The sequence below is a fragment of the Legionella clemsonensis genome, assembly GCF_002240035.1.
Classification (GTDB): domain Bacteria; phylum Pseudomonadota; class Gammaproteobacteria; order Legionellales; family Legionellaceae; genus Tatlockia; species Tatlockia clemsonensis.
On record NZ_CP016397.1, the window covers coordinates 1452501 to 1510171 of the forward strand.

The window sequence follows — 57671 nt, forward strand, 5'->3', positions numbered from 1 at the left end:
GTGAAAGTCCCGTATACGACATGGTAATGAAGAACTAGGCATGCGAACAAGTAGGCCGGGACACGTGAAATCCTGGTTGAAGACGGGTGGACCATCATCCAAGGCTAAATACTCCTTACTGACCGATAGTGAACCAGTACCGTGAGGGAAAGGCGAAAAGAACCCCGGAGAGGGGAGTGAAATAGAACCTGAAACCGTTTGCGTACAAGCAGTGGGAGCATTTTTTAGGAAGTGTGACTGCGTACCTTTTGTATAATGGGTCAGCGAGTTACTTTTAGTGGCGAGGTTAACTGAATAAGGAAGCCGTAGAGAAATCGAGTCTTAATAGGGCGCGAGTCGCTGAGAGTAGACCCGAAACCGGGCGATCTAGCCATGTGCAGGATGAAGGTTGGGTAACACCAACTGGAGGTCCGAACCGGGTAATGTTGAAAAATTATCGGATGACGTGTGGCTAGGAGTGAAAGGCTAATCAAGCCCGGAGATAGCTGGTTCTCCCCGAAAGCTATTTAGGTAGCGCCTCGTGAATGATTACTGGGGGTAGAGCACTGTTTCGGCTAGGGGGCTGTCATGGCTTACCAAACCGATGCAAACTCCGAATACTGGCTAATTGAATCACGGGAGACACACGGCGGGTGCTAACGTCCGTCGTGAAGAGGGAAACAACCCAGACCGCCAGCTAAGGTCCCGAAGTTATAGTTAAGTGGGAAACGATGTGGGAAGGCCCAGACAGCCAGGAGGTTGGCTTAGAAGCAGCCATCCTTTAAAGAAAGCGTAATAGCTCACTGGTCGAGTCGGCCTGCGCGGAAGATGTAACGGGGCTAAAACTATACACCGAAGCTGCGGATGTGCACTTTAGTGCACGTGGTAGGGGAGCGTTCTGTAGGCTGAAGAAGGTAGATTGAGAAGTCTGCTGGAGGTATCAGAAGTGCGAATGCTGACATGAGTAACGATAAAGAGGGTGAAAAACCCTCTCGCCGGAAGTCCCAGGTTTCCTGCACGACGTTAATCGGAGCAGGGTGAGTCGGCCCCTAAGGCGAGGCTGAAGAGCGTAGTCGATGGGAACCAGGTTAATATTCCTGGACTTTCTATAAGTGGTGAAGTGGGGACGAAGAAGGCTAGGTGAGCCGGGCGTTGGTAGTCCCGGTACTGGCATGTAGGCGGAGAGACTTGGCAAATCCGGTCTCTTGATAACGCTAAGGTGCACAGTGGTCCTGACCCTACGGGGTGCAGGGAAGTCATTGATGCCAAGCTTCCAGGAAAAGCTGCTAGCCATAACTTATAGAGAACCGTACCGCAAACCGACACAGGTGGACAAGTAGAGCATACTAAGGCGCTTGAGAGAACTCGGGTGAAGGAACTAGGCAAAATGGTACCGTAACTTCGGGAGAAGGTACGCCCTTGCTGGTTAGTTTCCTTGCGAAACGAAGCTGGTGAGGGCCGCAGAGACCAGGTGGCTGCGACTGTTTATTAAAAACACAGCACTCTGCAAATTCGAAAGAAGACGTATAGGGTGTGACGCCTGCCCGGTGCCGGAAGGTTAATTGATGCTGTTAGGAGAAATCCGAAGCGGTTGATCGAAGCCCCGGTAAACGGCGGCCGTAACTATAACGGTCCTAAGGTAGCGAAATTCCTTGTCGGGTAAGTTCCGACCTGCACGAATGGCGTAACGATGGCCACGCTGTCTCCACCCGAGACTCAGTGAAATTGAAATCGCTGTGAAGATGCAGTGTACCCGCGGCTAGACGGAAAGACCCCGTGAACCTTTACTACAGCTTTGCACTGGACTTTGATGATAACTGTGTAGGATAGGTGGGAGGCTATGAAGTGCGGACGCCAGTTCGCATGGAGCCGACCTTGAAATACCACCCTGTTATTATTGAGGTTCTAACTTGGACCAGTAAACCTGGTTGAGGACAGTGTATGGTGGGTAGTTTGACTGGGGCGGTCTCCTCCCAAAGAGTAACGGAGGAGCACAAAGGTACCCTCGGTACGGTCGGACATCGTACCAAGAGTGTAAAGGCAAAAGGGTGCTTGACTGCGAGAGTGACGGCTCGAGCAGGTACGAAAGTAGGTCTTAGTGATCCGGTGGTTCTGAATGGAAGGGCCATCGCTCAACGGATAAAAGGTACTCCGGGGATAACAGGCTGATACCGCCCAAGAGTTCATATCGACGGCGGTGTTTGGCACCTCGATGTCGGCTCATCACATCCTGGGGCTGAAGCAGGTCCCAAGGGTATGGCTGTTCGCCATTTAAAGTGGTACGCGAGCTGGGTTTAGAACGTCGTGAGACAGTTCGGTCCCTATCTGCCGTGGGCGTAGGAAAATTGAGAGGAGCTGCTCCTAGTACGAGAGGACCGGAGTGGACGAACCTCTGGTGTACCGGTTGTAACGCCAGTTGCATTGCCGGGTAGCTAAGTTCGGACGGGATAACCGCTGAAAGCATCTAAGCGGGAAGCCTCCCTCAAGATGAGTTTTCCCATGAAGCCCGTTGAAGACTACGACGTTGATAGGCGAGGTGTGGAAGCGCAGTAATGTGTGAAGCTAACTCGTACTAATTGGCTGATTGTCTTGACCATATAACCTGAATTGCTTCAGGGTATGGCAACAAACGATTAAACGAGTCAACCTTGTGTTGCCCTTAACTTCTTTACCAGCCTGCTGGCAAGACAGAGAATAAAACAATCCTGTCCACCCAGCTGGAAAACCAGTTTTCCTGGCGACCATAGCGGTTTGGAACCACCTGATTCCATCTCGAACTCAGAAGTGAAACAGACCAGCGCCGATGATAGTGTGAGGCTTCCTCATGCGAAAGTAGGTCATCGCCAGGGTTTTATTCCAAAGCGGCCTCGTGCCGCTTTTTTTTACCTATTTTACTTTTAATGCTTATCTACTCCAATTAATTAAGATCTTCTCTTTACCCTATTATCCTATGCAACTCAGCTCTACACTTTATTAAAAAGATATTAAGATGTTTTTACTTTTTAAATTCCTACGTTCACGGTTATAATAACCCATCTTTTTTGGGTCATGTGAAGAATGTGTTGAATTTACGGTTTTTACCTTTTTTTATATTGCTATTTTTAACGGCATGTCAGCATGCAACGACGGTAAAGAGCGAGCATAGCAGTTCTAATAAACCCAAAACTCAAGAGGCAGCTATTTATAACACACAATTAGGAATAGCTTACTTGAAACAGGGTGACATGCCCCGGGCAAAACGAAAATTATTAAATGCGTTGGATTTAGCTCCAAACTCTGCTGACGTCAATGTTGCTATGGCTTATTATCTGGAAAAAACAGGTAATCTCAAGGAAGCAAAAACTTATTATCAAAAAGCTTTATTGCTTGCACCAAAGAGTGGGGCTCAATTAAATAATTACGGTACTTTTTTATGCCGCCTTGGCAAATATGCTGAGGCTGAAAATTATTTTCTTCGGGCAACTGGTGATGTGCAATATATTCATACCGCTGCAGCCTATGAAAATGCGGGGCTCTGTGCGCAAGCCATTCCTGATTATAGTAAGGCAAAAAAATACTTTATAAGAGCATTAGAGCAAGATCCAAAACGGAAACAATCATTGTATGAATTGGCAACCATTGAACTTAAGCAAAAACATGCTGGTAAAGCATTAATGTATCTGCAAGAATATCAGGATTCAGTCAACCATGATCCCACTCTACTTGCCTTGACTGTTGACGCAGCTCATCAGGCGGGTAAAAAAAATGTTGAATTAGACTATAAGCAACGTCTAAATCAGTTAAGTAAATTTACGGACTATACCGGAGCAAAGAATGAATACAACAATCGCAATGGATGAGGTTCAGAAGGATAATCATGAAAAGCCTGGCATGCTATTAGCTCGCGTGCGTGAAAAGAAAGGCTATAGTCAGGAATATGTGGCTGGTAAATTGCATTTAAGAGTTAGAGTTATCGAATTATTAGAAGAAGATAACTATCAACAAATGCCTGAACCTGTGTTTATCAAGGGATATTTACGCGCCTATGCAAAATTACTAGGCATTCCTGCGGATCCTTTACTCGCAACTTTTAACATCATGCATACACCTGAAAGAAAGCTGGAAAAAGCATTGTGGCAAAGTAAACGCGAATCTCATAAAGGTGAACGTGCTGTTCGTTGGTTGACTGGACTGATAGCAATTGCCGTATTAGTAGCTGTTGGAATATGGTGGCAAAAAAACAGAGATATCCAGCAGATAGCAATTTCTAAAAATTCTCAAAATGAAACAATAACGAAGAAAAATGATCCGGATATTCGATTAACTGATCTTTCTAAAATGCAAGCGATATTTTCATCAAATAGCAGTGCTGGTCAGCTAACGCCTATGGAGAATAAAGGTGGCTGATAAAATTCAAGCAGTGCGGGGTATGAATGATGTTTTACCCGATGAAACTTCTTTCTGGAGAGAACTTGAAGCTGTATTTATTCGCTGTATGCAACAATACGGCTATCAGGAGATTCGTTTCCCTCTCGTAGAGAGTACGCATCTTTTTAAACGTTCAATTGGTGAAGTTACTGATATTGTTGAAAAAGAAATGTATACTTTCACCGATTTAAATGGGGATAGCTTAACATTAAGACCAGAAGGAACAGCAAGCTGTTTGCGCGCTTGTTTAGAACATGGATTACTTCATAATCAACAGCAGAAGCTCTGGTACATGGGACCTATGTTTCGTCATGAAAAACCACAAAAGGGCAGATACAGGCAGTTTCATCAAGTGGGTGTGGAAGCATTAGGCATTAGCGGAGTGCCCATTGAGTTGGAATTAATTGCTCTCTGCCTGCGTTTATGGAAGTTATTAGGTATTGAAAACCATGTTCAATTGCAAATTAATACCTTGGGTGAGTTAACCGAGCGTCAAAATTACCGCAGTAAACTTATAGAATATTTCAAGAGTCATTTTGATAAATTAGATGAGGATAGCAAACGACGTCTTGACAGAAATCCTTTGAGAATATTGGATAGCAAAAATCCACAGATGCAGGCTTTACTTCAGAAGGCTCCCCAGTTAATTGATTCCCTTGGCGTCGAAAGTAAAAAACGTTTTGCAGATCTTTGTGAGGGGCTAAATCAATTGAGAATTCCCTATACCGTCAATCCTTTTTTAGTAAGAGGTTTGGATTACTATGGCCATATGGTTTTTGAATGGATTACTGATAAATTAGGCAGTCAGGCAACAGTTTGCGCAGGTGGTCGTTATGATGTGCTTATAGAACAGCTAGGCGGTAATCCAACACCTGCTGTAGGGTTTGCCATGGGTATTGAGCGCTTGCTGCTATTACTGGAAAATTTAAATTTGATTCTAAGACCTGCGAAATCACCTTCTTTATTTATCATTGCTACAGGTGAGGAAGGTATGCAGCAGGCACTTCTGATTGCAGAGCAACTGCGCGATATTAATGCCAACTGGGAAATTATCACCAACACGGTGGGAGGAAGTTTTAAAAGTCAATTTAAAAAAGCGGATAAAAGTGGTGCGGAATTCGCGTTAATTCTTGGAGAGGAAGAAACAAAAACTCAGACAATAAGCATAAAAAACTTGCGTAAAGAAGAAGAACAAGTAACTATTCCGCAGCAGGAATTGGCCAAATTTATACAGAACTCTCTTGGAATGTGGTAGGAGATTAATAGATGTCAGTATATATGACAGAAGAAGAACAGTTGGAAGCAATAAAAAAATGGTGGCAGAAATATAATTCAATAATTACTGTCGCTCTCTCCATAGTTTTGCTTGCTATTGCCGGTTATAAATATTGGTCATGGCACCAATATAAAGTAAGCATGCAAGCTTCCAGCACCTATGAGCGAATGATGGTTGCCTTTTCAAATCAGGATAATAAAAGTGTTCGGGCCTATGCCAATCAACTCATTCATGATTATGATAAGACTGTCTATGCAGATGCTGCGCGTTTAACTTTGGCTAAACTGTATGTTGGATTTGATAAATATGCTAAAGCACGTGAGAATCTGGAATATGTAGCCAATCATTCAACAATGCAGGCACTAAAGCAAGTGGCTAAAATTCGTATTGCTCGTCTTTTTGCTGCTGAAAAAGCTTATGACAAAGCACTTGCTGAATTAACCGTGGTTAGTGATGAAGCTTATATGCCTGTTATTAATGAATTGAAAGGTGATATTTATGCGGCGACTGGTAAATATCAACAAGCCATTAATTCCTATAAGGAAGCTATTACTGAAGTACGTACTCATGGAATGGGGAATCTTTTTCTTGAAATGAAAACCAACGAATTAGCTGCTCTTGCTCAATCAATGAGAAAAGACAATGGTAATGTTCAAGCTGCTTAAGAGGTTAATGATGAACATGAATAAAAAACTATTACTCCTGACTTTATCCCTGGCTTTACAAGCCTGTAATCATCTTGATAATTACATGTTAGGTAAAGACAATACTCCAGCACCAGCTGAATTAGAGCCTTTAAAGCCAAAAGTTGCTTTAAAAGAAAAATGGTCAGTGCCTGTGAGTGCAAAAACAACGAATGTTCATCTTAAACTTAAACCAGCCATTGTGGGTAATGTGGTCTATACAGCCGATGCCAGCGGCTCAATTGAGGCTGTTGATAAGACAAATGGTAAGTTACTTTGGAACAAAAAACTGCCAAGTGGCATAGTTAGTGGTCCAAGTGTGGCAGCAGGTTCTGTTGCTCTTGGTACAGACTCTTCTGCAGTGACATTGCTAAAACAAGAGGATGGTAGTGAATTATGGACAGCAAAAGTTTCCAGTGAAGTTCTTTCCAAGCCAGTTATTACTGGTAGTAAAGTAATTGCAAAAACTATTGATGGCAATTTATATGCGTTGGATATAGTCACAGGAAAGACTCTATGGGTTTCTGAACATGGCGCTCCGAGTTTAATCTTAAAAGCAAGCTCGTCCCCTGTAGTGGTTGGAAATAAACTTGTTCTGGTAGGGTATTCAGATGGCAAAATGGATGCAGTAGATCTGGCAACAGGTCGTTTGATTTGGCAACGCAGTATTGCTTATGCTACTGGTGCCAGTGATGTTGAACGTTTGGTTGATATTGATGCAGATCCTATAATTCGGGGAATATAGCCTATTTAGCAAGTTATCAGGGGTATGTAGGCGCTTTATCACTTGTGGATGGTCAATTTTTGTGGCGCAAGCCTGCGTCTGTTTACAAAAATATGGCAATTGATGACACAACACTTTATATCACGGACAGCGATGATGTTGTTTGGGCTATTAATAGACAAAATGGACAGGTCAATTGGAAACAAGTGGCTTTAAAAGCTCGTGGGTTAACTGAACCTGTTTTAATGGATAATCGAGTCATTGTTGGCGATAAGACAGGACTTTTGCATGTGCTTGCAAAAAGCAATGGTAATTTAATTTCGCGAGCACAATTAGGTGGTGCTATAACAACGGCTCCGTCTATCTCCCGAAATAATATTTATGTCATGACTAGTAATGGCAAATTAAACCGATTTTCTGTGAGCTAATGAAATGATTCCTGTTATTGCCCTTGTTGGTCGACCTAACGTTGGTAAATCAACCTTATTTAATCGACTGACGCGCACTCAGGATGCGTTAGTTGCCGATTTTCCAGGACTAACGCGTGATAGACAATATGGACAAGCTGAATTTGAGGAGAAACCCTTTATTGTTATAGATACAGGTGGAGTAGGGGTAGATGACTTGGCTGTTGATGCCCTGATGTCCAGGCAATCGGCAGTTGCTTTAGAGGAAGCAACTATTGTTCTGTTTTTGGTGGATGCCCGCTCCGGTTTAACAGGGGTTGATGAAAATATCGCTCACCAGCTGAGGAAATCAAATAAACCGGTCTACCTTGTTGTTAATAAAACAGATGGTCTGCAAGAAGAAATGGCATGTGCTGAATTTCAGACCTTAGGATTTAATGAAGTTCATCCTATCTCAGCAACGCATGGCCGAGGCATGCATGCACTATTAGGGAAATTAACAGCATCATTTGAGCCAGCTGTTGAAGAGCAGACTGACAATGCAGCAATAAAAATAGCCTTTGTAGGGCGTCCTAATGTCGGAAAATCCACCCTAATTAATCGTATCTTGGGCGAAGAGCGTGTTGTTGTTTATGATATGCCAGGCACTACGCGGGATAGTATTGCTATTCCTTTTACTAGAGAAGAAAAAGGCTACATTCTTATTGATACAGCTGGTATTCGGCGACGTGCGCGTGTGGATGAAAAAATTGAAAAATTTTCTGTTATAAAAACTTTACAATCAATTAAGGAATCTCATGTTTGCATGATGCTTTTGGATGCAAGAGAAGGTTTAACTGAGCAAGACATGCACTTATTAGGCTTTATAATTGAAGCAGGTAAGGCTTTGGTAATTGCTGTAAATAAATGGGATGGTCTGACTGATGAACATAAAGAACATGTGCGTGAAGAATTGAATCGCCGTCTTCATTTTGTTCATTTCGCTAAAATTCGATTTATCTCTGCATTACATGGGAGTGGTGTGGGTTTATTATTTAAAGATATTGAGCAAGCCTATTCCTCTGCCATGCAATCGTTTTCTACGCCAAAATTAACACGCTTGTTACAAGATTTTGTAAGCCAACATACGCCACCCTTGGTTCAGGGGCGCAGAATAAAATTACGTTATGCACATGCCGGAGGACATAATCCACCCATTATTGTTATTCATGGTAATCAAGTAGAATCACTACCGGATAGCTATAAACGCTATCTTACCAATGCATTTGTGACCCATTTGGGTTTAATAGGCACTCCTTTAAGATTGGAGTTTAAAGGTGGAGTGAATCCATTTAAAGACAAAAAAAATAAATTAACAGAACGACAAATCAAAAGAAAACGGCGTTTAATGAAGCATGTCAAAAAGAAATAATCTGTTTGGAGCTTCATCTGCTATTGTATAATTTTATACATCTGATACAAAGTATGTGCGCAAGGTTAATACATCACAGGGAGCATGATGAAGCATTGCATAAGCTGTACTGCCTAAAAAAGCAGGGACAGCACTCGGCGCATGACTTCCAAGAATAATTAAACCGCAACCCAGTGTTTTTACTTTTTCCAAAATATGCGTTTTAAGCGAACCAATTTCTACATGTTGTTGCTCTAATGGAATATTTAGTGCATCGCCCAAAAGACTCATTACTGTTTGAGCATCATCCTTAACAGGATTGGCAAGCTCGGCAAATCCAAGGCTTTGAGCCAATTGCAGACTTGTAGGGGGTTCGATCACATGGAGTAAGTGTAATTTAGCGTCAAAATTATAAGCAATTTCGGCTGCTTTTTTACAAATATCAAAATGTTGATCACTTAAATCGGTGGCATGCAAAATAGAGGTGTACACGATTTTTCCTCGCTTAACGACAGTCCATTACGCATAATTTTAGTTGATTTTTTACCGGAAAGTATGAGGTTCCAATAATTAATTTTGTTTGATATGAAAACAATAGAAATGGGGGTTAGGTTGAGGACGTAAATTTTAGACCTTTTGATACTTCTCTTTCCTACTTCAATCCCATTAAAATTGATAAATTATTGTCAGGTGATTATAAAAGGTTATCGCTTGAAAAATTACATGGAGTAAAAGGTCTTCCTATCTATAGTATTCGAGTCAATGATACGACTCGTTTGTTATTCACGGCCTATAAAGGGAATATCTGCCTCTTATCTGAAGTGCTATATCATAAATATGAATCCAATCGTTTCTTAAAAGATCCCCAAGTACTCAAAGCATTTTTAGTTAAAATGGGTGCTAGTCTGCATATCAAAATTGAAGAAAAATTAGGCTCATCTCCTTTTTCCGAAGAAGAATTGAAAAATGAATTAGGTGGCTCAGCAGAGGTTGCAGTTGATTTCGTGCCTTTAGATTATTATAAGCAACAGTTTAAAAAATCTGCGGTAACAGTATTTGAATCAACAAAAGATGATTTGCTTAAAAATTATGCTTTCTATGGGGAGGAGGTTAAAGACAGAATTGCTAGAAAATTGCTCAGCGTATAAACTTAGGAGACAATGAAAACTCAATTAAGTTGCTTCCTGTTGATATTGCAGAAGTGATGGGACATGAAGCTATTTGTAGATCTTTTAAAGTCAAAAGCGGCTGAATCAGTAGCTTATCCATCCTTTTTCAAGCAACACCCTATGCTTGCTAACAATACAGTGGTGGCCCCTAAGGGTTCTAGGCTCAAATTGGATTTTTCCATCTGACACACTCTTTTAGCATAAGTGTTTATGAGGTAAGATCTGTAGCCGCGATGGCTTATGACTCAGAAGAGCAATTATTTATTTTTTTGATTTTATTGTTACACAATTTTCGTCATTTTCAATCAGTTCGGTAAGAACTGTGCCTTGTAACTGTATAGGTTCGGCTGCTATTTCAAGCAAGGGAACGAAAACAAAATCCCTTAAATGGATGCGTGGGTGTGGAAGCATCAGTGGTTTTGAACATATTCTTAAAGAACCATAAAGCAATATATCAATATCAAGTGTTCTGCTTCCCCAGCGTACAGTACGCACTCTTCCGTGCTTTTGCTCTATTTTTTGACACTCTCTCAATAATTGTTGCGGTGTAAGTGATGTTTTTAACATTACAACAGTATTAACAAAATCAGGTTGAATTTTTCTTCCCCATGCTTTACTTCTAAAAAGGCTAGCTATTTTAAGTAAATGTGTAGAGGGTAGGGTACGCAACGATTGTAAGGCTTTGCGAAGTTGCCTCTCGGGAGAATCCAGGTTACTGCCAAGACTTAAATAACATAGGTTCATTGTGACGGGATAGTGCTTTTCTTAGATTTACGCCGCTTACGATGTTTCTGAGGTAAAGGCTGTGGTGCTAAAGCCTTGACCATTGCTAATTGAGATTTTTCATCAGAATCTTGAAAATTTGTCCACCATTGAGCAAGCTCAATGGATTCATCACCTGCCAAAGCGCGCAAAGCCAGAAAATCATAAGCAGCGCGAAATCTTGGATGCTGTAACAAGTTAAAAGCACGTCCACCATATCGCTTTGGAAAACGGAATTGCAGTAACCAAATTTCCCGCATAACCTGACTAAAACGTTTGGGAATAGTGACAACCCGATTCTGTTCGACAATAACTTCTGACATTGCTTTTTCCAGGGCAGGAAGCGGATCCAGTCCTTCTTGTTCTTGTAAATAAACAGCACGCGCTTTTAAAGGAAACCAAAGAAGAACGGCAAATAAAAAAGCAGGAGTGATTGGTTTATTATCACGAACTCGGGCATCGGTATTTTCCAGGGCAATACCTAGTAGAGCATTGACAGGATATTCACTGCCAGACAATAAATTTGCTGTTTGCTCAAAAAGATGAGGAAATAACCCATGTTCCACCAACAGACGTTGTACGGACTCTCCTTCTCCACATTGATACAATTTAGTCATCTCATCAAACAGACGTGAACCTGAGACGTCTTTGATCAAATGAGCGAGTTTCTGTAAAGGAGCTGCTGTTTCCGCTGCAAGTTCAAAATGTAATTTTGCACTAAAGCGAACAGCGCGCAGCATGCGCACAGGATCTTCCTGATACCGCGTGGCAGGATCACCAATAATACGCAATAGACGCTGTTGAACATCGGCAACGCCACCTGTAAAGTCAACAATAGAGGAGTCATCAATATTGTAATAGAGGGAATTGACCGTAAAATCACGGCGCCAGGCATCTTCATCTAAAGTCCCGTAGACGTTATCTCGAACCAGCATGCCTCTTTCATTGGTCAGTTGATTTGTTTCAACAGTTTCATTTTCGGATTCACTTGCTCTGCGAAAGGTAGCTACTTCAACAATGTCACGATGAAAAATAATATGAACTAATTTAAACCGTCGTCCAATAATTCGTGCATTACGAAAAAGTTTTTTGATTTGATTGGGGGTTGCGTTTGTAGCAATATCAAAATCTTTAGGCGCCTTACCTAATAACAGATCACGAACACTGCCACCCACCAAATAAGCCTGAAAACCAGCACTATTTAGACGGTTTAAAACTTTAAGTGCGTTTATACTGATGTCTGTTTTTGAAACATTATGCTGTGTGCGTGGAATGATGTAGCTGGCATCCACAGGTGGATGATTGGCTCTAGATTTACGTAACAGCTTTTTGATTAATTTAATGATTGTGGTCACCCTGATAATTAGCCTTCCTAACGCCGCATTATTATAGCTCAGATCCATTAAAATGTGAATTATTTACCTTTCTTCGATTCCAGTAGACAATATAATATTAAATTAAATAAAAGCAGGAAAATGGATATTTTAGACATTATTGTAAGTCTTTTGGCTCTGACTATTCTGGAAGTAGTCTTAGGGATAGATAATTTGGTCTTCCTGTCAATTTTAACTGAAAAATTACCTAAGGAGCAGCGAAAGAAAGCACGTCGATGGGGTCTGACATTTGCATGGGTAACTCGACTTTTATTACTGGCGTCAGCTGTATGGTTAGTAAAACTAACAACCCCTTTGTTTAGTATTGGAGGGCTTCACTTTTCAGGCCGTGACCTCTTTCTTTTAGCAGGTGGTGCTTTTTTAATAGCCAAGGCCACACAGGAAATTCATCTTGAGGTGGGTGAAGGACATATTGACGATTTAACCGCTCTAAGCACTGATAAAGTAATCACGTTTCGAGGTGTTATAATTCAAGTTGCTCTAATGGATGTTATTTTTTCTTTAGATAGTGTCCTCACAGCCGTTGGTTTGACAAAGCATTTTTGGGTAATGGCAACGGCGATTACTTTTGCCATTTTGGTGATGATCTATGCCAGTGAACCAGTGAGTCGTTTTATTGATAAACATCCCACGGTTAAAATGCTGGCATTAAGCTTTCTAATTCTGATTGGAATGGTTTTAGTCGCTGACAGTTTTGCTTTTCATATTCCTCGTGGTTATATTTATTTTGCAATGGGTTTTTCATTAGGAGTAGAAATGCTTAATTTGTTGAGAAGATCCCGCCGGCAACGTAAGCGTAAGCAGTAGGTGTAGTGGATGTTAACGATAAAAGCTTTTCATATTATTGCGATGGTGGCCTGGTTTGCGGGTCTTTTCTACCTTCCGCGTCTTTTTGTTTATCATGCACAGGCAAGTGATGCTATCAGTATTGATCGCTTTAAAATAATGGAGCGACGGCTGTATTATGGCATTACCTGGCCCGCCGGAATTGTTACTACAGTCCTCGGCTTCACGTTAGTCCTCTTTAATCCTTCTTATTATTTAAAAGCAGGATGGATGCATGCCAAACTTGGTTTAGTTGTTTTATTGTGGGTTTATCATTTGACTTGCGGTCACTTCGGAAGACAATTTGCAAAGGGAGAAAATACAAAATCAGCAATCTTCTATAGAGTATTTAATGAATTGCCTACTTTATTTCTTATAGCCATTGTATTGTTGGTAGTACTTAAACCGTTTTAATACACTTCAAATTTGTTTGAGAAGTAGTGATCTAGAAGAATGTGGATTCCCGCTTTCGCGGGAATGACAATAGATAGTTTAAATGGTTATATTAAAATTGGACTACTCGATCTCAACCATTTCAAAATCTTCTTTCCCTGCACCACAATCAGGACAAAACCAATTTTCCGGGACATCTTCCCAGCGAGTTCCTGGTTCTATACCATCTTCAGGCCATCCTTCTGCCTCGTCATAAATAAAGCCACAAATAACGCAAATATAACGTTTATACTCTTGCATACTGTTTTACTCTAAACCATTAAAAGGGGCTAATTTAGCGATTGCTTCTCTTAAAGTAAAGCAACTTCTGTCGTATTTTTTGTCAGTACCATTTAAAAACGGTAGAATAGAACAATTTTTCAGGACAATGGAGTAGCCATGACTTATTCTCAAGAATTATTCACTCAGGCGCAAGCAGTAATTCCTGGTGGTGTTAATTCTCCAGTACGTGCATTTAAAGGGGTAGGTGGTAATCCTATATTTTTTAAGCAGGGAAAGGGAGCTTATTTAGTCGATGCCGATAATAAGCATTATATTGATTATGTCGGTTCCTGGGGGCCCCTTATTCTTGGTCATTGCCACCCTAATGTAGTGCATGCAGTGAGTGAGGTTTTACATCGTGGTATGAGCTTTGGTGCACCTACTGAGCTTGAAGTAAAGCTTGCACAAAAAATCACACGACTTATGCCTGCTATTGAAAAAGTGCGCATGGTTAATTCAGGAACTGAAGCCACCATGACAGCTATACGATTGGCCCGGGGATTTACCGGGAAAAATAAGGTAATAAAATTTAATGGCTGTTATCACGGCCATAATGATAGCTTGCTGGTTAAGGCAGGTTCAGGCTTATTAACGTTGGGCATTCCTTCAACGCCAGGAATTCCTGCCAGCATTACAGAACATACTTTGACTGCTGATTTTAATAATCTTGAGCAAACAGCAGCTTTATTTGCTAAATATCGTGACGACATCGCAGCAATTATTTTAGAGCCAGTAGCTGGTAATATGGGATTTGTACCACCTCAACCTGGATTTTTACAAGGATTACGTGATTTATGTAATTCCCATGATACTCTCCTGATTTTTGATGAGGTGATGACTGGTTTTAGAGTGGCTTTAGGTGGGGCTCAGGCTTTATATAGTATAACTCCAGATATTACTACCTTAGGTAAGGTAATAGGTGGTGGTATGCCGGTTGGAGCAGTAGGCGGAAAGGCCGATATCATGGCACATTTAGCACCAGAAGGGGCAGTTTATCAGGCTGGTACTTTATCAGGAAATCCTTTAGCTATGGCTGCAGGGTTGGCAACTTTGTCTGAAATAGAAAAGCCAGGCTTTTATGAAGCATTAAGTCAAACGACCGCTGCTATGATAGAAGGCATCGCCGAAGTTGTTGAGTCCTTCCATTTACCTTTTTGCCATGCCTCTTTAGGTGGTATGTTTGGCTTCTGTTTTAATAATAAAGAGCAAATCTCTGATTATAATGATGTGGCTTCATCAGACGAACAGTTATTTAAACAGTTTTATCATGGTATGCTGGAAAAAGGAATTTATTTTGCACCGTCCATGTATGAAGCTGGCTTTGTATCCAGTGCTCATCAACAGGAAGAAATTCATTTAACCATTGAGGCGGCAGAAGCAGTTCTGGCTACTATGACAAAGGTTCGGGTCGAATGAAAAAATATCATGTTTACGGTATAGGTAATGCATTACTTGATAGAGATGCAAAGGTCAATGAAGCCTTGTTACAAGCTTTAAATGTTGAAAAAGGAGTCATGACATTAACTGATGAGGCAACGCATCAATATTTATTCACTGAACTGAAAGACAAGTTTTGTCATAGTGGTTGTGGCGGTTCTGCAGCCAATAGCTTGATTGCCCTGAGCCAGTTTGGTGGTCAAGGATTTTATAGCTGCAAGGTAGCTGATGATGAGGCAGGGCGTTTATTTATCCAGGAGCTGACAGCTTTAGGTATTGATTGCAATTTAAACATTCATCACTTGCCGCAAGGCATTACCGGACAGTGTCTTGTTTTGGTTACTGAAGACGCACAGCGCACAATGAATACTCATTTAGGAATTTCTGAAACTTTATGTCCCGAAGTACTGGATTTGGAGGCAATTGCAGCTGCTGAATACCTCTATCTTGAAGGCTATTTAGTGACTTCGCCCTCTGCACGCAAAGCGCTATTAATGGCGAAACGTCAGGCAAAACAATCAGGAACAAAAGTAGCGTTAACGTTGTCTGATCCTAATATAGTGCGCTATTTTAAACCTGAATTGCTAAGCGTAATAGATGAACGTATCGATCTTTTATTTTGCAATGAAGAAGAAGCTCTTTTATTTACTGAGGCTCATGATTTGGAAGCAGCTATCGCCTTGTTACAACCCTTAACCCATCATTTAATTGTAACCTGTGGTAAATTGGGTGCTATTGTCGCAGTGGATGGAGAGATTCTTACTGTGCCTACCATGCCCATGAACGCTGTAGATAGCGTTGGTGCTGGCGATATGTTTGCTGGGGCTTATCTGTATGCGATTACTCATGGTTATGCACCACAATTGGCTACCGTATTGGCCAACAGGGCTGCGGCAGAAGTAGTAGGGCAATTCGGTGCACGCCTTAAAGTCGAACAGGTTTTAGCCATAAAAGAGGAATTTATAACCAATCATTATGGCTTTGTGACTCACCGTGCTGCCCAAAGATCTACAAACGAAATAGAAGCTGCAAGTTAAGCTGCTGACTTAGCTCGGCAGTGCTTTAGCTTTGGTTGCATTTGACTGCCAGATAGAAGGCTACAACAGTTTAATTACTATGTTCTCAACTTTCTGAGCAATCAATGCTTCTTCATCGCCGCGTATAACTAATATCGATTTGCCCTGAAGTGAAATGTCCTGGCAATTTGCATGAGTTCTTGTCTTATTGACAGTTAGATTTAACTCAAAATTTAAATGCTTTAAGGGCAGGACTATCTTTTCACGAATTACAGCAGCGTTTTCCCCAATACCTCCTGTAAAAATAAGTGCATCCAAATTGGCAATTTGACTGCTGTAAGCTCCTATTATTTTTTGTAATGAATAGACATACATATCAATAGCAAGATTTGCAGAATAATCCCCTCCCAAGGCACGTTCAATGAGGTGACGCATGTCATTTTCCTGGGCGATTCCTTTAAGTCCACTTTGTTTATTCAAAAGAGTATCCACTTCTTCAGTTGTCATTCCTTGATATTGCAAATACAAAGGAATTGCCGGGTCAATATCACCACAACGTGTTCCCATAATGAGACCTGCAAGAGGTGTCATGCCCATCGTCGTGTCGAATGATTTACCTTCTTTAATCAAACAGGCACTAGCTCCATTCCCTAAATGAAGGCTGATAAAATTACATTGTTCCAGAGATTTGCCTAAATAAACTGCTGCAGTGCGAGCAACGTATTCATGATTGATGCCATGGAATCCATACCGTTTTATTTGGTATTTTTTAGCAATCTCTCTGTTGATGGCATATTGATGAATATGTGAGGGAATACTGTGATGAAACCCACTATCAAATACGGCAACATGCAGCGCATGCTTAAAATGTTGCTGCGCAAACTGAATACCAAGCGCATTGACTGGATTGTGAATAGGAGCCAACTGGGATAAATGACGTATTTTTTCCAATACTTCAGGCGTTACAATTGTAGGAAGGTAATAATCGTCTCCTCCATGAACAACACGATGGCCGACACCTTGAATTGGATATTTATCCAAATCCTTCTGTAGTTTGGCTGCCAAGAGGCCAAAGGCCGCTTCATGATTTTGGAATACCAGGTGTTGAGATTCCTTTATCCCTTTATTGTTTGTGTGATGCCACTGGCCTTGAGTTTCACCAATTCCTTCAATTAATCCAGCTACTAAAGGAAATACTTGCTGATTATCAACCTTAAACGCTTTGTATTTAATAGAAGAACTACCTGCATTAATGGTTAATACATTCATTTTTTATCCCCTTGCGCCTGAATTGCTGTAACTAGAATCGTATTTATAATATCTTGCGGTGTACAGCCTCTGCTTAAATCATTCACGGGTTTATTTAAACCGAGTAAAACAGGCCCAATCGCTAAAGCACCACTTTCCCGTTGTACTGCTTTATAAGTATTATTACCAGTGTTCAGATCAGGAAAGATTAATACATTCGCATCACCTTTTAATTTAGAGTGCGGTAGCTTTTTAGCAGCTACGTCAGGATCAACGGCTGCATCATATTGTATTGGTCCTTCAACGAGTAAATCAGGTTGTAATTGTTTAACTATTTCCATAGCTTTAGCCACTTTTTCAACACTTTCACCTTTACCCGAATGACCTGAGGAGTAAGACAGCAATGCCACTCTCGGATCAATTCCTAATTTTTTAGCAATCTGCGCCGCTTGAGTTGCGATTTCAGCCAAAGTTTGACTATCTGGTTCGGGATTAATTGCACAATCCCCATAAATTAATACGCGAGCGGGTAAACACATAATAAAGATGGAGGAGACCTTGTTAATACCTGGCTTTGTTTTAATAATTTCCAGAGCAGGTCGTACAGTATCAGCAGTCGTATGAGCCGCACCAGAAACCATACCATCTGCATCGCCGCAAAAAACCATCATGGCTGCAAAATAATTGATGTCAGACATGCGCTCAAGCGCAATAGGAAGGTTAACATTTTTATGTTGTCTTAATTCAAAATATTTTTTGGCATAAGTTTCTCGATACTTTGATTTTTCAATATCGATAATATTGATATTAGGTAACTCCAAATCTAGACGCTTGGCTAAGAGCTGGATTTTTTCAACCTGTCCTAACAGTGTGATTTGAACAATGTTGCGTTTTAGCAAATAATCAGCAGCGATTAATATACGTGCATCATCACCCTCTGGAAGCACAATATGCTGCCTGGGTTTTTGGGCTTTATTACTAATTTCATAAAGAAAAACTGCGGGACTTAACCGGGGCTGCTGCGATTTATCACTTAGCAATTTAAGTACAGACTTTGTCAGATAAGGACGCATGGCATCAATTGCTTTGGTGACCTTTGCAGGATTTGCTGCCGTCAGACTGAATTTAGCCGAAAATAAAGCAGTCGCTGTTTCATAGGTTTTTAGTCGGGTTAAAAGGACAGGGAAAGGATGCTCAAGGCCGGCAAGAATTTCTCGAATAACAGGCCCTGGCATTTCACCTCCTGTTAAAATAATGCCCGCAATTTTGGGATAATAAGCAGATTGGTCAGCGAGTAGAGAACCTAAAAGAATATCAATACGATCATCTGGAGTAATAATTAGCATTCCATTTCTATCCAGGCGCGATTCCAAAAAATTACTAATTGTTTTTGCAGCAACAGTAAATTGCCTGACAGGTCGGTGTAATTCTTTTTCTCCACAGATAATCTCTGCGCGTAATTTGGTAGCTATGTCATGCACAGAGGGATTAGCTAATGATTCAAATTCAGGAATAATCGCCACAAAAGCAAGATGAGGTAGCTGTTTATGAAATAATTCCAATGCTTCTGTTTCTTGTAGACTGGTTACACGATTGATAATTACACCTACAACACGCGCATGATTTTTTCTGCTAATTTCAAGCGCATTTTTTAACAGGGAAAGCGTATGCTCCAACGTCCTGTCTTTAGCAGAGACTGCTAATACCACCTCACAATTTAGCTGATAAGCCAACATTAAATTAAATTGATATTCAAAAACATCATTGTCACTTTCAAAATCAGTCCCTTCAAAGTAAGCCAGTGTCTTGGTATCTGCAGTCTGTGTTGATTCAAGTACTGTTGAAACCAAATCCGCAGGATTCGTACGCATCATTGCTATGGCCTGATTGACATTCATCAGAGGGTGCAAGGACTGATTCGTTATCGTCTCGAGTAAAGGAATTTGTGATGCATCAGACTCAGAAAAAAGTTTAAAGCAGCGAAGAGAAGCCTGTTGCTCTTTTAAGAAAGCCAGGAATCCTAAGGAAACAAAAGACTTTCCTGGTCGTTTTTCGATGCCTGTTAAATAGATTTTTTTGTGCATTACTAACCCCTGTTACACGCTGTTGGGATGGCAGTGAGTGTGATTAAAGTGCTTTCTTTTTGGCCGACAGCCGTGGAACGTCAAGAAATGATTGATTAAAAAGTTCGCAGCTTAATTGCACCCGATATAAAGTTATTTTTTACTGGTAGTTCGTCATTATTTATACGTTTTAAAAGCCAAAATTTGTACATTTTCTCTTTGTAGAAAAAAATGTCAATAACTTTTAAAAAAGGCAGTAAAAAATGTAAAGAAAATGCCTGGAGTGTAAAGAAAATGCAGGTTTTTGTAAGAAGATTATTTATTCGGGAAATTTTCTCTAAATTGCACGTAGACAGGTAAAAAATTGCATGTCATAGTCGAAGAATCTTGGCTAACAAAGGATGGCATCTAATGTCTACAGTTGATAGCAAAATTTTAGTTTGGAGTGATTTGCCTCAGGCTACTGTTGCACTCTTCTTCATTCAGATTTTTTCAACTTTAAGCTTTAGTGTGCTGTATTCAACGTTAGTCTTATATATGACAAAAAAATTAGGAATATCGGCACTCTCAGCGAATAGCATTACTGGAATTTTTGTCGCCGCTAATTTTGCTTTACACCTTCTGGGCGGTTATTGCGGTGGAAGATTTCTATCAAATCGGGCTCTTTTTTGTCTTGGAATGATAGCGCAGATTATTGGTTGTATTCTGCTGGCATTGGAGAGCAACGTTTATCTTTATTGTGCCCTGGGTTTCTTTTTAACGGGCAGTGGCCTTAATGTTACGTGCATTAATTGCATGTTAACACAACGTTTTGATCCAAAAGATTATCGTCGGGAGATGGCATTTCTGTGGAATTATGCTGGAATGAATATTGGATTTTTAGTGGGTTTTACTTTAAGTGGGTATTTTCAGCTATCACAAAATTATCAAAGACTATTTTTATTTAGCAGTTTGGGAAATCTGATTGCTATCTTTATATGCTTATATTTTTGGAATATTCTGGATGATAAAAAAACTGCCTACAGTCAGCTTTCAGGGAGAAATAAAAAGCGCGCCATATTTGGCGGTATAGCCATAGTAATTTCTCTGCCTTTTTTATTAAGTCAATTTATTCATTTTGCTGATTGGGCCAATAAACTAATTTTGTTGACTGGCGCTTTGATGTTAGTGATAACTATAGGGTTTGCTAATCGTCAACCCTCTCGTGATGCCCGAGAAAAATTACTTGCCTTTGCTGTCTTAATGATTGTTAGCACTGTATTTTGGGTGCTTTATCAGACAGGGCCAATGGGCTTGACGCATTTCATCGAAAACAATGTTGAACGTCATTGGGGCAACTTTATTATTGCGCCACAATGGTTTCAAAATATTAATACAATTAGCATCATTATTGGTGGGCCTTTATTAAGCTATATTCTCAATCGCATGCGCTCGTATGGTGTTCAGGTGAATATACCTACCCAATTTGCCTTTGCGTTATTATTAATTGGCTTAGCTTTTGTGCTCCTGCCTGTGGGAATTGCCAGAGCCAGTTCCTCAGGCATGGTATCTCCCGGTTGGATTGTATTAAGTTATACTTTACAGAGTGTAGGAGAGTTGCTTATTTCACCCATTGGTTATGCGATGGTTGGTGTTTTAGTGCCGAATAATTTGCAAGGTATTATGATGGGGATGTGGATGCTAATGACTGGGGTAGGTGCAACATTGTCAAGTTACAGTTCAAATTGGATGACATCAGGGCAAGAAACCAGCTTGCCTTTAGCTACCAATAGCGGCTATAGTGATGTTTTTTTTAATCTTGGAATATTTGCCCTTGCAGCATCCTTGTTGCTTTTCTTGCTAGTACCGAAATTACGACATTGGATTACTGATAAGAAAAACCCTTTAAACAATAAGGTGGCCTCAGCAATGGCTTAAAGAGTATGATGTGAGTAGTCCCTTCGTTCCCGTTGAGACGGCAAAGCTATCATGGCGTAATGGTTTGCCGTTTTCTATGAAATTTGATGATATTTATTTTTCAACTGAAGGCGGTGTACAAGAAACTGAACATGTTTTTATTAAGGGAAATCACTTAATAGAGCGTTGGCAGATCTTGACTAATGAACAATTTGTAATTGGTGAAACCGGATTTGGTAGTGGCTTAAACTTTCTTTTAACCTGGTCCTTATGGATGCGACATGCGCCAGCTTCTGCACGTTTATATTTTATCAGCTGTGAAAAATTTCCGTTAACGAAAGGGGATTTGGCAAGATGTCTGGATTTATGGCCTGAATTAAAAGAACAAGCCCAAGCGTTGCTTGCCGATTACCCTGTTCTTACTCCCGGATTTCATCATTTAAATTTTGAGGACGGTCGCATCAATCTAATGCTAATGTTTGGAGATGCAACCTCCTGCTTTAATGAGCTGCTTATTTGTGGTGTTCAGAGTCTAGAGAGTCAATTAAGAACGCAATACATAGATGCCTGGTTTTTAGACGGATTTGCTCCCGCAAAGAATGCTTCCATGTGGACGAAAGAGTTATTTCATTCTATTGGTTTATTATCGAGAACAGGAACAACGTTGGCCACGTTTTCTGCTGCCGGTTTGGTAAAAGAAAACCTGCAGCAGGCGGGTTTTGAGGTCAAAAAAGTGAAAGGGTTTGGGCGAAAGCGAGATATGATCAGTGCAAATTATATCCCTGCGTCTGAGCCTGTTAAGAGCCCATTTCGGACAACTCCCTGGCATGCCAATATTCCTCCCAAAGTAATCAGGAAAAGGGCTATAGTACTTGGGGCAGGACTTGCCGGTTGTTATATGGCCCATGCATTAAGTAAGCGGCATTGGGATGTCGTATTGATTGATGGGCAAAGTGATGTCGGCAGTGGCGCCTCTGGCAATAAAAGTGCTGTTATCTATCCGAAATTGTCCTCTTATCAATCTCCTCTCACCCTTTTTATGTTAACTGCCTTTTTATTTGCCACGCGAGAATACAAAAAATTATTTCGAGAACATCCCATAGGCGAATTGTGTGGAATACTTCAACTGGCTTTTAATAAAAAAGAGCATTTAGCCCAGGCGAGCTTGGCCCCATGGCTCTCGGTTTATCCAGAATTAGGCTTATTGGTTGATGCGAGTCAAGCTTCCAATTTGACAGGAATTCGTTTGGATACAGGTGGGCTGTTTATTCCATCATCCGGGTGGCTAAATTCCAGAGCTTTATGTCAGTTGTTAATAGAACAACCAGGAATTCAGTTTATTCCCAATACTGTAGTGAGCGAATTAAATCTGGAGAAGAACAGGTGGCATGCTGATAATTATTCTGCTGAAATTTTGGTGATTGCCAGCGGTCATCAAGCGGCACAGTTTCGCGAAACCAGTTTTTTACCTCTTAAGCCTATTCGCGGACAAATGAGCGAAATTGAAAGTAATCGAGACACTGAGAGTTTAAAAATCCCCCTATGTGGTGACGGACATATCTTGCCGGCAAAGAACAATCATCATGCAGTTGGAGCAACTTATCATCTGGGGGTAAGCTATCATCATTGTGACACGGCTGACGACTTGGTTAATTTATTGCGCTTGCAAAAGATTGCTCCTCAGCTAAATTGGTCTAATCAGGTAAAAAACAGCTGGTGTGGAGTCAGGGGAGCGACGACTGATTATTTACCTGCGGTAGGCCCTGTGCCAAACGAGTTGGAGTTTAATCTACAATTCGCCACTTTAAAAACCAATGCAAAACGTTGGTTACCCACGGCGGGTTCCTATTATCCTGGGTTATACCTTTGTGCCGGCTTTGGCTCCAGGGGATTAACCACAATTCCTCTTGCTGCTGAATGGTTGGCTGCTTCAATTAACCAGGATGCTTTCTTCCTACCAAGAACTCTAGTTCAAGCCTTATCCCCTGCGCGATTCCTTCGCAAGTCTATTATTAGAAAGACGTGAGTTTAATGGGTCTTAAAAATTTGTGCATGAAGTATGCTTAAATTAAAAATTAAAAATTATCACTTATACTTTTTAAAAAGGATTAACCGGTTTAAGGAGAATATATGAGTGCAATAGAAAAAAAAATTCATCGTCCTCGCAGTGCCCCTCTTTGGCATAAGACTGGCAGTATTGGAAGGGCTGTTGCCAGGCAGGAAAAATCTAATCTTAAGACAATAATTAATCATTGTTCAATTATTATGAAATCTATTAACGGATTAGAGCCTATGAAACAAGAGTGTTTAACCCGAGAAGTTTTAATTGCCTTAAGAGAAATTCAATTCTTACAGGATAGCGCCACTAGTCATAAAATTTCCCAGAAAAATTTCGATACTAAATTTGAAGACGCTCTGACGTCATTAGCGAAAGTAATGGCTGCTCATGAGAAGACAAATTATATTAAATCCACTTCTGTGAATTAAAGGGTGCCCCTATAAGGAATCATTTGCTGATTATAGGGGTTCGTTTTCCAAGAAATAAACTTGTAGTCAATCAGATCTAGCTATATGCTTGAACACCAATAGCAAGAAATAAACTTGTAGTCAATCAGATCTAGCTATATGCTTGAACACCAATAGATTATTAATACATCTTATAAGCATATACCCAGAGGTCGTCATGATAGTAGAACTATTGTCACGTGCACAATTTGGCTTTAGCATTGGTTTCCATATTTTATTTCCCACTCTAAATCTGGGATTGGCATTTTTTTTGGTATTGATGGAAATAGTATGGCTAAAAACCCGGGATGAAACCTACTTAACCATCTGTAAATTCTGGACTAAAATTTTTGCCCTTACCTTTGGAATGGGCGTGGTGTCAGGAATTGTGCTGGCCTACCAAATAGGGACAAATTTTGGGCCCTTCATTGCTCAATTTGGGAATGTACTCGGTGCTTTGTTTGCTTATGAAACATTAACAGCCTTTTTTCTGGAGGCAGGTTTTCTCGGAATTATGCTTTTTGGTTGGAGACGTGTCCCACCCTTACTACATTTTATGGCGACATTGCTCGTTGCAATAGGGACAACTATTTCTGCCTTTTGGATTTTATCCGCTAACTCCTGGATGCAGACGCCAAGTGGCTATCAACTTGCTAATGCAAAATATATTGTTGATAGTTGGTCAGATGTTGTTTTTAATCCCTCCTTTATTCCTCGATTTATTCATATGCTTTTAGCATCTTATGTCACTACCTGTTTTGTTGTGATTGCGGTTTCAAGTTATTATTTACTGAACAATAAATCGCTACGTATTGCCAAAAAATGCTTGTCATTTGCTTTATGGGCTGCCTTAGTTGTTGTGCCTTTACAAATTTATATGGGAGACGTTGTTGGTTTACGTGTTCATCAACAGCAACCGTTAAAAACAGCTGCTATGGAAGGGGTGTGGGACACTCAAAGAGGAGCTCCTTTTTTGATATTTGCCTGGCCTTCCCAGGCATTACAACAAAATAATTATGTAATTGCCATACCTAAACTTGCAAGTCTTCTCAATACGCATAGCTGGGATGGGGAAATGTTGGGATTAAAATCAGTCCCTCCAGATGATCAACCACGCGTTGCTCCTGTATTTTTCTCATTTAGAATAATGGTGGGAATTGGTCTAATTATGTTATTTACAGCGCTTGCTGGTCTTTTTCTCCGAATAAAGGGAACGGTTTATTCAGCAAAATGGTTTCATCGGTGGTGTATAGTCATATCACCCCTTGGATTTTTAGCCACTATTGCAGGCTGGCTTACTGCTGAGATTGGCCGACAACCTTGGGTAGTTTATAACTTAATGAGAACACGTGATGCAGTTTCAGCCATAGGAATGGAAGAAGTGATTCTCTCTTTTATTTTGCTCATCATCGCTTACGGGGTTATTTTTGGATTTTATTTATATTATCTTTTAAAACTAATACGTACAGGACCTATTGAAAAAGAGAAGGTGGAACATCAACATAATGCTTTTCAGTATATGAGGGACTTACCCAGGGAGAAGGAATAATGTTGCCTTTTGTCTTTGCAGTGCTTTTGGCATTTATCATAATAATGTATGTCATTCTTGATGGATTTGATTTGGGAATTGGTATTCTATTTCCCTTCACTGGTAATGAAGTTGAGCGTGATCGAATGATGAATTCCATTGCGCCGGTATGGGACGGAAATGAGACCTGGCTTGTTTTTGGTGGAGCGATGCTCTATGGTGCCTTTCCACAAGTTTATGGACTGTTGCTACCTATTTTATATATGCCCTTAATGTTAATGCTTATCTCGTTAATTTTTCGGGGGGTAAGTTTTGAGTTTCGATTTAAAGCTAATAAAACCAAGGCATTATGGAATTGGTTATTTTCTTTAAGCTCCTTTGCTGCTACCTTTTTCCAGGGTGTAGTGCTTGGATGCTTCGTGCAAGGATTTCCTATTGATGAATCCGTTATGACTATCAATGATACAGATTGGCTGACCCCATTCAGCTTACTTACCGGCGTTGCTTTGGTTAGTGGCTATGGTTTATTAGGGGCCACCTGGATGATTTTTAAGAGCGAAGGGCGTTTGCAGAGAAAAATGATTCATTATGCGAAAGGATTGCTAATTATTATTAGTTTCTTTTTATTGTTGATAAGCATATGGACACCTCTTCATAATACTGAAATTTTCCAGCGGTGGTATAGTTTTCCCAACGTCCTTTTATTAAGCCCGTTGCCTTTAATTACCCTGATTGTGATTTATTTTACCTGGAAAAATTTATCGGCTATTCGTAGAAAAAATTTGTCTGTACTGCATGAAGTAAAGCCTTTTGCAGGTAGTATTATAATTTTTCTTTGTTCTTATGTGGGTATTGCAATCAGTGTATACCCCTATCTTATTCCTCACCAGATAACCATCTGGGAGGCGGCAGCACCCAATTCAACCTTAGTGTTTATTTTAATTGGTGTTGTTATTCTTTTACCCGTCTTACTAACCTATACCGGCTACGCTTATTACATTTTTCGAGGTAAATCAGACGAATATTATCATCATTAGCTCTTGCTTATCCTTCCCGAGATCGTTACTCTTCGCGAACCATTAGTTACTTTCATAAGGAAACCGTGGACAGTATCGAAATTTTTCAAATAGATGCCTTTACTGATAAAATTTTTCACGGTAACCCGGCAGCTGTTTGCTTATTAAATGAGTGGCTAAACGATGAGCTTATGCAGGCCATTGCTGTTGAGAATAATCTCTCTGAAACCGCGTTTGTTATTGAAGACAATCAAGGGTTTCACATTCGTTGGTTTACTCCACGTGGCGAAATCAGTTTATGCGGACACGCCACTTTAGCAGCAGGCTTTGTTTTACATGAACTTAAAAAATGTTTAGGTGACACTGTTAATTTTTCGAGTATGAGTGGCCCCCTGGCGGTAAAGCAAAGAGGCGATCGTTATACGCTTGATTTTCCTCGGCTACACTATCGTTTAATGGAATTCCCAGAGGTGATTACCGCGTTGGTTGATCAGCCTTGCATTGAAGTTTACGAAAGCGAACTGGACTATATGGCCCTGATGCCTGGTGAAGGAATTGTATTGCAGGCACAAGTCGATGCTAAAGCCTTGGCAAAGCTTCCTAAAAGAGGACTTATTTTAACCTCTGCTAGCAATGAGGCAGATTTTTATTCCCGATGTTTTTATCCAAAACACAATATCCCTGAAGATCCCGTGACAGGATCGGCACATTGTGTTTTAGCTCCTTTCTGGGCTAATCAACTTAATAAAACAACGTTAAAAGCCATACAAGGCTCCTTTAGAAAAGGAGAAATTCTATGTGAGGTGTCAGAAGAGCGTGTCTATCTTTCAGGATATTGTAAATGGTATTCAAAAGGATGCCTGGTCATTTAATTTCATTGGGTAGCGTAATTTGGGCATATAAAGAAATGACATGACTTGCTTGTCTAGGTGTTGAAAATACATACTGATAAAGATAGCCTGCACCAATCACAAGCGATTTTGAGGCTTGTTGATCAAGGCTAATCAAGATTCGGTTTTGATCAATGGTTTTTGTGTTAATCCAATCGGCTCGAGTTACATTGATAAAGAACTCATCAAACCACACAAGACTCAGGTTGTCTGTCAGTGCTTTTTTTAGTGTTAACCTCTCACGAAGACGATAACTCCATTGATTGGAATCTTGAAGTGTTCTCTGTTCAAGGCGTGAGCGTAATGTAAGCCACGGCGCTTGCTCGTGTTTAAATAAGACTTGTTCCCACACTCGAGATTCCTGAAGACTTGGTCCTTGATTGGTTTTTGTAGTAACCGTTGTCCCACCTAAAGACAGTGTCCACTGGGGTGAAAGTTGATAGCCACCCCCAAAATTGGTAAGAAATTGGTCAAATAAATAAGGCCTGTCTCGGACACGTAATTGCGGCTCAATCTGAAACACATACTTTCCAATTTGAGTATTAAATCCAATAGTGGACCATAATTTTTCATTAACGAAAACCGCCCATATAGCTTCCGGGAACAGGCATTCAAAAAAAAATATAATAATAAAAAAGAAAAGCCTCATCTGCTCATAACCATTCGGGAAAGATATAATTTACTCGTAAATTACTAAATTTAGAACTATTTCAGAAAAATCATAATTATCTGCTGGGCAGAGCAAAATCATTTTTATATCTAAAAACAACAAGGCATCATTTTGAGCAGAAGGGAGGATTTATATGGAGTGGGGCTTTACTTGCAGAGGATCCTTTATGCAGCTTTGCCGCATTCTGGATGACAAGATGTGAAAAAATGCAAAGACGTCTAACAGACGTCATTGTGTTCAAAAATTAGATTTGTTTGCCCTGTGTTTTTATTGCACTAGCTTGCCATTGGTGTAGGAGCATGATAAAAAAGCGGTTCACAATGTCAAGGAGTGAGTATTGATGTCTAGTTCCATGGGAAAGCGCTTTCGCGCATTGGTTCAAAATCATTCACCTTTACAAGTGGTAGGTACTATTAATGCCTATACAGCCATGCTCGCAGAGTCTGCGGGATGTGAAGCCATTTATTTATCAGGTGCAGGCGTTGCCAATGCTTCCTATGGTCTTCCTGATTTGGGAATGACCGGCCTGGCAGAAGTTTTGGAGGATGCTCGACGTATTACTCAAGCCTCCTCATTGCCACTTTTAGTCGACATCGATACAGGTTGGGGGCACGCATTTAACATTGCCAGAACGGTTAAACTTATGGAAAGAACTGGTGTCGCAGCAATTCATATTGAAGATCAAGTGCTGGCCAAACGGTGTGGACATCGTCCTAATAAAGCCATTGTCTCTATGCAAGAGATGGGCGATAGAATAAAAACAGCAGTAGATGCACGCATCGATGAAAACTTTGTAATCATGGCACGTACCGATGCTTATGCCGTTGAAGGAATGAGTGCGGCTATTGAAAGAGCTCATTTATGCGTGGAATTGGGTGCTGATATGCTCTTTCCTGAAGCAATAACTACTATTGCTGAATACAAAGCGTTTTGCAGCCACTTTAACGTTCCTGTACTGGCCAATATTACCGAATTTGGCAAAACGCCTCTGTTTACTAGAGAAGAGCTAAAAGAAGCAGGGGTTCAACTAATTTTATATCCCCTTAGTGCATTTAGAGCCATGTCTAAAGCCGCTCTAACCGTGTATGAAACCATAAAGCAGCAAGGAACACAGCGGGATTTGCTTGATAAGATGCAAACACGTAATGACTTATATCAAGTTCTCGGCTACCACGAATATGAAAAAAAACTGGACCAATTAATGGAGGTTGAGGATGGTCAATAAATCAGGAGCAGGATTGGCTGGGGTTGTTGCCGGACAATCAGCAATAGCAACGGTTGGTCAAGAAGGCAAAGGCTTAAATTATCGTGGCTATTCTATTGATGATTTGGCAGCGCATGCAACGTTTGAGGAAGTGGCTTATTTGCTCCATTATGGTCAGTTACCCACACGCTCCGAACTTGCCAGCTATACAAAAAAATTAATCGATTTACGTCACATTCCTGATGCCTTAAAAACGGTATTAAAATTAATTCCAAAAAATACGCATCCTATGGATGTATTAAGAACAGGCTGTTCTCTGTTAGGCACTTTGGAGCCTGAAAATGATTTTTCGCAGCAATATAATATTGCCGATCGATTATTAGCGTTATTTCCGGGAATGATGTGCTATTGGTATGCTTATCATTTTTTAAACAAGGAAATTTCGGGTGAGAGTGAAGAGCAAACCATTGGGGGGCATTTCCTGGCTCTTTTGCACGGCCGCAAACCGAGTAAACTCGAAGCTGATATGATGAATGTTTCATTAATTCTTTATGCAGAGCACGAGTTCAATGCCTCTACATTTGCAGCTCGAGTAACAGCGGCTACTTTGTCTGATTTTTATTCAGCCATTACTACGGCAATTGGTACTTTACGCGGGCCTCTACATGGAGGTGCCAATGAAGCAGCAATGGAATTAATCGCGAGATTTAAAAGTCCGGATGAAGCTGAGAGCGAGTTAATGACTATGCTTGAGCGAAAAGAAAAAATTATGGGGTTTGGGCATCGTGTTTACAGGGATTGCGATCCACGTTCTGATATCATTAAGGCCTGGTCGCACAAATTGGCTGAGGCAAAAAATGAGATGCTTTTATATAATGTCTCAGAACGAATAGAGGCTGTAATGCGTCGTGAAAAGAAATTGTTTCCTAATCTCGATTTCTATAGTGCCTCTGCTTATCATTTTTGCGATATTCCAACATCGCTCTTTACCCCAATTTTTGTAATGTCACGTACTACTGGATGGTCAGCACATATTTTTGAACAACGTGCTGATAACAGACTTATTAGACCCACTTCAGAATATACGGGACCTGAGTCAAGAAAATTTATTGCCATTGATGCGCGAGGTTAATATGCAGTCTTACGTAGAAGATAATGTTAAGCCTGATTATGATTCAGTATTAGTTGACATCGTTGATTATGTATTGAATACGTCAATTGAAAGTGTTGAAGCTTATGAAACAGCACGCTTGTGTTTAATGGATACGCTAGGCTGTGGCATGCTCGCTTTAAATTTTCCAGAGTGTACAAAGTTGTTAGGGCCTGTGGTGCCTGGAGCAGTATTGCCGGGTGGTGCACGTGTTCCTGGTACCACTTATGAATTAGATCCCGTGCAGGCGGCCTTTAACATTGGTGCTATGATAAGGTGGCTTGACTTCAATGACACCTGGCTTGCAGCTGAGTGGGGACATCCCTCCGATAATCTGGGTGCAATTTTAGCAGTAGCAGATTATATTAGTCGCCAAAAACTGAGAGAGGGTAAAGCAGGATTTACCATGCATGATGTGCTGACTGCAATGATTAAGGCACATGAAATTCAAGGCTGCCTGGCTCTTGAAAATAGTTTTAATCGCGTTGGTTTGGATCATGTGATTTTAGTAAAGATTGCCAGTGCTGCAGTCGCTGCTCAGTTATTGGGAGCAGATAGAGACATGATGCTGCGCACTTTATCTCAAGTCTTTGTAGATGGCCAAAGTCTCAGAACCTACCGACATGCGCCAAATGCGGGTTCTCGTAAATCCTGGGCTGCAGGGGATGCCACCGCACGAGCTGTACGTCTGGCATTCATTGCTGCAACGGGTGAAATGGGGTACCCAAGTGCATTAACAGCGCCCAAATGGGGTTTTTATGATGTCCTTTTTGGGGAAAAATCATTTAAATTTCAGCGTCCCTATGGCAGTTATGTGATGGAAAATGTTTTATTCAAATTATCCTATCCTGCTGAGTTCCATGCCCAAACTGCTGTAGAATGTGCGGTGGCATTGCATTCCTTGGTAAAGGAGCGTTTTAATGACATCGCAACTATTGAATTAGTCACGCATGAATCAGCAATTCGCATCATCAGTAAGCAAGGGAAATTACATAATCCTGCTGATAGAGATCATTGTTTGCAATATATGGTAGCAGTTGCTCTGTTGCATGGAGATTTACGCGCTGAACACTATGAGGATATGGCAGCAGCTGATCCTCGTATTGATCAATTACGTGCAAAAATGGTGGTGACTGAGAATAAACAATTTTCCAAAGATTATCATGATCCAGAAAAGCGCTCTATCGCTAATAGTATTAAGTTAATGTTTAACGATGGGACAGAATCAAGAGTAGTGACTGTCGAATATCCTATTGGCCATAAGCGGCGCCGTGAGGAAGGTATTCCTGTCCTTCTTGCAAAATTTAAACATAATTTAGCAACGCGTTTTACACCTGCAAAAGTGGAAGCTATTGCTCAAGCGATGAATGACACGAATACCTTAGCTACAATGCCTGTGGTGGATTTTATGGCGATGTGGCAGGAATGATAGCTCATGCAGAGCAGGTTTTAACCTGCATCTGCTTAAAATTTGCGCTTTATCCCTGCTGCAGCTAAAACTTTAGTCGCAATTTCTTCGATAGAATAGCGGGTCGAATTCAAATAGGGAATTTTTTCCCGTTTGTACATTGCCTCCACTTCACTGACTTCAAGGCGACATTGCTCAGCTGAAGCATATTTGCTATTCGGCCGCCGCTCTGTGCGAATATGTTGCAATCGCTCCGCGTCTATGGTTAATCCAAAAAGTTTGTGTTTATAAGGTCTTAGTGTATCGGGCAAGTTTAAAAAGGTTAAATCTTCCTCAGTGAAAGGGTAATTCGCTGCCAGCACCCCAAAGTGTAAGGCCATATAAATACAGCTTGGTGTTTTACCACAGCGAGAAACACCGATTAAAACGATGTCTGCTTTGTCATAATCACGAATTTTTATCCCATCATCATGCGCTAGTGCATAATCCACAGCTTCAATGCGTTGCCTGTAGGATTGAGAATTAGCTACACCATGTGTACGACCTACCGTATAGGATGATTTAGCGTGTAGTGCCTGTTCAAGAGGACCCAGGAAAGTATTAAATAAGTCAAACATACTTGCCTTTGCTTGTTGAATTGTCTTAACAATCTCTGGGTTGACCAAGGTCATAAAAACAAGGGGTTTAACTCCTGTTTCTTCATAACAACTGTTGATTCGTTGAACTGCTGCTTCTGCCTTCAGGACGGAGTCAATATAAGGAAGGGTAAGTTTTTCAAATTCTATATTTTCAAATTGGGTAATTAAACTATTACCTAAATTTTCAGCAGTAATACCGGTACCATCGGATATCATAAATACATGCTGCTTCATAAGCCTCTCTGGTAGAACCATTATGAAAAGATTCTAATAGATCTGTAACTTGGCTTCCAGCATTCGTTACGGACGGCGTAGGGCTTGGAAATTTTTTTTCCTTCTGTTATGTTGCTTATAGGCGCTAATAATGCGCTATGATTAACTCATGGGCTCGCCGTAGCATTGTCTTTTATATCCTTGAGATGCACTGTGCATAACAGGAATGAGGTCGTTAGAGCTATCTATAATAAAGATTACTTAATTTGGATACACGAATTATTCTATAAGGAAACTGCTTAAAGAAAGCATGAGTAAAAATGCCTGTTCATTTTTAGCTAAAATTCAGGATAAAAACAATGGAGCATAGTCGTCTTCAGCAAAATAGTGTTCTTTTCATCGTTGGAATTATTTCCTTAGTGTTGAGTCTCGTTTTATTTGTTTTTAGTCTTTATATCATTCCTTTTCTGTTTTGGGATTGGGTTTATGACGTGCCTGAATTTATTTCAATTTGGAGAGAATGGTTAAAATCTGAATATAATTTTACCCATATGGGTGCTACCTGGTCTATTTTCTTGATGCTTATCGCTCCTTCACTGTTATTTGGCTATATTTCTTATTTAGCATCCAATTATATTGATAATCGTATTTATCATCTGGTTCCAGATAAAGTTGAAAATGAAATGCAAGAGGAGATTAGAAGAGATTTGCGAGATACGCTTCTGGCAATTGTTAAAGTACTGGGTGCGATTGCTTTAGTGTTAATCATTGTTTCCATAATCCAATGGTTTCTTGCTGTTCCTGCGCCTGTTGAATAAGGAGAAAACATGTTATTCAAACGCTACAAGATTAGAAGATTAACAAAAAAGTTAAAAGCAATGCAGCAAAATCGTATTCATAATCAACCACCGGATGAAATACTGGCTAAAGAAATTGGCTACTACCATGAGCTGGCCACCATTTATAAAAGTTTGATAGGCCATAAAAAATATCCTTATGCGGCTGATATGGTAATTGCTTGTCTGCGTGCAGCAGGAAATCTCGATGATGCAAACGCTCAGTATGAAGTTGCCAAAACTCTACTCGATGAAGCTAAATTTAGAGAGCGTTTGCAATTGGAAGGGCTTTTTGCAAACCCAAGTAATGAACGCCAAATGAAACAACTGTATGAAGAAGCTTTGGTTTATTTACAATCTGCTGAAAAACTTGGCCATGTGCTAGCAAAACGTCTTCATGGTCTCTGTTATATCAATGGTTGGGGGGTTAGTTCTGATAAAGAGAAAGGCTTTGAATTAGTGGTGGCTAGCATTGAGCAAGAAAATAGTTGGGATCGCGTTCCGCAAATATTCGCATCCATAGGCCTTAATAAGCCTGAGTTTTTTGCTGCCATTATGAAACATCGAAAAACCTCTTAAGCATCATTCTTTACCTAAATCTTACAGGTATTTGGGCGAGATTTAGAGCTGCTACGCCCAAAGAACTGGCTTCGCATTGCTGGCTTAGTCCTAAAGCGCCTCCTATTGCAGTAAAAGCACCTTCTATTCATTAATTGAGCCGAATAAAGTTAATAATCGGCTTGAAGAATGAGCCGAAAATTGCTAATATTAAAATCATCTGATGAGCCGAATACATCAACTAATTGGCTCAAGAGGAAATTTAATGACACATACTTCAGTAAAATGGATCTGGCAACAGACAGATTGGCCTCACTTTTATTGGCAAGAAACAGTTATTCAACCTCTATTACGGGAAGTGCGATTAACACAAGGGGTTTTGCTAGGCAAAACCGGAGCGATAGTAGAAAATGTGACACTTGAATCGGCACTGGATACCTTGCTGCAAAATATTATTGCATCATCCGCTATTGAAGGAGAGCAGTTAAATGTCCAATCTGTGCGTTCTTCACTGGCAAAACGAATCGGTCTACATTTAGAAAAATCTTACCCAACGAACAAGCGTTCTGAAGGCTTAGCGCAAATGATGCTGGATGCTATTTGTAATTTGGATACGCCTTTGTCGCTGGCTCGCTTGTTGCAATGGCATCAGTGGTTGTTTCCTGATGATACAATTTCTCTATTGTATCCTGTTAAAGCAGGACAATTGCGTGGTGAAGAACCTATGCAGGTTGTCTCCGGTCGTATTGATAGACCAACTGTACATTATGAAGCCCCGCCGAGAGAGCGATTAGAGCACGAATTAACTGCATTTATAACCTGGTTTAATCAAAGCTTAAACGATCCTGTAGTAGATCCTTTACTACGAGCGGCTATTTGCCATTTCTGGTTTGTAACGCTTCATCCATTTGAGGATGGAAATGGACGGATCACTCGCGCTTTAACGGATTTAGCTTTAGCTCAGAGTGATAAGCAGAGTATCCGTTTATACGCCATGTCCGCTACCATTCTTGCAAATCGAAATGATTATTACCACATATTGGAAAAAAGTCAGCGTAATACCATGGATATAACGCCATGGCTATGTTGGTTTCTGAGAATATTGGAAGATAGTATACAAACTGCAATCAATAAAATTGATCAAACACTTGTAAAAAGTCGTTTTTGGCAGACCTTTCAGACAGTGGATCTGTCAAAAGAGCAAATCAAAGTTCTCAATCGAATGTTTGATGAGGCTGATCCAAATTTTGAACTGGGCATCAGTGCCGCTCAATATAAAAAAATTGCCAAAGTAAGTAAGGCAACAGCTACCAGACATCTAGCTGATTTGCTTGAAAAAGGGTGTGTTGAAAAATTACCTGGCGGCGGAAGAAGTACACGATATCAAATTAAATTGAAACTTAGCTAAAAATTACCATGACTTACGAAAACTCATTACAACTGAAGAACTTCGATGCAAAATTATCGAAGGGACAACCCAGTACTGAAGATATTAAATAATTTCAAAAAAATACTTCACAGTAGAGATAGGCTCATAAAGGCGTATCGCGCTATTTAGTCATAGTTGATTTCTGGATACGCCCACTCCACCTGAAATGAAGTTTCTGGCAGTGAGCCAATGGATCTTCGCCCATTTTGCAATAACCTCTCCCAGAATGCCTTTTTAGTCATTGAGCAAGATAGTGCGGAACATAAGTGGTTAAAGGTTCAGTTGATTGAACGGATTTAAATAAAGTGTGTTGCCTACAGAATTGATAATATCCTGTAGAGTCTCGAAGATTTTTTTTCAACTCTTTTAAGTTGTCTAACTGTATTTTTACTCCTGATGTAATCAATTCCTGAAATTCTTGATCAGTTTGATTAGAATATAATTCGCCTATTTCACCCCAAAGTCTTTCTATGACTAAAGGTTTTAAGTGCTCCCAAATTGTACTCAAATCAGATTTTAGTGCAGAAAATAATTGCCTGGACTTCTGAAATTCATCAGCCGTTTTGGGTTGAAGAAATTGTGCTAAATACTCATGAGCAACTTGTTTAACAATTTGATTTCTCCTCTCGTCAATTGATAATTTTAATGCTTCTTCTAGAGGGACAAAGACTTCTTGATTCTCCTGATAAATAAAAATCTCACCTGATTCAAATTTATAAAACCACCCATGAATCGTTAATTCATTAGAGGCTAGTTTTTGAGCAATAATGGGATAGGTTTTTAAATGCTCTATTTGGACAAGAACATTTTGCTTAATAACGCTCTCTAACTCTATAATCTCCTTTTTATCTTGCAATTTTTTCACTACTGAAGAAGCATGTGTTAGCCAGGACGCCACTGAGGGTAGCTGTTCTGCCAAGTTCGGCGTAAGCAAGCCCTTCATTGCACCACAGTCTGAGTGTCCACAGAGGATTATATTTCTTACCTTAAGAACCTTCAAAGCATATTCAATGGCTGCAATTTCGCTTGCGCTATTGTTTGTTTCATTAGGAGGAACAATGTTGCCTACATTACGCACAACAAATAAGTCACCAGGAGTTGATTGAGTTAATAGATTGGGAACAATACGAGAGTCAGCGCACGTAATAAACAAGGCATCAGGGTATTGTCCATTACTTAACATTTGGAAGAGAGAGTCCATTTCCTTGAATACTTCTTGACGAAATTTGCGAACACCTAACAGGAGTTTTATGAGCATTTTTTTTCCTATAAATTAATGTTGTCAGAAAATATCTCATTATTGCAACTTCATCAAGTATTATTGCATTTTCGTTAAGATCTCTCGATGTATTTTCATCAGCTATACACAGTGAGCTAAGTGAGCTACAAAAAAAATCCTAAATACCAATTTAAAATTGCTTTTCCCCAGAACAAGGATAAGAGGCCAGACAAACAAAGAAAGGGCCCGAAAGGAATTGGGGTTTCTTTTCCCTTTTTCATCATTGAAAGGTAAATTAATCCTATTACCGCACCTGAAAGTGAGGCTATTAATAAAATAAGCGGCAGAGATGTCCAGCCAAACCAGGCACCAAATGCTGCAAATAATTTGAAGTCTCCATTTCCCATGCCAATTTTACCTCTGACTAAATAAAATAATTTTATAACCAGCCAAAGGCTAAGATAAGCCGCGACGCTACTTAAAACTGCATCTGTTAGTGAAGTAAATAATGATTGAGTATTAGCTATCAAGCCAAGCCATAGCAGGCTTAACGTTAATACGTCAGGTAAAATTTGATGTTCCAGATCAATAAAAAAAAGACAGATTAAAAACCAAATAAACAACAGGACAAACAAGAGCGTTAAATTAAAGCCAAATACCCACGCAGAAAGCAGCGAAAGAAGACAGGTTGTCAACTCTACAAGGGGATAACGTAGAGAAATAGAATGACCACATTGTTTGCAACGTCCTCGTTGCAAGCAATAACTAAGAATGGGAATATTATTGAGTGCTGAAAGGGTGTTTTTACAATATGGGCAGAAGGAACGAGGTAAATATAAATTAATTTTTCGATTGACGCTTCCTGGTAAATTTAGGAAAACACGACATTCCTCTTCAAATTCAGTGCGAAGCATGATGGGCAAACGATAAATAATTACATTTAGAAGGCTTCCTACCGCTAATGAAAAGAGTGTTAAAAAAATATAAGTCATTGGGGAGGAAATTATTTCAAGATTGAGCATTTTTATTACATAATTGAGCCAAGTTTAAAAATCGGAACATACACTGCCAGTAAGAGGGTTCCAATCACGATACCTAATATTGCCATGATAAAGGGCTCTAATAAAATATTAAGTGATTCAACAGCATTATTTATTTCACCTTCATAATAATCAGCAATTTTATTCAGCATGGCTTCAAGCGTTCCTGACTCTTCGCCTATTGCAATCATCTGAATAACCAGGGCAGGAAAAATACCAGCGTTTTCCAGAGCCAAGCGTAAAGATTGCCCATAAGATACTGCATCTTGAATACGGTAGCTCGCTAATTGATAGACGCTATTACCTGTTACATTGCCAGCAGCATGCAATGCTTGCATTAGGGGTAATCCTGCAGAAAGAGTCACGGCTAATGTGCGTGAAAAACGGACAATTATGGATTGTACTAAAAACCTCCCCAACACAGGTAACTTCAGTAAAGCCTTATCCCAGTAATGGGAAAAATGGGGAAAATTTTTTCTGGAATAAAAAACTCCTCCTATGAGCGTCATCGATGTTCCTAGAATGAAAAACCCATGGTTCTGCAAGAGATGAGAAAGATAAATAACCCCTTGCGTTAAAAAAGGTAGCTCAGCTCCAAAGGTATTAAACAATACAGCAAATTGCGGAATTACAAATAATAAAAGTCCCACAGTAATTAGTAGCGCCATCAACAAGACTGTAAGTGGATAAGCCATGATTCTTGTAATTTTTTTGCGAACTGTGTCAAGCTTTTCCTGATAAGTAGCTACTTTATTAAGCATTATAGCCAGAGCACCAGATTTTTCTCCGGCCTCAATTAAACTACAAAATAATGAACTAAAGTAAGCAGGGTGCTTTTGAAGCGCCTCTGCAAAGGTATAGCTGGCCTCGATGTCGTATTTTATTGTTGCGACCAGTTTTTTTAAATAATTGTTTACAGCTCCTTTTTCTATAACATCGAAAGCTTGTATTAGAGGGAGGCCGGCCGCAATCATGGTTGCCATTTGTCGGCTAAAAATAGTAATCTCGTGTTTATTAATTTTCTTTATATTCAACATTATTGAATTACCACTCGATTCAATTCCTCAAGGGTTGTTATTCCTTCTTTAATTTTTTCAAGTCCTGATTGATAAATAGTGAGCATGCCTTCTTTTTTCGCCTGTTTAAGAATTTCATCAGTATCCTTGCCTGTAAGAATAAGTCTCTCAATGGCAGGCGAGACAGGCATCACCTCAAATATCCCAACACGTCCCTTATAGCCATCAAAGCAATATTTGCATCCTTTAGCTTTGAAAAAAGGAATTGATGATATTTTTGCGTTCAAACCAAATTGTTCTAATTGATGTGTTGTCAAATTGCTTTGAATTTGCTTGCAGTGCTGGCATAAACGTCTTACCAGGCGCTGAGCTATTAGAAGAGTAAGAGAGCTTGCAATATTAAAGGGAGAAACTCCTAAGTTAGCAAGCCGTGTTAAAGTTTCGGCAGCACTATTAGTATGTAACGTAGACAAAATTAGATGACCTGTTTGAGCTGCTTTAATCGCCATCTCAGCTGTTTCAAAATCTCGGATTTCGCCTATCATCATCACATCGGGATCTTGACGTAAAAAAGCACGCAAAGCTTTTGCAAAGGTTAAGCCTGCTTTTGTATTAATATTTACTTGATTAATTCCTGAGAGTTTAATCTCTACAGGATCTTCTGCAGTGGAAATATTTTTTTCCTGGGTATTTAATAAACTAAGGGCTGCATATAAGGAAACTGTTTTACCACTGCCAGTTGGGCCCGTTACAAGAATCATTCCTTGCGGCTTTGCAATGGCATCCAGAAAGTATTTTTCCTGTCTTTTGTTAAATCCCAAGGATTCAATGTTAATTTTTGGTGTATCTGAATTAAGAATGCGAATCACTACTTTTTCACCGTTAATAGTGGGACAACTATTTATCCGACAATCCCTTAAAGTATTTTCTGAAAATCTTACATTAAATCGACCATCCTGAGGGATACGGCGCTCAGAGATATCTAAATTAGCCATAATTTTTATACGTGCCGTAATCCTTTGAGCTAAATCAATTGGAGGTGTTGCTATCTCGGTTAAAACACCATCCATACGATAACGAATTCGATAGTAATTTTCATAGGTCTCGAAATGAATGTCAGAGGCCTTTCTTTTAATAGCGTCAAAAAGAATACTGTCGACAAAATTAACAATGGATGCGTCATCTTCAGAACAGTCCTTCACTTCAACCGATAAATTACTTGAAGCTTGCTGCATGGAATAATCTTTGTAATTAGTTGGGCCCTCGCTGAGTTTGCGTTGATAAATTTTTTCAATAAGTTGATTTAGCTTGGAAGTCTCAGCAATAGCCAAAGTTACTGTTAGCCCAGTATAGAATTGAATTTCTTTCGTTAGTGTTTGAGTAGGATAATCGGTTGCTAGAATTAAATGATTTTCTCGTAGCATAAGTGGTGCTACGTGAAGCCGACGCATTAGCCTGTCGGTGATAAGACGCCAGGGAATGAGTTCAATATCTACAGAGTCTATATTGAGATAGGGAATGTTGAAATGTTCTGCTAGCAGTAATGCTATTTGTAATTCAGAAACAATATTATTTGTAACTAAATAATTCTGAAGAGATTGATCCGCTTGATCAGCATTTTGCTGATACTGAGCTATTTCTTTTTCACTGATTAGATTATTCTTATTAATAAGTTGAGCAACAAGAGATAAATGTTGTTGTTCTTGCTGAATTCTTTCCATGAATAGACTTTGCTAATTTTTTCAGCTCAACTATAACTTAATGAATCCAAAATAAAAAGCCCAATATGCTAAACTTATAGTAAAAATAAAAGGAGGCGAAAAATGGAGCATGGTGAGAAACTGGCTAATCCGATGCGCCATTATTGCAATCCTTCTGCAGTATTGGCAGATGAAGAATTGACAAAAGAAGAACGTATTGTTGCTCTTAAAAATTGGCGCGATGACATTCACTTGAAATTAGTAGCTACCGAAGAAAACATGGGACGTAGTGCGGGTGACGTTACACTGGTTGCTGAAATTAATAATCTTTTAGATTTTTTACAACATGAGTAATATTTTTATTACCCACTAATCATTGGATACATACAGGAGGCTTCTTTTGCATGTTGATCTTCCACTATAGCTGTACTTAACGCTCTTGCTGCTAGGGGTAACTGTATGGTACAAAAAGATAATTTGCTTTTATTCCTGGGACAGAGCTTTGCCTTTTGAAAATCATGAAAATAGGTTTCAAGCCCTTCGTAATTGGTTTTTATCCGACCAAGGTCGGCATGTTGGGCAAGCATTTACAGATGAGTTGGCACCATTAGCTGAATTTCTACATGGGGAAACTTTACTACAGCTTGGCGACTGTGGGGACAATCTCTGGTTACATTCGCTTCATTATAGCCACAAATGGTTGGCAAGCCCTTATTTTAATCCCTCCAGCAGTTTAATTACCACATTTAATTCTATGCCACTTGATAGGAATAGTGTTGACTGTATTATTGCTCCGTTAACAATGGAAGCGTTTACTCATAAAAAAAATCCCATTGATGAAATGGACAGAGTTCTAAAACCCATGGGCTATATTGTTTTTTTAGGCATCAATCCTATGAGTCTATGGGGCTGGATGATGCGTTTTGGCTGGCACACCTGCTTTGGTACTTTGCCTACTCATTCCATGTCCGTATTTTTTATAAAGCGAGCTGTGCTTCATCGAAGTTATATTCAATGTCACTTATCCAGTTTTTATTTTATTCCTCCTGTTTATAAAGAACATTGGATTAAGCGATTAGAATTTTTAAATGAAGTAGGGAAAATGATGTGGCCCTGTCCAGCAGGATTTTATTGTTTGGTAGTACAAAAATATGAAGAAGGCTATACTGATTTTCTGCCAGAAACGATAGAAGAAGAGTTACTCGATCGCGAAAGAATGCCATTGCAAACCCCTTTTTAGTCTATTTTTAAGCCTCTTTATTAGGACCAAGATCATACCATTTTGGATTAATTTCACATGTTTATAATTTAAATAAAGTATGAGTTGCCCTGATATCTTTATAAGATTGTTTGAATAGTTCTAATTACATTCGTTATAATGCACCGGGATTTAATTTTAGGTTAGCCGCATGTCAAAAAAAACGTTATACCGTATAACTTTTGCCAATCAAGATGCAGTTTATGAAATTTATGCACGCAATGTATGTGAAAGTGAGATTTTTGGCTTTCTTGAAGTAGAGGATTTCGTTTTTGGTGAAAATACCTCTCTCGTTGTTGATCCTTCTGAAGAGCGATTAAAGGTAGAGTTTAATAGTGTCAAGCGAACCTATATACCCATGCATGCCATCTTTCGCATTGATGAGGTCAATAAGCAAGGTGTAGCCAAAGTTCGAGATAAAGTAGTAGAAGAGGGAAAGGTTAGTATGTTCCCAGTTCCTAATAAGCGTAAAGATTAATATTAAAAATCTTAGGATTTAAGATGTCTATTCCAAATAAAATTAAAGAAGTATATGAAAAATCAAGTTGTCTTTTTACTACAAAAGAAGTTGAAGCTGCTCTTGATCGTATGGCTATTAATATTCATGAACGATTGCATGATAAGAACCCGGTTATTTTATGTGTCATGATTGGTGGTTTAGTCCCTATGGGTAATTTGTTACCTCGTCTTGATTTTCCTCTGGAAGTAGACTATGTGCATGCTACTCGCTACCGCGGGGAAATAAAAGGTGGTGAGCTCCACTGGAAAGTAAGACCAAATCTTACTCTAGCCAATAGAACTGTTTTAGTCGTTGATGACATTCTTGATGGTGGTGTCACTTTAGCTGCCATTATAAAAGAAATTGAAGCAATGGGAGCAAGTGAGGTTTATAGTGCAGTGTTAGTCGATAAGCATCACAAGCGTGTCCCGGATGGGCTACAAAATGCTGACTTTGTTGGCTTGCAAGTTGATGATCACTATATCTTTGGTTATGGCATGGACTACAATGAATATTTGCGCAATGCTCCAGGCATCTTTGTTGTTGATCCAGAGCATGAATAAATTTTAGAAATTAAAGTGTGTCGCTGGTTTTATGCTTCTGGCATTTTGATCTTAAGGATGGCTTTCAATGAGTATAGAGGATTATATACAAAGCGAAGATGGGATTGCTATCGAAGAAGTCTTTGCTGTACTTCAGTAGAATTTACTGCTAACGCGTAGGATACACCTTTACTTGGTAGCCATTAACAAATTTTTATGTGTCGCGGGAAATTGATTTAATGCAGTGGAAATTTGCTTATACAGCTCAGGTAGCCAACGTGGTTGAGCAAAAGTGGATGTAGCGGGCTTGGCAATGCGTAAATCATTCGGTGCAATAATGACTTTCACATGGCTTAACCCAACACGACGAGCTAATAGAAACAGTTGATCGATTGCTCTGTCCCCAACTGCTAAACATCCTACGGAGAGCGATTTACCGTGCAGGAAAATATTATTACCCAAATTTTTTCGCCCATCTTTCGCCGCCTGTAGGCGATCAAAATGATTGGGGTAATCAATCATCATTGATAAATGCATGGAGCTAAAAGGATTGAAAGTAATTAAACGATAGATCCCTTCCGGAATTTGTCCATCGCTTTCTTTTAATTTTGGGCCCAATCGGCCGCTAAAAGCAGTTAAGGGATAAAACTTTATAAAACGCCAGGATTGATTGTCATTTTTTGCCCATAATTCTACCTGTCTTTCCTTTTTAAATGCCAGGAGTGCCACCTCTTTGGGAGGGTAGGCAACTTTAGCACGAGCAAAGTAGTGCATTAACTCTGGTTCAGTCTTTAAACCATATCGATAGACTGCTTTATCAATTGCCTTATCCCAATTTAGTTTGGGCGCCATACTTAAGGACACTGAAGAAAATAAAATTAATGCAGATAAAAGCAGGCTTCGCATGATAATAATTTCGTAAAATTTTTTGGTATAGTAACAAAATGCAAAAAAAAACAGAATAAACTATTAGCAATTGAAATAGCATTCATTTTAGTCTCCTTATGGAGATTTATTGTATTTTGGCTTGCAATTGCTTAGGTAATTGTTTAATAACAAAATCGGGAGCAGTGTCGAGTTTTCCAACTGAAGGCAAAAAGCCATAGTGATTGGGACACATATATTCAACGTTACCGCTGGTATTAATTTTATAAAAAACATATTTATAATCACAATAAAGAGGTTTATTAAATGTGGCTACTTGAAGAATAGGGGTGCCTTGCATTCGATTTTCGATAAAATTGGCATTAATCCACAGATTAATTAATAAAAGAGTAGACCCTGTCACTAATATGGCACCTATTAATCCGGTTGCATATTGCAGAGTACTACTTTCCCTACCTCTTAAAAAATTAAAAACAAGATAGAAAATCGACAAGAGCAGAATCAGTAAATTTAACGAATACGCCGCAGCATGCAGATAATTAAAATAACTTCCTAAAATCTCACCACCGGATGCATGATATTGAAGTATTAGTATGATAAGGCTGACCCACAAGGCCACTAAAATATAATTGTTTCGCTTAAATTTTAGCCCCAAAAGAAAAATTATTAAGCTGAAAATAGGAAGTAGCAAGTGAATTCCATCTGCGATGTTAATCATTAAATTATCCTTCTTTGAATAATGACTAAAGCTCTTTAGTTTACCTCAGACTCTATAAGATGTCTCGATTAACGCTCCAGGTTTATTGATGATTCTTCTTTAATCAAAAGCAAACTGGGCTCAACCCGAATAGGGAGTTTTAATTTAACGGGTAATGGAGTTTGGCGCTGCAAAAAATCAGGGAGTGCAGAGCTTACATAAAAGAGCGAAATAGGACGATTAACTTCATTAGTAATACTCTTATTAAAATCGTGAGGTTTTATTAATTTTTTAGGATGAACGCTCCCAAGCCATATAGGTTGGCGGAAATGTTTAAGGTGATAATTAGAGCGCCAAATACGTAATATTTGTACGGGATTTCCGTCGCTAGGCTGATAAGTCATTATTAAAACTGGTTTTCGATTTAAATAAAGTTGTGCCATTAACGGCAAATCATGCGCAGAGGGTTGACCACTTATTCTCGTCAGAAGAGAGTTAAATAAAGAGTCATCAACTTTTTGCCAACCGAAATTAGTAAGAGCACGTTCCAAACTAGATATGGAGCCTACATATTGAATATTAAAAACGCTGACGTAGTTACCAATACGATTAGTCCGATAGATAGGTAATAAAGGCTGTGTTTGTCTCCACCAGAGCTCATCGGTAAACACATATTGCGCTAAATAGGGTTGATGGTCGCGCTGTAACTGCCGATAGTTAAGCACTGCACTTATAACAGCCATAACAATGAGAATTAGCAAAATTTTTAAAGGACCGTAGGCTGTACACACAATATTCGATTTTAAACGTCGGTAAAACAACCAATGAACTAAACATAGGCTAAAACCACAAAGATAAGCGCCAAGACTATCGGTAATCCAGTTGTCACCAAGATATACTGGAGCCAAACCGGCAAGAAGCAAGCTAATAGACAGTGTGATTTTTACAAAGCGATTAACTAAAGTTCTTGCATGAGCACTGATAAAAAACATAAACGCAGAGAAAAAGGCAGTTGCATAGGTTAATTCTGCCAGAGGATAGGAGTAACCTGCCTTAACTTCCAGTAAACCTTGTGGCCTCGGACTTTCAATTAGCCAATGAAGAAAAAATAAAAGCAGGGTGCAGGTGATACTCAGGTAGAGCCAATAAGTCAAAGCACGCCAATCACGAAAATAAATAGTTATAAAAGCTATCAAAACAACAAAGGTTGATAGCACTAAAGGACTGGTAATTTGGGATACCACAATAAAAAAAGCATCAAAGGAATTAGTGCGCAAGCTTTGTAAAAAAAGATGAACAGGCTGATTAAAGTTACTAATCCAAGTTTCATGAATAACCAGGCCACTTAAAATACAAAAACACAAGCTGCTTAATGCAAACAAAACAGTTAATGCAGCTGTAGGATAATAATTGAGTTCATCAACTGGTGTCAGGAGTTTAAAAAGTTTGGCTATATGAGGATGATTTTGTGACCAGGACCAAAATCCATGTAAACCCACACGTAGCAAGCGGTTTAATCGGATAAACAACCATTTAAGCCCTACACTTAATAGCCAGATACCCGCCAATAATACCAATACTAATAAAAAAAGACGGGTAGCACTTTCCTGCGATAATTCACTGCTTGCGGCGCCAATTAAAAAACCGGGGAAAATGTATAAAACTGCCCATCCAACTGCTGAAAGTGAATTAGCAATGAAAAAGCGCCACTGACTCATTCCCATCATGCCAGCAATGACAGGTATAATTGAACGTAGTGGCCCAACAAAACGACCTATTAAAACACTTTTACCGCCATGACGAGCAAAGTACTCTTTCCCAAATGAAAGCCAGTTGGGATAACGACTAAACGGCCAAATATTAACCAGTCTCTCACTAAAGGTATAGCCTAACATATAGCTTGCACTATCGCCTGCAATTGCACCCAGGGTTGCAGCTAGCAAGGTTAAATCAATCCGCATAACACCCGAACCTGCCAGAATACCAATAGCAGTCATAGTGACAGAGCCTGGAATTATACTCCCAATGATAGCAAGTGATTCTGTAAAAGAAATGAAAAAAGTAATCAATAAAGCCCAATGAGGATGAGCATGAAGCCAAATAGTAAGTGGTTGAATATAGTCAGAAAAAAAATGCATTCTTAATGTTCGAATTGAGTTAAAAATACCTCAGTAAATTGTTTACTGACACCCGCAACATTTACAGCAGAGTTATAATTACTAATTTGTGTCATTTGTAATTTGGCAAACCCACAGGGATTAATGCCATCAAAAGGCTCTAAATCCATTGCAACATTAAGCGCAATGCCATGATAGGTACAACCATTTTTTACCCGTAATCCTATTGAGGCTATTTTCTTGTCGCCCACATAGACACCGGGCGCACCTGGCTTTGTAGTTCCATTGACATGATAACAAGCCAAAAGAGATATTAAAACTTGTTCAATTTGGTTGACCAGTGTTCTTATTCCAAGCCGCTGTCGCCGAATATCCATCAGGATATAACCCACCATCTGCCCTGGGCCATGGTAAGTAACCTGTCCTCCTCGATCACTTTGTACTACGGGTATAGAATTTGGGTTTAGAATATGTTCTGACTTACCCGCTTGCCCCTGCGTATACACCGGGGGGTGCTCAAGCAGCCACAATTCATCAATAGTATGCTCATTCCTTGTGGAAGTAAATTCCTTCATACTATTCCAGACCGTAAGATAGGGTTGCAGACCTAAATTTCTGATATTCCACATTATAATACCATTTTAATATCGGGATGTTGCGTTAACTCAAAGTAAAGGGCGTCAAGTGTATCCTGATTATAAGCATAAACAGTAACTGTAATAGCAAGATAATTACCCTGTTTACTTTCCTGGCAAACAATAGCTTCATCCAGCGTTTCAGGAAAATGCTTGCGTGTAATCTCAGTAATTTCTTTAAAAAATTCTGTTGTATTAGTACCAATAATTTTTAAAGGAAAATCACAGGGAAACTCAATAAAAGATTTTTTCTCAGTCATAGTTATTTAAGAATTAATTGTTGATACTTAGCATTGATTTGCTCCCAATATGGCCCAGCAACCCCATTACCTATAAGAACATTGTCAATACAAGTTACCGGATAAATTTCTTTGGTAGTGCTGGTAATCCATACCTCTTGAGCTTCAAAAAGAGCCTCAGCCGGAATATTTTCTTCTCGTAAAGTCCACAATAAAGATTGTATAAGTTCAATAGTAATTTGTCGTGTGATACCTGGTAAACACAGATGATTAAGAGGAGGAGTATAAATAATATCTTTATTGACTAAAAATACATTACTTGCACTTCCTTCGGTCAATAGCCCATCCCGCGATAAAATGGCAGTACTCGCACCACGAGAGACTGCATTATCGTTAAGCAAAATATTCGCCAAAAGAGAAGTTGTTTTAATGTCACAACGAAGCCACCGCGTATCTTCAGTAAGATGAACATGCAAACCTTTTCTTTTAATTTCATCAGAAGTATAAGGAGTATGTAGCGTAAACATCACTACCGTTGGTTTCAAATTGGCGGGGATATCATGTTTACGCACACCCTGGTCACCACGAGTGATTTGCACATAAATTTGTAAGTCACCACCACCATTTTGTTGAATGAGATGGTGAAAAATTGATAGCCAATCCAGTTCTGGCTTAACAATTCTTGCGTGTGTCAGGCTTGCTTCTAGTCGTTCTAAATGTCTTTCAGCAAAAAAAGGGCGACTGTTGTACACTGGAATAACTTCATACACTGCGTCTCCGAACAAAAAGCCACGATCAAACACCGAGATTTTTGCTTGCCCCGCTTTTACGTACTCACCATTAAGATAAACAATACCTGACATTTATTATCCTAACCAAGCCAACCTTGGAAGGCCAGACGAATGGAATCTTTCATGCGAGTAAATAGACCGCCCTTGGGAATCTCTTGAAGTGCGTAAAGATTCTGAGTTTCAATCACATTATTATCGAATTTTATAACCAATTCGCCCACCTTATCTCCTTTTTTGATAGGAGCCTGTAGATGCTGTGTTACCTTGGTATTAACACTTAATCTTTGGTATTGACCATTGGGAATTGTCACAAACTGATCATTTCGTAAACCTACATTAACCTTGCCCATCGCTCCTTTGTAGACAGGAATTTCAGTAATGGCTTTGCCACCTTTATAAAGCTCATGAGTCTCAAAAAAGCGGAAACCATAATTTAGCAAACGCTCACTGTCATCAGCACGGGCAGTATCAGTAGGGGAGCCCATAACAACTGCCAAAAGTCGCATATTGTCACGTTTTGCTGAAGAAACCAGACAAAAACCAGCTTCGTTAGTATGGCCTGTCTTTATTCCATCAACCTGATTATCACGCCAAAGCAAACGATTGCGATTGGGTTGACGGATTCCATTATAAGTAAACCATTTTTGCTTATACCAGTGATAATATTGGGGGAAATTGAGTACCAAAGCACGCCCAAGAATAGCCAAGTCTTTAGCAGTAGTGTATAGATTTTCATCGGGTAGTCCTGTGCTATCGGTAAAATGACTATCTTTCATTCCCAAACTTTGGGCTTGCTGATTCATAATTTGAGCAAAACCTTGTTCGCTGCCACCAAGATGTTCTGCCATCGCAACACAGGCATCATTACCAGAATCAACAATAATACCCTTTAGCAAATCTTCAATGGTTACTTGTTGACCTTCCTTGACAAACATGCGGGAGCCACCAGTTTTCCAGGCTTCGCGACTAATTCTAATGGTATCATTTAAATGAATTTGTTGATTGTGCAGTGCATTTGAAATGACGTAGAGTGTCATCATCTTTGTTAAACTGGCGGGAGGTAATTTCTGCTCACTATTTTTCTCAGCAATTATTTTTCCGCTGTTTACATCAACAAGAATATAGGCTTTTGCATTCAATGTAGGTGCTGAAGGAGTAATGAGAGGTTTATTACTAACCGCCACTGAAGGAGGGACGCTGCTAGATAAGCTAGCCGTTGGTAAAACATCTGCTGCGTAAAAAATACCTGATTTTACAAGCAGGCTGGCTACTAATAATAATCGATGTGCTGAGAATGTTGACTTCATGTTTTCTATACTCATGGTTACAAAAAAATACCTCCCATCTTACCACAGCCTCAATCTTACAACCAAATCACATAAAGGTATTTTCATCGTTTTTCTCTTTGTATATAGTTAGAGGAAAAACAATAACTTGAGTGTCAATAATGCGATTTGTCTTCTTTTTTATCTTTTTTGTTCTTGGTGGTTGTGCTCCATCTCCAACATCAATTTATTCCAATCATAAAATGCCTGTGGCAAAAGAGGTAAAAACGACCTCTATGACCAAAACACCATCAAGGTATACTCAAGAGAAAGATGGCGCCCCCAAGGGTCCATTACCATCGTCATTTAAAGAAGTCAAGCCTAAACTTGAGCCTTTCAGTCGCTATGGAAATCCTGATACTTATGCTGTAGAAGGACGTACTTATGAGGTGTTAAAAAATTCCAGTGGCTATAAAACGCGTGGAATAGCATCCTGGTATGGAACCAAATTTCATAAACAACGAACATCAAGTGGTGATGATTATGATATGTATGCCATGACGGCAGCGCATAAAACATTACCCTTACCAACTTATGTAAGAGTAAAAAACTTAAGTAATGGTCGTGTTGCTATTGTAAAAGTAAACGATCGAGGGCCTTTTCGAAATGACCGAGTGATAGATTTGTCTTATGCAGCAGCAACAAAGTTGGGGCTACTCCCTCACGGTACGGCACCTGTTGAAATTGAGGCGCTTAACACTGGAAAAAGAGTTGCTCATTATTATGTTCAGGCCGGTGCTTTCAGTTCCGAAAAGTTAGCTATCTTGCTACAAAGTAAATTAGCCAGATTAACTCCTTCACCAGTAATCATTGAAAAATATGATCAGCGCTTCATTGTTAGGGTAGGGCCTTTTGCAACAAAGCAAATGACAGATTCTTTAAAAAATAAATTGGCAGCAAATGGGGTTAACGGTTCTTTTTCCTTATTGCGTTAGTGCAGAGATATTCTTTCCTGTGTTATTCTTTACACTTATTTTATTTAACTTGATTATAAAATTGTCATTGAGAATCTAAAATTATCCTATGTGGTCACTCAGAATTTTAGTAATCAGTTTTAAGAGAAGTATTGGATGAGTAGAAGACGACAAAGATTACCAGCCGAAACAATCATTGCAGAAGTGGAAAAGTTTAGTCATGATGGTCGTGGAATTGCTCGTATAAATGGCAAAACTACTTTTATTCAAGGTGCTCTTCCTAATGAAAAGGTTTCATTTCAATATACCCGAGTTAAAAGTGATTTTGATGAAGGCAAGATTGTTGCCATTCTCTCTCCATCGACTACTCGTGTAGAACCTTCTTGTTCACATTATACTCTTTGCGGTGGTTGCTCCTTACAGCATTTAAACGAGCAAACACAGATTCATGAAAAGCAGAAGTTACTGCTGGATTTATTAAAGCGAGTTGGTCACTGTGAACCTCAAATTATCTTGGATTCACTTAGCAGTGACAGTTGGCATTATCGCAATAAAGCCAGGTTAAGCGTTCGTTATGTCGAGAAGAAACAACGTAGTCTTGTTGGTTTCAGAGAAAAAAATAATCCACGCTTCATTACTGAAATCAAGGAATGTCCGGTCTTGCATAAAAGCATCAGTGAAGAGATTTCTAACTTACGCCTGTTAATTGATTCGTTTGAGGATCCACGAATTATTGCTCAAATCGAAGTCGCAGTAGGGGATGACGATATTGCCTTAATTTTTCGTAATTTACATTCACTAACCCATGACGATCAAGAAAAGCTTCGAGCATTTGGCGCCAGAACAAATTTTCGCCTATTTTTACAACCAGGAGGAAACGAAACTGTAGAGCTCTTTTATCCTTCTGGAAGCTCTGAATTTTTAACGTACACACTCTTTAGAGAAAATATTAAATTTAAATTTTATCCCACTGATTTTACCCAGGTGAATGCAAAATTAAATCAATTAATGGTGGCTTTGGCATTGGATTTAATGAATTTGACTTCCAATGATACTGTACTGGATCTGTTTTGCGGTCTGGGCAATTTTTCCCTTCCTATGGCAAAACATTGTGCCAGGGTAGTCGGTGTTGAAGGAAGTAAAGCGATGGTTGAGCGCGCCCAAATGAATGCGCAGGCAAATGGTCTAAATAATGCGGAGTTTTTCTGTGCCAACCTTGAAAAACTGGAGGAAATTACTAAATTAACCACCCAGCATTTTACCAAACTGTTACTCGACCCGCCTCGTTCAGGTGCTATGGAAGTAGTTAAACAAATAGAAAGTCTTCACCCTGAGCGTATTGTTTATGTTTCTTGTAATCCAGCAACTTTGGCAAGGGATGCTGATATTCTGGTTAATCACAAAGGCTATTGTTTAAAGTCCGCCGGTGTTATGGATATGTTCCCTCATACAGCTCATGTTGAATCGATAGCTTTATTTGAGAAAGGATAAGAAGTTATGGTCAAAGTTAAAGAAGATACCCCTTGGTCAGTTGATGGCCACATCGATGTAGAGCAATGGCTACACCAGCTAGGGAGTAAAGGGTATTTTCAGGACCTGGATTTAATTCGTAATGCTTGCACTTTGAGTCAGCTGGCAGGACAGGATCACGCTACAGAAACAGGAGTTTCCTGTTTGCAACTAGGGTTATCCATGGCTGATGTGCTTGCTGATTTGGAAGTCGATCAAGAAACTTTGTGTGCAGCCATCATTTTTGAAAACGTGCATTATGCAGAATTATCCTTAGATGATGTAGAGGAGCAATTAGGCCCCTCTATTGCCAAACTTGTAAAGGGAATTGAAAAAATGAGCGCTATGCATAACTTACAAGCGCTTAGTAAATATCCTCAAAATAAGCATCAAATTGATAATATTCGTAAAATGCTATTGGCCATGGTTGATGATGTACGTGTTGTACTCATTAAACTGGCTGAGCGCTTGTGCATTTTACGTACCTCAGGACAGTTACCTGAGGGAATGCGTCATCAGGTTGCTAATGAAGCCATGGAAATATATGCCCCGCTTGCAAATCGTTTGGGGATAGGGGCTATCAAATGGGAAATGGAGGATTTAGCGTTTCGCTATTTGCATCCCGAAGATTACAAAGAGATAGCTAAGGGATTAAAAGCAAAACGTCTTGAGCGCGATCGCTATGTGGATTTTATTGTAGAGGAATTAAATCGACAAATTTGCGCCACTGGTGCGCAACATTTTGCGGTTTATGGCCGTTCCAAGCATATCCACAGCATCTATCGTAAAATGAAGCGCAAAAATGTTTCATTGGATGAAATCTATGATGCTACTGCTGTCAGGGTGCTTGTTGAAACCAAAGAACAATGTTATGAAGTTTTAAGTATGGTGCATGCTCTATGGAAGCAAGTTCCTGCTGAATTTGACGATTATATCGCTAATCCAAAAGCGAATGGTTATCAATCGTTACACACTGCGGTTGAAGGCCCTGAAGGGCGAGTCTTTGAGGTACAAATTCGAACTTTTCATATGCATGATCTTGCAGAAATGGGAGTTGCAGCGCATTGGAAATACAAAGAAGGCGGAGTGACCCAAAAAGAAAGCCACGAACGTAAAATTGAATGGTTACGCGACGTATTAGCCTGGCATCGAGAAATGGCAGCATCTAAAGGTGTTTCTGAAGCCATTGAAACAGAGTTTCTTGAGGATAGAGTATATGTATTTACACCGGATGGCGATGTATTGGATTTACCACAAGGCGTAACTCCCCTGGATTTTGCTTATCACGTTCATAGCCAAATAGGTCATCGATGTCGTGGTGCCAAGGTAAACGGAACCATTGTACCTCTAACGTATGAATTAAAAACAGGTGATAAAGTTGAGGTTTTAACTGGCAAAGATGAACGTCCATCAAGAGACTGGATTAATCCTCATCTTAATTACCTAAAAACTTCACGAGCCAAAGCCAAGGTTTTGCATTGGTTTAAAATGCAAGACTACGATAAGAACAGAGATGAAGGGCATGAAATCCTTGATAAAGAATTAAAAAATTTAGGGATTAAAATTGATCGGCTAAATGACATTCTCGCTGCGTTTAACTTCAAGCGAATTGATGATTTGTTAGCAGCTCTTGGCCGGGGGGACATAAAGCTTGGACAGATTCTTAATAAATTATCTCCAGCCGAGTCTGTAGCGCCTTCTGTACTGCAAATTGTTAAGCCTCAAGCTAAACCAGAAATAACTGGTAGTGATCTGCGTATTGAGGGGGTAGGCAATTTGCTCACCCATATGGCGCGCTGCTGTCAACCAGTCCCCGGTGATGAAGTGATAGGGTATATCACGCTTGGGCGAGGTGTTTCTGTACACAAACAAGATTGCCCTAATATTTTACACGCCAGTGAAAAGCAGCGGCAGCGATTCCTTCAGGTCAATTGGGGAAGCTCTACTCGTGATCATTATGTGGTTGATGTATTAATTAAAGCTTTTGATCGAGCAGGCCTATTAAGAGATGTTACTTCTCTACTTGCTAATGAAAAAGCACATGTCTATGCACTTCAAACACAAAGCCATAAACAGGACAATACTGCCCATATCAAACTAACAGTAGAAATTGATGGATTAAATAGTCTTTCTCGACTATTAAATAAACTGGAACAAATCCCGAATGTTTTTGAGGCAAGAAGGCAGGTTTAATTATTTATCGCCTATACTATTCGTATCAAATTAAAAATATAAAATCTAGGGATAATTATTACAGGAGTTGATAATGTTAAAACAATCCAAAGCGTTTAGCGGATTTTCCGTTAACGATCTCAAAAAAGCCAAGTCATTTTATGCTGACACCTTGGGTTTAAAGGTAACTGAAGAAGAAAAAGAAGGTTTAATTTTACATCTGGCCACAGGTGCTAACATTTTTTTATATCAAAAACAAGATCATCAGCCCGCTACTTATACTGTTTTAAACTTTCCCGTGGACGACATTGACAAGACTGTAGACGCACTTACAGCTAAAGGAATTAAATTTGAGCACTACACCGGGGAATTACAAACGGATAGCAAAGGAATTTTCAGAAGCCCAGCTAAAAGTGAGTGCCCTGATATTGCCTGGTTTAAAGATCCAGCAGGAAATATATTATCCGTACTTGAAGAATAATAAACCAGGTTTTGCATATGCTTCTTCGCGGAGAGGGTTGGGGAGAGCTATTAAGAGGGTTTATATATAAGTTAGAAAATGCACAAATTCTTCATTCTTACCATGTACAAGATCCATATAGGCCTTTTTTATCATGGTGGTAATACTACCAGAACCTTTACATAATTCCCTATCATTGATAGAGCGGATTGCTGTCACTTCTGCCGCGGTACCTGTAAAAAATGCTTCATCGGCTTGATAAGCCTCATCCAGAGTAATATCCGTTTCAAATACTTCCAAATTTAATTGATGGGCTAATTTTATGACTGTATCCCTTGTTATTCCTGATAATATTCCTCCTAATTGAGGAGTATAAAGCCTGGTATTTTTTACAATGAAAAAATTTTCACCCACTCCTTCCATGATATTCCCCTGGCTATCCAACAGTAATGCTTCGTGGTAATGGGTACCTTGTAATTCCAATGATGCAAGAATGCTATTTACATAATGGCCGCAAATTTTGGCATCAACCACAGTTGACTCAGGATGAATACGAATAAAACTGCTAACTTTAACATCAATACTTTCATGGGGCAGGTAAGCGCCCCAAGGCCAACAAGCGATAATTAAATCAGTGGGATTCCCTATAGGATTTACACCCATTTTACCATAACCGTAAAATACCAGCGGGCGAATATAACCCTCTTCCAATCGATTAATAACTACCACTTCTTTTATTGCGGCTGCAACTTCTTCTTTAGAATAAGGGATAGTCATTTTTAATACCGATGCTGAATAAAAAAGACGTTCTACATGGTCATTCAGACGAAAAATGGCTGAGCCTTCTGATGTCTTATAAAAACGAATACCTTCAAAAGCACCACCTCCGTAATGAAGTGTGTGTGATAAGACATGAACTTTAGCATCAGCCCATGGGATCAAATTTCCATTTTGCCAAATTGTTTCTGTAACTTGCATTGTATTTTTATCCTAAATCAGAATACTTACTTCACATTATTAGGGAAAGGTATCAGCACCACTTCATCTCGTACCGGCATAGGGGGATGTAGGTGGTGAGTAATAAAAGATTTAAATGCATCACGGATGGCCGGGGGTGTGACATAGTAACTCCCTGTAATACCACAAATTTTTTAAATGACTATAAATTATTATTAATTTCCATTCAATAAAATAAATGATTAAGCATCTATAATTAACGCTATATGGCTATTTCTGGGATTTAAGCTTTCTCGTAATTGGGTTTTTTAACAGGACGATTATATGAGGAAATATTTTCTTCCAGTTGCCTTATTTGCACTATGGATAAGTAGCGAAAATCTTGCCTTTTCGGCAAGCAACAGGGATAGAGAAATTAGAGATCTCATTCGTTTTCTTATTTCTGACAGGATGCTGGTTACCAGCAAAAGTTCTTCTTTAATTCCTTTAAGTTTTTATGTGGGCAACACAGACGATGTCGCTCGCTACTTTGGGGATTATATTTGTTTGCCAGAAGATAGCTGTAGAGTGGTTGATAGCTTATACAACAATCCGTATGAATTTTTAGTCAGTCCATACGCTATTTGGGGCAGAGGTTTATTTCCGCAAGAAGATACTGTTCAAGAGTGGTTTGCGGCGCAAGCTCAAATTGAACGTACAAACATTAAGTATGGAACTGACATTTATCATGCAGCGACATGGCAAATTGCTTTGGCACTGGCTGCAGACAATAGCTACTTACAGAAAGAGACCGCTCAACAATTGATTCAAAACAATCTTGACTCAGTAATTAACTCCGCTAATCGAGCGACGGGGATTTTTTTCCTTTATGGGTATCAGCTTTTAATTTTCGACCCACTCAAAGCATTGACTTATCGCTTTATTGCTACGGATTATTATAATAAAGATCCATTTTTTGGAGGTCGCTTTCAGGAGGTTATCAGATGGGATTTCGACCTTTTTAACCTTGCCAAAGGTGATCCTGAAGGTCATTCGCCAAATTTTTTTAAATATGTTATCACCTGGTCAGACTGGAAACCTTTAACGGGTGAGAATGCATGGGGCCAATTAATTGCTCCCCTTCAGGCAGAATACATACTGAGTGATGGGGATGTGTCTCCACGTTCAAAAGCCGTAATGAATGCTATCAATTCACTCTATGCTTTTTCAGCCATGCAAACCGCTATAGGTGCTTTTTACTATGCACCGGGAGGGACAAGAGACAGTCAGGGATTACTACCTTATGGAGAAATTTCAATAGAAGATAATTTTTCTGTACTGGCTGGTTTACAAATACTGAAAGGTATTCTTGAAAAAGCAAAACAAACTGACGAAGTGGTGCATGCCCGTCATATGATTGATGTCATGCTTAACGGGGGTACGACTGTAAATGGTTATGAAACCAGAGGATTATTGAGCTTTCTTTATAACGGTGCATTCGATGTGCAAAAGGGGGTATTTTATACACGTGGTTCGGTGAATAAACCCTTTTCAAAGAATGACTGGAGTCCAGACATTTCAGAAGCACTTAGTGCAATGACTGTTGATGTTAATCTCTGGGGATTATCCGCATTAGGAGTTGAAAATATAGACAAATGGTATGGAGAGGGGACGGCTCTCAATATTTGGCGCATCCTGCGTAATCAAGGAGGCTATTTTCAGAATAATCAATTATGGGGATTAGGTTTTACATTAAATAATCGCACCGATTTTGAACCAGAAGACATTATGTCAGGAGAAAACACGGCAAGTGCTATTAATGCTTTACGCTCATTAATAGAATATTACGCCGGATTAGGTGAGGATACGCATGAGCTCGAGTTAGACTTGCAAAGTCTGCAAAATAATTTTTTGCATCTTAGAAATGATAGATACCTGGATGCCAATTTTGTAGACGCTACACCTCAGGAATTTTATATTCGCTTGCCTAATGAAATAGGGCAGGCTTACCTCTATGCAAGCAGACGTTTTCCCCTGCCTTTTTTATGGAATGCCAACACCCTGTCAAGCACGAGCGCAACCTCCTGGGTATTAATTAACACATTTAATTTTAATCCATTCCAATATGCTGGAAAATTTACCAGCGAGAATTATTCTATTCCCGTAAAAGTAGATATTTTGGATCATGATAATGAACCTGATGGCGGCGCTTTGCCTAAAACGGTTAGAGTCAAATACACGCGTGGTGATTTAGGTCCCATTAAGAAATTGGTTATTACTTA

At 39.6% G+C, this 57671-nt stretch carries 53 protein-coding genes and 2 rRNA genes (2 of these 55 cut by a window edge); 35 read left to right on the top strand and 20 right to left on the bottom strand.

Annotated elements, in window-relative coordinates; genetic code table 11:
* The 9 genes from clem_RS06315 to der form a co-directional block, all read left to right on the top strand.
* Positions 1-2576: ribosomal RNA gene (locus clem_RS06315) — 23S ribosomal RNA — on the top strand (it extends 323 nt beyond the left edge of the window).
* Positions 2577-2712: 136 nt separating this feature from the next.
* A 5S ribosomal RNA gene (gene rrf, locus clem_RS06320) occupies positions 2713-2828 on the top strand.
* A 210-nt stretch (positions 2829-3038) separates the two neighbouring features.
* Positions 3039-3818: a type IV pilus biogenesis/stability protein PilW gene (pilW, locus tag clem_RS06325; RefSeq protein ID WP_094090857.1), complete on the top strand. Its 780-nt coding sequence runs from the start codon at positions 3039-3041 to the stop codon at positions 3816-3818.
* Positions 3793-4365, top strand: coding sequence for a helix-turn-helix domain-containing protein (locus clem_RS06330; RefSeq protein WP_094090858.1), 573 nt, complete (start codon positions 3793-3795; stop codon positions 4363-4365). The genes pilW and clem_RS06330 overlap by 26 nt, the downstream gene beginning before the upstream one ends.
* A gap of 22 nt (positions 4366-4387) precedes the next feature.
* Positions 4388-5641, top strand: coding sequence for a histidine--tRNA ligase (hisS, locus tag clem_RS06335; RefSeq protein ID WP_232505605.1), 1254 nt, complete (start codon positions 4388-4390; stop codon positions 5639-5641).
* A gap of 11 nt (positions 5642-5652) precedes the next feature.
* Positions 5653-6327 carry a YfgM family protein gene (locus clem_RS06340; protein WP_094090860.1) on the top strand — a complete coding sequence of 225 codons (675 nt, stop codon included), beginning with the start codon at positions 5653-5655 and terminating at the stop codon, positions 6325-6327.
* Between the two features lie 16 nt (positions 6328-6343).
* Entirely contained in the window at positions 6344-7090 is a 747-nt protein-coding gene (locus tag clem_RS06345) for an outer membrane protein assembly factor BamB family protein (protein WP_269766816.1), read from the top strand.
* Between the two features lie 44 nt (positions 7091-7134).
* A complete protein-coding gene (locus clem_RS15290; protein WP_269766817.1) occupies positions 7135-7497 on the top strand; it encodes an outer membrane protein assembly factor BamB family protein in 363 nt (120 codons plus the stop codon).
* A gap of 4 nt (positions 7498-7501) precedes the next feature.
* The gene (gene der / locus clem_RS06350) at positions 7502-8887 is read left to right on the top strand and encodes a ribosome biogenesis GTPase Der (RefSeq protein ID WP_094090861.1); all 1386 of its coding nucleotides are present in this window, start codon (positions 7502-7504) and stop codon (positions 8885-8887) included.
* Between the two features lie 33 nt (positions 8888-8920).
* Here the strand turns inward: der and clem_RS06355 are convergent, their stop codons facing one another.
* Positions 8921-9358: a universal stress protein gene (locus tag clem_RS06355; protein WP_094090862.1), complete on the bottom strand. Its 438-nt coding sequence runs from the start codon at positions 9356-9358 to the stop codon at positions 8921-8923.
* Positions 9359-9549: 191 nt separating this feature from the next.
* Between clem_RS06355 and clem_RS06360 the strand changes: the two genes are divergently transcribed.
* On the top strand, positions 9550-10014 hold the full coding sequence (locus clem_RS06360) for a hypothetical protein (RefSeq protein ID WP_094090863.1): 465 nt from the start codon (positions 9550-9552) through the stop codon (positions 10012-10014).
* Positions 10015-10296: 282 nt separating this feature from the next.
* Here clem_RS06360 and folK read toward each other — a convergent pair whose 3' ends face one another.
* Positions 10297-10779, bottom strand: coding sequence for a 2-amino-4-hydroxy-6-hydroxymethyldihydropteridine diphosphokinase (gene folK, locus clem_RS06365; protein WP_094090864.1), 483 nt, complete (start codon positions 10777-10779; stop codon positions 10297-10299).
* Positions 10776-12122, bottom strand: coding sequence for a polynucleotide adenylyltransferase PcnB (pcnB, locus tag clem_RS06370; protein WP_232505607.1), 1347 nt, complete (start codon positions 12120-12122; stop codon positions 10776-10778). Before pcnB ends, folK begins: the two co-directional genes overlap by 4 nt.
* A 150-nt stretch (positions 12123-12272) precedes the next feature.
* On the opposite strand from pcnB, the gene clem_RS06375 reads away from it, so the two are divergent.
* Together clem_RS06375 and hemJ are read left to right on the top strand one after the other, a co-directional pair.
* Positions 12273-12998, top strand: coding sequence for a TerC family protein (locus clem_RS06375; protein ID WP_094090866.1), 726 nt, complete (start codon positions 12273-12275; stop codon positions 12996-12998).
* A gap of 9 nt (positions 12999-13007) precedes the next feature.
* Positions 13008-13430 (top strand): protoporphyrinogen oxidase HemJ, encoded by a 423-nt coding sequence (hemJ, locus tag clem_RS06380; RefSeq protein ID WP_094090867.1) that lies wholly within the window; start codon positions 13008-13010, stop codon positions 13428-13430.
* 102 nt (positions 13431-13532) lie between these two features.
* Here hemJ and clem_RS06385 read toward each other — a convergent pair whose 3' ends face one another.
* The gene (locus clem_RS06385; protein WP_094090868.1) at positions 13533-13709 is read right to left on the bottom strand and encodes a rubredoxin; all 177 of its coding nucleotides are present in this window, start codon (positions 13707-13709) and stop codon (positions 13533-13535) included.
* A 138-nt stretch (positions 13710-13847) separates the two neighbouring features.
* Between clem_RS06385 and hemL the strand changes: the two genes are divergently transcribed.
* Positions 13848-15146 carry a glutamate-1-semialdehyde 2,1-aminomutase gene (gene hemL, locus clem_RS06390; RefSeq protein ID WP_094090869.1) on the top strand — a complete coding sequence of 433 codons (1299 nt, stop codon included), beginning with the start codon at positions 13848-13850 and terminating at the stop codon, positions 15144-15146.
* Entirely contained in the window at positions 15143-16204 is a 1062-nt protein-coding gene (locus clem_RS06395; protein ID WP_094090870.1) for an adenosine kinase, read from the top strand. Before hemL ends, clem_RS06395 begins: the two co-directional genes overlap by 4 nt.
* 60 nt (positions 16205-16264) lie before the next feature.
* On the opposite strand, the gene clem_RS06400 is transcribed toward clem_RS06395, so the two are convergent.
* Together clem_RS06400 and pta are read right to left on the bottom strand one after the other, a co-directional pair.
* Positions 16265-17452: an acetate/propionate family kinase gene (locus clem_RS06400; protein ID WP_094090871.1), complete on the bottom strand. Its 1188-nt coding sequence runs from the start codon at positions 17450-17452 to the stop codon at positions 16265-16267.
* On the bottom strand, positions 17449-19515 hold the full coding sequence (pta, locus tag clem_RS06405) for a phosphate acetyltransferase (RefSeq protein ID WP_094090872.1): 2067 nt from the start codon (positions 19513-19515) through the stop codon (positions 17449-17451). Before pta ends, clem_RS06400 begins: the two co-directional genes overlap by 4 nt.
* A gap of 390 nt (positions 19516-19905) precedes the next feature.
* Between pta and clem_RS06410 the strand changes: the two genes are divergently transcribed.
* The 6 genes from clem_RS06410 (at position 19906) to clem_RS06435 (ending at position 27311) form a co-directional block, all read left to right on the top strand.
* Positions 19906-21411 (top strand): peptide MFS transporter, encoded by a 1506-nt coding sequence (locus clem_RS06410; protein ID WP_094090873.1) that lies wholly within the window; start codon positions 19906-19908, stop codon positions 21409-21411.
* A 10-nt stretch (positions 21412-21421) separates the two neighbouring features.
* Positions 21422-23416, top strand: coding sequence for a bifunctional tRNA (5-methylaminomethyl-2-thiouridine)(34)-methyltransferase MnmD/FAD-dependent 5-carboxymethylaminomethyl-2-thiouridine(34) oxidoreductase MnmC (gene mnmC, locus clem_RS06415; protein WP_094090874.1), 1995 nt, complete (start codon positions 21422-21424; stop codon positions 23414-23416).
* 104 nt (positions 23417-23520) lie between these two features.
* Entirely contained in the window at positions 23521-23877 is a 357-nt protein-coding gene (locus clem_RS06420) for a hypothetical protein (protein ID WP_094090875.1), read from the top strand.
* A gap of 196 nt (positions 23878-24073) precedes the next feature.
* Entirely contained in the window at positions 24074-25444 is a 1371-nt protein-coding gene (locus clem_RS06425) for a cytochrome ubiquinol oxidase subunit I (protein ID WP_094090876.1), read from the top strand.
* A complete protein-coding gene (gene cydB / locus clem_RS06430; protein ID WP_094090877.1) occupies positions 25444-26460 on the top strand; it encodes a cytochrome d ubiquinol oxidase subunit II in 1017 nt (338 codons plus the stop codon). The genes clem_RS06425 and cydB overlap by 1 nt, the downstream gene beginning before the upstream one ends.
* 65 nt (positions 26461-26525) lie before the next feature.
* Entirely contained in the window at positions 26526-27311 is a 786-nt protein-coding gene (locus clem_RS06435) for a PhzF family phenazine biosynthesis protein (protein WP_094090878.1), read from the top strand.
* On the opposite strand, the gene clem_RS06440 is transcribed toward clem_RS06435, so the two are convergent.
* Positions 27304-27852 carry a DUF2490 domain-containing protein gene (locus tag clem_RS06440; protein ID WP_232505578.1) on the bottom strand — a complete coding sequence of 183 codons (549 nt, stop codon included), beginning with the start codon at positions 27850-27852 and terminating at the stop codon, positions 27304-27306. The two genes, clem_RS06435 and clem_RS06440, sit on opposite strands and share 8 nt — an antisense overlap.
* Positions 27853-28339: 487 nt before the next feature.
* On the opposite strand from clem_RS06440, the gene prpB reads away from it, so the two are divergent.
* The 3 genes from prpB to clem_RS06455 are packed head-to-tail and all read left to right on the top strand — an operon-like array spanning position 28340 to position 31782.
* Positions 28340-29224, top strand: a complete 885-nt coding sequence (prpB, locus tag clem_RS06445; protein WP_094090880.1) for a methylisocitrate lyase — start codon at positions 28340-28342, stop codon at positions 29222-29224.
* Entirely contained in the window at positions 29214-30335 is a 1122-nt protein-coding gene (gene prpC, locus clem_RS06450) for a bifunctional 2-methylcitrate synthase/citrate synthase (protein ID WP_094090881.1), read from the top strand. The genes prpB and prpC overlap by 11 nt, the downstream gene beginning before the upstream one ends.
* A gap of 1 nt (position 30336) precedes the next feature.
* On the top strand, positions 30337-31782 hold the full coding sequence (locus tag clem_RS06455) for a bifunctional 2-methylcitrate dehydratase/aconitate hydratase (protein ID WP_198333200.1): 1446 nt from the start codon (positions 30337-30339) through the stop codon (positions 31780-31782).
* Positions 31783-31817: 35 nt separating this feature from the next.
* Here the strand turns inward: clem_RS06455 and ppsR are convergent, their stop codons facing one another.
* Positions 31818-32633 (bottom strand): posphoenolpyruvate synthetase regulatory kinase/phosphorylase PpsR, encoded by an 816-nt coding sequence (gene ppsR / locus clem_RS06460; protein ID WP_094090883.1) that lies wholly within the window; start codon positions 32631-32633, stop codon positions 31818-31820.
* 338 nt (positions 32634-32971) lie between these two features.
* Here ppsR and clem_RS06465 point away from each other — a divergent pair, with 338 nt between their 5' ends.
* From clem_RS06465 to clem_RS06475, 3 genes are all read left to right on the top strand, one after another.
* Entirely contained in the window at positions 32972-33430 is a 459-nt protein-coding gene (locus clem_RS06465; RefSeq protein ID WP_094090884.1) for a hypothetical protein, read from the top strand.
* A 9-nt stretch (positions 33431-33439) separates the two neighbouring features.
* Positions 33440-34027, top strand: coding sequence for an SEL1-like repeat protein (locus tag clem_RS06470; RefSeq protein WP_198333202.1), 588 nt, complete (start codon positions 33440-33442; stop codon positions 34025-34027).
* Between the two features lie 244 nt (positions 34028-34271).
* Positions 34272-35414 (top strand): Fic family protein, encoded by a 1143-nt coding sequence (locus tag clem_RS06475; RefSeq protein WP_094090885.1) that lies wholly within the window; start codon positions 34272-34274, stop codon positions 35412-35414.
* A gap of 259 nt (positions 35415-35673) precedes the next feature.
* Here clem_RS06475 and clem_RS06480 read toward each other — a convergent pair whose 3' ends face one another.
* The 4 genes from clem_RS06480 to pilB form a co-directional block, all read right to left on the bottom strand.
* The gene (locus clem_RS06480; RefSeq protein WP_198333205.1) at positions 35674-36693 is read right to left on the bottom strand and encodes a carbonic anhydrase; all 1020 of its coding nucleotides are present in this window, start codon (positions 36691-36693) and stop codon (positions 35674-35676) included.
* A gap of 125 nt (positions 36694-36818) precedes the next feature.
* The gene (locus tag clem_RS06485) at positions 36819-37676 is read right to left on the bottom strand and encodes a prepilin peptidase (protein ID WP_094090886.1); all 858 of its coding nucleotides are present in this window, start codon (positions 37674-37676) and stop codon (positions 36819-36821) included.
* Between the two features lie 5 nt (positions 37677-37681).
* Positions 37682-38731 carry a type II secretion system F family protein gene (locus clem_RS06490; RefSeq protein WP_094090887.1) on the bottom strand — a complete coding sequence of 350 codons (1050 nt, stop codon included), beginning with the start codon at positions 38729-38731 and terminating at the stop codon, positions 37682-37684.
* Positions 38731-40431 carry a type IV-A pilus assembly ATPase PilB gene (gene pilB / locus clem_RS06495; protein ID WP_094090888.1) on the bottom strand — a complete coding sequence of 567 codons (1701 nt, stop codon included), beginning with the start codon at positions 40429-40431 and terminating at the stop codon, positions 38731-38733. Before pilB ends, clem_RS06490 begins: the two co-directional genes overlap by 1 nt.
* Positions 40432-40533: 102 nt before the next feature.
* Between pilB and clem_RS06500 the strand changes: the two genes are divergently transcribed.
* From clem_RS06500 to clem_RS06515, 4 genes are all read left to right on the top strand, one after another.
* Positions 40534-40764: a hypothetical protein gene (locus tag clem_RS06500; RefSeq protein ID WP_094090889.1), complete on the top strand. Its 231-nt coding sequence runs from the start codon at positions 40534-40536 to the stop codon at positions 40762-40764.
* Positions 40765-40912: 148 nt separating this feature from the next.
* Positions 40913-41650, top strand: coding sequence for a class I SAM-dependent methyltransferase (locus tag clem_RS06505; RefSeq protein WP_094090890.1), 738 nt, complete (start codon positions 40913-40915; stop codon positions 41648-41650).
* Between the two features lie 169 nt (positions 41651-41819).
* The gene (locus tag clem_RS06510; protein ID WP_094090891.1) at positions 41820-42146 is read left to right on the top strand and encodes a DUF1820 family protein; all 327 of its coding nucleotides are present in this window, start codon (positions 41820-41822) and stop codon (positions 42144-42146) included.
* A 23-nt stretch (positions 42147-42169) separates the two neighbouring features.
* Positions 42170-42730, top strand: a complete 561-nt coding sequence (locus tag clem_RS06515; RefSeq protein WP_094090892.1) for a hypoxanthine-guanine phosphoribosyltransferase — start codon at positions 42170-42172, stop codon at positions 42728-42730.
* Between the two features lie 168 nt (positions 42731-42898).
* Here clem_RS06515 and clem_RS06520 read toward each other — a convergent pair whose 3' ends face one another.
* The 7 genes from clem_RS06520 to clem_RS06550 all read right to left on the bottom strand — a co-directional run bounded on the left by clem_RS06520 (position 42899) and on the right by clem_RS06550 (position 49395).
* The gene (locus tag clem_RS06520; protein WP_232505579.1) at positions 42899-43615 is read right to left on the bottom strand and encodes a L,D-transpeptidase family protein; all 717 of its coding nucleotides are present in this window, start codon (positions 43613-43615) and stop codon (positions 42899-42901) included.
* Between the two features lie 106 nt (positions 43616-43721).
* Entirely contained in the window at positions 43722-44312 is a 591-nt protein-coding gene (locus clem_RS06525) for a type I secretion system protein LssZ (protein WP_094090893.1), read from the bottom strand.
* 68 nt (positions 44313-44380) lie between these two features.
* Complete coding sequence (locus clem_RS06530; RefSeq protein ID WP_094090894.1) at positions 44381-46429, bottom strand: bifunctional DedA family/phosphatase PAP2 family protein; 2049 nt, start codon at positions 46427-46429, stop codon at positions 44381-44383.
* Between the two features lie 2 nt (positions 46430-46431).
* Positions 46432-47037: a lipoyl(octanoyl) transferase LipB gene (lipB, locus tag clem_RS06535; RefSeq protein WP_094090895.1), complete on the bottom strand. Its 606-nt coding sequence runs from the start codon at positions 47035-47037 to the stop codon at positions 46432-46434.
* Positions 47037-47303: an HP0495 family protein gene (locus tag clem_RS06540; protein ID WP_094090896.1), complete on the bottom strand. Its 267-nt coding sequence runs from the start codon at positions 47301-47303 to the stop codon at positions 47037-47039. The genes lipB and clem_RS06540 overlap by 1 nt, the downstream gene beginning before the upstream one ends.
* Before the next feature lie 2 nt (positions 47304-47305).
* Positions 47306-48145 carry a D-amino acid aminotransferase gene (locus clem_RS06545; RefSeq protein ID WP_094090897.1) on the bottom strand — a complete coding sequence of 280 codons (840 nt, stop codon included), beginning with the start codon at positions 48143-48145 and terminating at the stop codon, positions 47306-47308.
* An 8-nt stretch (positions 48146-48153) separates the two neighbouring features.
* The gene (locus clem_RS06550) at positions 48154-49395 is read right to left on the bottom strand and encodes a D-alanyl-D-alanine carboxypeptidase family protein (RefSeq protein ID WP_232505580.1); all 1242 of its coding nucleotides are present in this window, start codon (positions 49393-49395) and stop codon (positions 48154-48156) included.
* A gap of 125 nt (positions 49396-49520) precedes the next feature.
* Between clem_RS06550 and clem_RS06555 the strand changes: the two genes are divergently transcribed.
* The 4 genes from clem_RS06555 to clem_RS06570 all read left to right on the top strand — a co-directional run bounded on the left by clem_RS06555 (position 49521) and on the right by clem_RS06570 (position 54474).
* A complete protein-coding gene (locus clem_RS06555) occupies positions 49521-50333 on the top strand; it encodes a septal ring lytic transglycosylase RlpA family protein (RefSeq protein ID WP_094090899.1) in 813 nt (270 codons plus the stop codon).
* Positions 50334-50468: 135 nt separating this feature from the next.
* Positions 50469-51803: a 23S rRNA (uracil(1939)-C(5))-methyltransferase RlmD gene (gene rlmD, locus clem_RS06560; protein ID WP_094090900.1), complete on the top strand. Its 1335-nt coding sequence runs from the start codon at positions 50469-50471 to the stop codon at positions 51801-51803.
* A gap of 6 nt (positions 51804-51809) precedes the next feature.
* Positions 51810-54014 carry a GTP diphosphokinase gene (gene relA, locus clem_RS06565; protein WP_094090901.1) on the top strand — a complete coding sequence of 735 codons (2205 nt, stop codon included), beginning with the start codon at positions 51810-51812 and terminating at the stop codon, positions 54012-54014.
* Between the two features lie 73 nt (positions 54015-54087).
* On the top strand, positions 54088-54474 hold the full coding sequence (locus clem_RS06570) for a VOC family protein (RefSeq protein ID WP_094090902.1): 387 nt from the start codon (positions 54088-54090) through the stop codon (positions 54472-54474).
* Between the two features lie 60 nt (positions 54475-54534).
* Here clem_RS06570 and clem_RS06575 read toward each other — a convergent pair whose 3' ends face one another.
* On the bottom strand, positions 54535-55431 hold the full coding sequence (locus clem_RS06575; RefSeq protein ID WP_094090903.1) for a branched-chain amino acid transaminase: 897 nt from the start codon (positions 55429-55431) through the stop codon (positions 54535-54537).
* A gap of 303 nt (positions 55432-55734) precedes the next feature.
* Here clem_RS06575 and clem_RS06580 point away from each other — a divergent pair, with 303 nt between their 5' ends.
* Positions 55735-57671, top strand: partial view of a hypothetical protein gene (locus tag clem_RS06580; protein ID WP_094090904.1) — the 5' portion only. 244 nt of this gene lie beyond the right edge of the window; the window shows 1937 of its 2181 coding nt (coding positions 1-1937); it begins with the start codon at positions 55735-55737; its stop codon lies off the right edge, out of view.

Bases quoted from the DNA above. Each gene is read 5' to 3' on its own strand.
- rlmD (WP_094090900.1), top strand. From the start codon at position 50,469: ATGAGTAGAAGACGACAAAGATTACCAGCCGAAACAATCATTGCAGAA.
- clem_RS06570 (WP_094090902.1), top strand. From the start codon at position 54,088: ATGTTAAAACAATCCAAAGCGTTTAGCGGATTTTCCGTTAACGATCTC.
- clem_RS06465 (WP_094090884.1), top strand. From the start codon at position 32,972: ATGGAGCATAGTCGTCTTCAGCAAAATAGTGTTCTTTTCATCGTTGGA.
- lipB (WP_094090895.1), bottom strand. From the start codon at position 47,037: ATGTGGAATATCAGAAATTTAGGTCTGCAACCCTATCTTACGGTCTGG.
- clem_RS06485 (WP_094090886.1), bottom strand. From the start codon at position 37,676: ATGCTCAATCTTGAAATAATTTCCTCCCCAATGACTTATATTTTTTTA.
- clem_RS06480 (WP_198333205.1), bottom strand. From the start codon at position 36,693: ATGCTCATAAAACTCCTGTTAGGTGTTCGCAAATTTCGTCAAGAAGTA.
- pta (WP_094090872.1), bottom strand. From the start codon at position 19,515: ATGCACAAAAAAATCTATTTAACAGGCATCGAAAAACGACCAGGAAAG.
- prpB (WP_094090880.1), top strand. From the start codon at position 28,340: ATGTCTAGTTCCATGGGAAAGCGCTTTCGCGCATTGGTTCAAAATCAT.
- clem_RS06345 (WP_269766816.1), top strand. From the start codon at position 6,344: ATGAATAAAAAACTATTACTCCTGACTTTATCCCTGGCTTTACAAGCC.
- clem_RS06520 (WP_232505579.1), bottom strand. From the start codon at position 43,615: ATGCGAAGCCTGCTTTTATCTGCATTAATTTTATTTTCTTCAGTGTCC.
- clem_RS06340 (WP_094090860.1), top strand. From the start codon at position 5,653: ATGTCAGTATATATGACAGAAGAAGAACAGTTGGAAGCAATAAAAAAA.
- clem_RS06525 (WP_094090893.1), bottom strand. From the start codon at position 44,312: ATGATTAACATCGCAGATGGAATTCACTTGCTACTTCCTATTTTCAGC.
- clem_RS06385 (WP_094090868.1), bottom strand. From the start codon at position 13,709: ATGCAAGAGTATAAACGTTATATTTGCGTTATTTGTGGCTTTATTTAT.
- clem_RS06510 (WP_094090891.1), top strand. From the start codon at position 41,820: ATGTCAAAAAAAACGTTATACCGTATAACTTTTGCCAATCAAGATGCA.
- clem_RS06575 (WP_094090903.1), bottom strand. From the start codon at position 55,431: ATGCAAGTTACAGAAACAATTTGGCAAAATGGAAATTTGATCCCATGG.
- clem_RS06330 (WP_094090858.1), top strand. From the start codon at position 3,793: ATGAATACAACAATCGCAATGGATGAGGTTCAGAAGGATAATCATGAA.
- clem_RS06395 (WP_094090870.1), top strand. From the start codon at position 15,143: ATGAAAAAATATCATGTTTACGGTATAGGTAATGCATTACTTGATAGA.
- clem_RS06545 (WP_094090897.1), bottom strand. From the start codon at position 48,145: ATGTCAGGTATTGTTTATCTTAATGGTGAGTACGTAAAAGCGGGGCAA.
- clem_RS06410 (WP_094090873.1), top strand. From the start codon at position 19,906: ATGTCTACAGTTGATAGCAAAATTTTAGTTTGGAGTGATTTGCCTCAG.
- folK (WP_094090864.1), bottom strand. From the start codon at position 10,779: ATGAACCTATGTTATTTAAGTCTTGGCAGTAACCTGGATTCTCCCGAG.
- clem_RS06490 (WP_094090887.1), bottom strand. From the start codon at position 38,731: ATGTTGAATATAAAGAAAATTAATAAACACGAGATTACTATTTTTAGC.
- prpC (WP_094090881.1), top strand. From the start codon at position 29,214: ATGGTCAATAAATCAGGAGCAGGATTGGCTGGGGTTGTTGCCGGACAA.
- clem_RS06400 (WP_094090871.1), bottom strand. From the start codon at position 17,452: ATGAATGTATTAACCATTAATGCAGGTAGTTCTTCTATTAAATACAAA.
- clem_RS06475 (WP_094090885.1), top strand. From the start codon at position 34,272: ATGACACATACTTCAGTAAAATGGATCTGGCAACAGACAGATTGGCCT.
- hisS (WP_232505605.1), top strand. From the start codon at position 4,388: ATGAATGATGTTTTACCCGATGAAACTTCTTTCTGGAGAGAACTTGAA.
- hemL (WP_094090869.1), top strand. From the start codon at position 13,848: ATGACTTATTCTCAAGAATTATTCACTCAGGCGCAAGCAGTAATTCCT.
- clem_RS06425 (WP_094090876.1), top strand. From the start codon at position 24,074: ATGATAGTAGAACTATTGTCACGTGCACAATTTGGCTTTAGCATTGGT.
- clem_RS06420 (WP_094090875.1), top strand. From the start codon at position 23,521: ATGAGTGCAATAGAAAAAAAAATTCATCGTCCTCGCAGTGCCCCTCTT.
- clem_RS06500 (WP_094090889.1), top strand. From the start codon at position 40,534: ATGGAGCATGGTGAGAAACTGGCTAATCCGATGCGCCATTATTGCAAT.
- pilB (WP_094090888.1), bottom strand. From the start codon at position 40,431: ATGGAAAGAATTCAGCAAGAACAACAACATTTATCTCTTGTTGCTCAA.
- clem_RS06455 (WP_198333200.1), top strand. From the start codon at position 30,337: ATGCAGTCTTACGTAGAAGATAATGTTAAGCCTGATTATGATTCAGTA.
- clem_RS06540 (WP_094090896.1), bottom strand. From the start codon at position 47,303: ATGACTGAGAAAAAATCTTTTATTGAGTTTCCCTGTGATTTTCCTTTA.
- relA (WP_094090901.1), top strand. From the start codon at position 51,810: ATGGTCAAAGTTAAAGAAGATACCCCTTGGTCAGTTGATGGCCACATC.
- clem_RS06375 (WP_094090866.1), top strand. From the start codon at position 12,273: ATGGATATTTTAGACATTATTGTAAGTCTTTTGGCTCTGACTATTCTG.
- clem_RS06555 (WP_094090899.1), top strand. From the start codon at position 49,521: ATGCGATTTGTCTTCTTTTTTATCTTTTTTGTTCTTGGTGGTTGTGCT.
- hemJ (WP_094090867.1), top strand. From the start codon at position 13,008: ATGTTAACGATAAAAGCTTTTCATATTATTGCGATGGTGGCCTGGTTT.
- cydB (WP_094090877.1), top strand. From the start codon at position 25,444: ATGTTGCCTTTTGTCTTTGCAGTGCTTTTGGCATTTATCATAATAATG.
- der (WP_094090861.1), top strand. From the start codon at position 7,502: ATGATTCCTGTTATTGCCCTTGTTGGTCGACCTAACGTTGGTAAATCA.
- clem_RS06530 (WP_094090894.1), bottom strand. From the start codon at position 46,429: ATGCATTTTTTTTCTGACTATATTCAACCACTTACTATTTGGCTTCAT.
- ppsR (WP_094090883.1), bottom strand. From the start codon at position 32,633: ATGAAGCAGCATGTATTTATGATATCCGATGGTACCGGTATTACTGCT.
- clem_RS06515 (WP_094090892.1), top strand. From the start codon at position 42,170: ATGTCTATTCCAAATAAAATTAAAGAAGTATATGAAAAATCAAGTTGT.
- clem_RS06470 (WP_198333202.1), top strand. From the start codon at position 33,440: ATGTTATTCAAACGCTACAAGATTAGAAGATTAACAAAAAAGTTAAAA.
- clem_RS06550 (WP_232505580.1), bottom strand. From the start codon at position 49,395: ATGAGTATAGAAAACATGAAGTCAACATTCTCAGCACATCGATTATTA.